61 protein-coding genes and 1 other annotated feature (2 of these 62 cut by a window edge) are annotated in these 57,212 nt (G+C 35.5%); of the genes, 27 read left to right on the forward strand and 34 right to left on the reverse strand.

Annotated features, from left to right (window positions below; translation table 11 throughout):
• Positions 1-364, reverse strand: the 5' portion of a protein-coding gene (gene sufD / locus CDIMF43_RS11830) for a Fe-S cluster assembly protein SufD (RefSeq protein WP_074401746.1). It extends 923 nt beyond the left edge of the window; only the first 364 of its 1,287 coding nucleotides appear in the window; it begins with the start codon at positions 362-364; the stop codon falls past the left edge of the window.
• Positions 365-376: 12 nt separating this feature from the next.
• Positions 377-1,150, reverse strand: a complete 774-nt coding sequence (gene sufC, locus CDIMF43_RS11835; protein WP_034568506.1) for a Fe-S cluster assembly ATPase SufC — start codon at positions 1,148-1,150, stop codon at positions 377-379.
• A 261-nt stretch (positions 1,151-1,411) separates the two neighbouring features.
• Between sufC and CDIMF43_RS11840 the strand changes: the two genes are divergently transcribed.
• From CDIMF43_RS11840 to CDIMF43_RS11870, 7 genes are all read left to right on the forward strand, one after another.
• Positions 1,412-2,134 carry a gamma-glutamyl-gamma-aminobutyrate hydrolase family protein gene (locus CDIMF43_RS11840; RefSeq protein WP_109842113.1) on the forward strand — a complete coding sequence of 241 codons (723 nt, stop codon included), beginning with the start codon at positions 1,412-1,414 and terminating at the stop codon, positions 2,132-2,134.
• Between the two features lie 225 nt (positions 2,135-2,359).
• Complete coding sequence (locus tag CDIMF43_RS11845; RefSeq protein WP_109842114.1) at positions 2,360-3,028, forward strand: Crp/Fnr family transcriptional regulator; 669 nt, start codon at positions 2,360-2,362, stop codon at positions 3,026-3,028.
• 176 nt (positions 3,029-3,204) lie between these two features.
• Positions 3,205-3,585 (forward strand): GntR family transcriptional regulator, encoded by a 381-nt coding sequence (locus CDIMF43_RS11850; RefSeq protein WP_109842115.1) that lies wholly within the window; start codon positions 3,205-3,207, stop codon positions 3,583-3,585.
• Entirely contained in the window at positions 3,582-4,310 is a 729-nt protein-coding gene (locus CDIMF43_RS11855; protein ID WP_109842116.1) for an ATP-binding cassette domain-containing protein, read from the forward strand. Before CDIMF43_RS11850 ends, CDIMF43_RS11855 begins: the two co-directional genes overlap by 4 nt.
• Positions 4,307-5,020, forward strand: coding sequence for a hypothetical protein (locus CDIMF43_RS11860; RefSeq protein WP_109842117.1), 714 nt, complete (start codon positions 4,307-4,309; stop codon positions 5,018-5,020). Before CDIMF43_RS11855 ends, CDIMF43_RS11860 begins: the two co-directional genes overlap by 4 nt.
• Positions 5,021-5,035: 15 nt before the next feature.
• The gene (locus tag CDIMF43_RS11865) at positions 5,036-7,048 is read left to right on the forward strand and encodes an ABC transporter ATP-binding protein/permease (RefSeq protein WP_109842118.1); all 2,013 of its coding nucleotides are present in this window, start codon (positions 5,036-5,038) and stop codon (positions 7,046-7,048) included.
• A gap of 22 nt (positions 7,049-7,070) precedes the next feature.
• A complete protein-coding gene (locus CDIMF43_RS11870) occupies positions 7,071-7,583 on the forward strand; it encodes a hypothetical protein (RefSeq protein ID WP_074401828.1) in 513 nt (170 codons plus the stop codon).
• A gap of 68 nt (positions 7,584-7,651) precedes the next feature.
• On the opposite strand, the gene gloA2 is transcribed toward CDIMF43_RS11870, so the two are convergent.
• The 9 genes from gloA2 to CDIMF43_RS11915 form a co-directional block, all read right to left on the reverse strand.
• Positions 7,652-8,032, reverse strand: coding sequence for an SMU1112c/YaeR family gloxylase I-like metalloprotein (gene gloA2, locus CDIMF43_RS11875; protein WP_034568502.1), 381 nt, complete (start codon positions 8,030-8,032; stop codon positions 7,652-7,654).
• Between the two features lie 104 nt (positions 8,033-8,136).
• Positions 8,137-8,967, reverse strand: coding sequence for a MetQ/NlpA family ABC transporter substrate-binding protein (locus CDIMF43_RS11880; RefSeq protein ID WP_109842119.1), 831 nt, complete (start codon positions 8,965-8,967; stop codon positions 8,137-8,139).
• A gap of 30 nt (positions 8,968-8,997) precedes the next feature.
• Entirely contained in the window at positions 8,998-9,681 is a 684-nt protein-coding gene (locus tag CDIMF43_RS11885; RefSeq protein WP_074401737.1) for a methionine ABC transporter permease, read from the reverse strand.
• The gene (locus CDIMF43_RS11890) at positions 9,668-10,705 is read right to left on the reverse strand and encodes a methionine ABC transporter ATP-binding protein (RefSeq protein WP_034568496.1); all 1,038 of its coding nucleotides are present in this window, start codon (positions 10,703-10,705) and stop codon (positions 9,668-9,670) included. The genes CDIMF43_RS11885 and CDIMF43_RS11890 overlap by 14 nt, the downstream gene beginning before the upstream one ends.
• Before the next feature lie 77 nt (positions 10,706-10,782).
• Positions 10,783-11,048, reverse strand: a binding site (T-box leader).
• 41 nt (positions 11,049-11,089) lie between these two features.
• Complete coding sequence (locus CDIMF43_RS11895; RefSeq protein ID WP_074401735.1) at positions 11,090-11,446, reverse strand: glycine cleavage system H family protein; 357 nt, start codon at positions 11,444-11,446, stop codon at positions 11,090-11,092.
• A gap of 16 nt (positions 11,447-11,462) precedes the next feature.
• On the reverse strand, positions 11,463-11,816 hold the full coding sequence (locus CDIMF43_RS11900) for an arsenate reductase family protein (protein ID WP_074401734.1): 354 nt from the start codon (positions 11,814-11,816) through the stop codon (positions 11,463-11,465).
• Between the two features lie 66 nt (positions 11,817-11,882).
• A complete protein-coding gene (locus CDIMF43_RS11905; protein WP_034568490.1) occupies positions 11,883-13,067 on the reverse strand; it encodes an FtsW/RodA/SpoVE family cell cycle protein in 1,185 nt (394 codons plus the stop codon).
• Between the two features lie 247 nt (positions 13,068-13,314).
• Positions 13,315-14,517 carry an AI-2E family transporter gene (locus CDIMF43_RS11910; protein WP_074401733.1) on the reverse strand — a complete coding sequence of 401 codons (1,203 nt, stop codon included), beginning with the start codon at positions 14,515-14,517 and terminating at the stop codon, positions 13,315-13,317.
• Between the two features lie 30 nt (positions 14,518-14,547).
• Complete coding sequence (locus CDIMF43_RS11915) at positions 14,548-14,910, reverse strand: PTS glucitol/sorbitol transporter subunit IIA (RefSeq protein WP_109842120.1); 363 nt, start codon at positions 14,908-14,910, stop codon at positions 14,548-14,550.
• A gap of 229 nt (positions 14,911-15,139) precedes the next feature.
• Here CDIMF43_RS11915 and CDIMF43_RS11920 point away from each other — a divergent pair, with 229 nt between their 5' ends.
• The 6 genes from CDIMF43_RS11920 (at position 15,140) to CDIMF43_RS11945 (ending at position 21,652) form a co-directional block, all read left to right on the forward strand.
• Complete coding sequence (locus tag CDIMF43_RS11920) at positions 15,140-17,266, forward strand: CDP-glycerol glycerophosphotransferase family protein (RefSeq protein WP_109842121.1); 2,127 nt, start codon at positions 15,140-15,142, stop codon at positions 17,264-17,266.
• A gap of 141 nt (positions 17,267-17,407) precedes the next feature.
• A complete protein-coding gene (locus CDIMF43_RS11925) occupies positions 17,408-18,439 on the forward strand; it encodes a lactonase family protein (RefSeq protein ID WP_109842122.1) in 1,032 nt (343 codons plus the stop codon).
• A gap of 133 nt (positions 18,440-18,572) precedes the next feature.
• Positions 18,573-19,466: a VOC family protein gene (locus tag CDIMF43_RS11930; RefSeq protein WP_109842123.1), complete on the forward strand. Its 894-nt coding sequence runs from the start codon at positions 18,573-18,575 to the stop codon at positions 19,464-19,466.
• Positions 19,463-20,422: a ring-cleaving dioxygenase gene (locus CDIMF43_RS11935; protein WP_109842124.1), complete on the forward strand. Its 960-nt coding sequence runs from the start codon at positions 19,463-19,465 to the stop codon at positions 20,420-20,422. Before CDIMF43_RS11930 ends, CDIMF43_RS11935 begins: the two co-directional genes overlap by 4 nt.
• Before the next feature lies 1 nt (position 20,423).
• Complete coding sequence (locus tag CDIMF43_RS11940; protein WP_109842125.1) at positions 20,424-21,035, forward strand: alpha/beta hydrolase; 612 nt, start codon at positions 20,424-20,426, stop codon at positions 21,033-21,035.
• Positions 21,032-21,652 carry a flavin reductase family protein gene (locus CDIMF43_RS11945; RefSeq protein WP_109842126.1) on the forward strand — a complete coding sequence of 207 codons (621 nt, stop codon included), beginning with the start codon at positions 21,032-21,034 and terminating at the stop codon, positions 21,650-21,652. Before CDIMF43_RS11940 ends, CDIMF43_RS11945 begins: the two co-directional genes overlap by 4 nt.
• 43 nt (positions 21,653-21,695) lie before the next feature.
• Here the strand turns inward: CDIMF43_RS11945 and CDIMF43_RS11950 are convergent, their stop codons facing one another.
• Positions 21,696-22,484, reverse strand: a complete 789-nt coding sequence (locus CDIMF43_RS11950) for an EAL domain-containing protein (protein WP_074401725.1) — start codon at positions 22,482-22,484, stop codon at positions 21,696-21,698.
• A 138-nt stretch (positions 22,485-22,622) separates the two neighbouring features.
• Complete coding sequence (locus CDIMF43_RS11955) at positions 22,623-23,129, reverse strand: PTS sugar transporter subunit IIA (protein ID WP_109842127.1); 507 nt, start codon at positions 23,127-23,129, stop codon at positions 22,623-22,625.
• A 187-nt stretch (positions 23,130-23,316) separates the two neighbouring features.
• On the opposite strand from CDIMF43_RS11955, the gene CDIMF43_RS11960 reads away from it, so the two are divergent.
• From CDIMF43_RS11960 to CDIMF43_RS11975, 4 genes are all read left to right on the forward strand, one after another.
• Positions 23,317-24,087 (forward strand): hypothetical protein, encoded by a 771-nt coding sequence (locus tag CDIMF43_RS11960; protein WP_109842128.1) that lies wholly within the window; start codon positions 23,317-23,319, stop codon positions 24,085-24,087.
• Between the two features lie 131 nt (positions 24,088-24,218).
• Positions 24,219-24,683, forward strand: a complete 465-nt coding sequence (locus CDIMF43_RS11965; protein WP_162532946.1) for a hypothetical protein — start codon at positions 24,219-24,221, stop codon at positions 24,681-24,683.
• Between the two features lie 82 nt (positions 24,684-24,765).
• Entirely contained in the window at positions 24,766-25,287 is a 522-nt protein-coding gene (locus CDIMF43_RS11970; protein ID WP_034568467.1) for an HdeD family acid-resistance protein, read from the forward strand.
• 209 nt (positions 25,288-25,496) lie between these two features.
• Positions 25,497-26,315, forward strand: coding sequence for an undecaprenyl-diphosphate phosphatase (locus tag CDIMF43_RS11975; RefSeq protein ID WP_109842130.1), 819 nt, complete (start codon positions 25,497-25,499; stop codon positions 26,313-26,315).
• 48 nt (positions 26,316-26,363) lie between these two features.
• On the opposite strand, the gene CDIMF43_RS11980 is transcribed toward CDIMF43_RS11975, so the two are convergent.
• From CDIMF43_RS11980 to CDIMF43_RS11995, 4 genes are all read right to left on the reverse strand, one after another.
• Positions 26,364-27,209: a MurR/RpiR family transcriptional regulator gene (locus CDIMF43_RS11980; protein WP_109842131.1), complete on the reverse strand. Its 846-nt coding sequence runs from the start codon at positions 27,207-27,209 to the stop codon at positions 26,364-26,366.
• A 109-nt stretch (positions 27,210-27,318) separates the two neighbouring features.
• Entirely contained in the window at positions 27,319-28,779 is a 1,461-nt protein-coding gene (locus CDIMF43_RS11985) for a PTS transporter subunit EIIC (RefSeq protein WP_109842132.1), read from the reverse strand.
• A 29-nt stretch (positions 28,780-28,808) separates the two neighbouring features.
• Entirely contained in the window at positions 28,809-29,696 is an 888-nt protein-coding gene (gene murQ / locus CDIMF43_RS11990; protein ID WP_074401721.1) for an N-acetylmuramic acid 6-phosphate etherase, read from the reverse strand.
• Between the two features lie 14 nt (positions 29,697-29,710).
• A complete protein-coding gene (locus tag CDIMF43_RS11995; RefSeq protein WP_109842133.1) occupies positions 29,711-30,778 on the reverse strand; it encodes a DUF871 domain-containing protein in 1,068 nt (355 codons plus the stop codon).
• A 373-nt stretch (positions 30,779-31,151) separates the two neighbouring features.
• Here CDIMF43_RS11995 and CDIMF43_RS12000 point away from each other — a divergent pair, with 373 nt between their 5' ends.
• Positions 31,152-33,029 (forward strand): heavy metal translocating P-type ATPase, encoded by a 1,878-nt coding sequence (locus tag CDIMF43_RS12000; RefSeq protein WP_109842134.1) that lies wholly within the window; start codon positions 31,152-31,154, stop codon positions 33,027-33,029.
• A 44-nt stretch (positions 33,030-33,073) separates the two neighbouring features.
• Here CDIMF43_RS12000 and CDIMF43_RS12005 read toward each other — a convergent pair whose 3' ends face one another.
• Positions 33,074-34,423, reverse strand: a complete 1,350-nt coding sequence (locus tag CDIMF43_RS12005; protein ID WP_109842135.1) for an aspartate kinase — start codon at positions 34,421-34,423, stop codon at positions 33,074-33,076.
• 294 nt (positions 34,424-34,717) lie between these two features.
• Here CDIMF43_RS12005 and CDIMF43_RS12010 point away from each other — a divergent pair, with 294 nt between their 5' ends.
• A complete protein-coding gene (locus tag CDIMF43_RS12010; protein WP_034568452.1) occupies positions 34,718-35,110 on the forward strand; it encodes a DUF4828 domain-containing protein in 393 nt (130 codons plus the stop codon).
• A 34-nt stretch (positions 35,111-35,144) separates the two neighbouring features.
• On the opposite strand, the gene CDIMF43_RS12015 is transcribed toward CDIMF43_RS12010, so the two are convergent.
• The 5 genes from CDIMF43_RS12015 to CDIMF43_RS12035 form a co-directional block, all read right to left on the reverse strand.
• Positions 35,145-35,603 (reverse strand): GNAT family N-acetyltransferase, encoded by a 459-nt coding sequence (locus CDIMF43_RS12015; RefSeq protein ID WP_074401716.1) that lies wholly within the window; start codon positions 35,601-35,603, stop codon positions 35,145-35,147.
• A 12-nt stretch (positions 35,604-35,615) separates the two neighbouring features.
• Positions 35,616-36,005, reverse strand: a complete 390-nt coding sequence (locus CDIMF43_RS12020; protein ID WP_109842136.1) for a VOC family protein — start codon at positions 36,003-36,005, stop codon at positions 35,616-35,618.
• 83 nt (positions 36,006-36,088) lie between these two features.
• Positions 36,089-38,899 carry a YhgE/Pip domain-containing protein gene (locus tag CDIMF43_RS12025; RefSeq protein ID WP_109842137.1) on the reverse strand — a complete coding sequence of 937 codons (2,811 nt, stop codon included), beginning with the start codon at positions 38,897-38,899 and terminating at the stop codon, positions 36,089-36,091.
• Positions 38,880-39,407: an Rrf2 family transcriptional regulator gene (locus CDIMF43_RS12030; protein ID WP_074401713.1), complete on the reverse strand. Its 528-nt coding sequence runs from the start codon at positions 39,405-39,407 to the stop codon at positions 38,880-38,882. Before CDIMF43_RS12030 ends, CDIMF43_RS12025 begins: the two co-directional genes overlap by 20 nt.
• Positions 39,408-39,607: 200 nt before the next feature.
• Positions 39,608-40,786 carry a serine hydrolase domain-containing protein gene (locus tag CDIMF43_RS12035; protein ID WP_109842138.1) on the reverse strand — a complete coding sequence of 393 codons (1,179 nt, stop codon included), beginning with the start codon at positions 40,784-40,786 and terminating at the stop codon, positions 39,608-39,610.
• A gap of 143 nt (positions 40,787-40,929) precedes the next feature.
• Here CDIMF43_RS12035 and CDIMF43_RS12040 point away from each other — a divergent pair, with 143 nt between their 5' ends.
• From CDIMF43_RS12040 to CDIMF43_RS12050, 3 genes are read left to right on the forward strand one after another with little or no spacing between them, the layout of a single operon-like run.
• Positions 40,930-41,310 carry a GntR family transcriptional regulator gene (locus CDIMF43_RS12040; RefSeq protein WP_109842139.1) on the forward strand — a complete coding sequence of 127 codons (381 nt, stop codon included), beginning with the start codon at positions 40,930-40,932 and terminating at the stop codon, positions 41,308-41,310.
• 5 nt (positions 41,311-41,315) lie between these two features.
• On the forward strand, positions 41,316-42,215 hold the full coding sequence (locus tag CDIMF43_RS12045) for an ATP-binding cassette domain-containing protein (protein ID WP_074401710.1): 900 nt from the start codon (positions 41,316-41,318) through the stop codon (positions 42,213-42,215).
• A complete protein-coding gene (locus tag CDIMF43_RS12050; RefSeq protein ID WP_109842140.1) occupies positions 42,216-43,301 on the forward strand; it encodes a hypothetical protein in 1,086 nt (361 codons plus the stop codon).
• 21 nt (positions 43,302-43,322) lie between these two features.
• Here the strand turns inward: CDIMF43_RS12050 and CDIMF43_RS12055 are convergent, their stop codons facing one another.
• The 4 genes from CDIMF43_RS12055 to CDIMF43_RS12070 all read right to left on the reverse strand — a co-directional run bounded on the left by CDIMF43_RS12055 (position 43,323) and on the right by CDIMF43_RS12070 (position 46,646).
• Complete coding sequence (locus CDIMF43_RS12055; RefSeq protein WP_162532947.1) at positions 43,323-44,087, reverse strand: EAL domain-containing protein; 765 nt, start codon at positions 44,085-44,087, stop codon at positions 43,323-43,325.
• A gap of 173 nt (positions 44,088-44,260) precedes the next feature.
• Entirely contained in the window at positions 44,261-44,761 is a 501-nt protein-coding gene (locus CDIMF43_RS12060; RefSeq protein ID WP_233218324.1) for a DUF4064 domain-containing protein, read from the reverse strand.
• Positions 44,742-45,077 carry a hypothetical protein gene (locus CDIMF43_RS12065; RefSeq protein ID WP_074401707.1) on the reverse strand — a complete coding sequence of 112 codons (336 nt, stop codon included), beginning with the start codon at positions 45,075-45,077 and terminating at the stop codon, positions 44,742-44,744. The genes CDIMF43_RS12060 and CDIMF43_RS12065 overlap by 20 nt, the downstream gene beginning before the upstream one ends.
• Before the next feature lie 123 nt (positions 45,078-45,200).
• Positions 45,201-46,646: a glycoside hydrolase family 1 protein gene (locus tag CDIMF43_RS12070; RefSeq protein ID WP_074401706.1), complete on the reverse strand. Its 1,446-nt coding sequence runs from the start codon at positions 46,644-46,646 to the stop codon at positions 45,201-45,203.
• A 1,337-nt stretch (positions 46,647-47,983) separates the two neighbouring features.
• Between CDIMF43_RS12070 and CDIMF43_RS12075 the strand changes: the two genes are divergently transcribed.
• Entirely contained in the window at positions 47,984-48,862 is an 879-nt protein-coding gene (locus CDIMF43_RS12075; RefSeq protein WP_034568434.1) for a helix-turn-helix domain-containing protein, read from the forward strand.
• A 37-nt stretch (positions 48,863-48,899) separates the two neighbouring features.
• Here CDIMF43_RS12075 and CDIMF43_RS12080 read toward each other — a convergent pair whose 3' ends face one another.
• A complete protein-coding gene (locus CDIMF43_RS12080) occupies positions 48,900-50,177 on the reverse strand; it encodes a hydroxymethylglutaryl-CoA reductase, degradative (RefSeq protein WP_109842142.1) in 1,278 nt (425 codons plus the stop codon).
• A gap of 24 nt (positions 50,178-50,201) precedes the next feature.
• Positions 50,202-51,371: an acetyl-CoA C-acetyltransferase gene (locus CDIMF43_RS12085; protein ID WP_109842143.1), complete on the reverse strand. Its 1,170-nt coding sequence runs from the start codon at positions 51,369-51,371 to the stop codon at positions 50,202-50,204.
• A gap of 260 nt (positions 51,372-51,631) precedes the next feature.
• Here CDIMF43_RS12085 and CDIMF43_RS12090 point away from each other — a divergent pair, with 260 nt between their 5' ends.
• The 3 genes from CDIMF43_RS12090 to CDIMF43_RS12100 all read left to right on the forward strand — a co-directional run bounded on the left by CDIMF43_RS12090 (position 51,632) and on the right by CDIMF43_RS12100 (position 53,911).
• Positions 51,632-52,798, forward strand: coding sequence for a hydroxymethylglutaryl-CoA synthase (locus CDIMF43_RS12090; RefSeq protein WP_074401703.1), 1,167 nt, complete (start codon positions 51,632-51,634; stop codon positions 52,796-52,798).
• Between the two features lie 119 nt (positions 52,799-52,917).
• Positions 52,918-53,175 carry a YiaA/YiaB family inner membrane protein gene (locus tag CDIMF43_RS12095; protein ID WP_074401702.1) on the forward strand — a complete coding sequence of 86 codons (258 nt, stop codon included), beginning with the start codon at positions 52,918-52,920 and terminating at the stop codon, positions 53,173-53,175.
• A 118-nt stretch (positions 53,176-53,293) separates the two neighbouring features.
• Positions 53,294-53,911 (forward strand): MBL fold metallo-hydrolase, encoded by a 618-nt coding sequence (locus tag CDIMF43_RS12100; RefSeq protein ID WP_413488891.1) that lies wholly within the window; start codon positions 53,294-53,296, stop codon positions 53,909-53,911.
• A gap of 35 nt (positions 53,912-53,946) precedes the next feature.
• On the opposite strand, the gene CDIMF43_RS12105 is transcribed toward CDIMF43_RS12100, so the two are convergent.
• The 5 genes from CDIMF43_RS12105 to CDIMF43_RS12125 all read right to left on the reverse strand — a co-directional run bounded on the left by CDIMF43_RS12105 (position 53,947) and on the right by CDIMF43_RS12125 (position 57,066).
• Positions 53,947-54,792 (reverse strand): Rgg/GadR/MutR family transcriptional regulator, encoded by an 846-nt coding sequence (locus tag CDIMF43_RS12105; protein ID WP_109842145.1) that lies wholly within the window; start codon positions 54,790-54,792, stop codon positions 53,947-53,949.
• A 579-nt stretch (positions 54,793-55,371) separates the two neighbouring features.
• Complete coding sequence (locus CDIMF43_RS12110) at positions 55,372-55,683, reverse strand: DMT family transporter (RefSeq protein ID WP_074401699.1); 312 nt, start codon at positions 55,681-55,683, stop codon at positions 55,372-55,374.
• Between the two features lie 13 nt (positions 55,684-55,696).
• Positions 55,697-56,023 (reverse strand): DMT family transporter, encoded by a 327-nt coding sequence (locus CDIMF43_RS12115; RefSeq protein WP_109842146.1) that lies wholly within the window; start codon positions 56,021-56,023, stop codon positions 55,697-55,699.
• Between the two features lie 95 nt (positions 56,024-56,118).
• On the reverse strand, positions 56,119-56,745 hold the full coding sequence (locus CDIMF43_RS12120) for a nitroreductase family protein (RefSeq protein ID WP_109842379.1): 627 nt from the start codon (positions 56,743-56,745) through the stop codon (positions 56,119-56,121).
• A 27-nt stretch (positions 56,746-56,772) separates the two neighbouring features.
• The gene (locus tag CDIMF43_RS12125; RefSeq protein WP_074401696.1) at positions 56,773-57,066 is read right to left on the reverse strand and encodes a putative quinol monooxygenase; all 294 of its coding nucleotides are present in this window, start codon (positions 57,064-57,066) and stop codon (positions 56,773-56,775) included.
• A 144-nt stretch (positions 57,067-57,210) separates the two neighbouring features.
• Here CDIMF43_RS12125 and CDIMF43_RS12130 point away from each other — a divergent pair, with 144 nt between their 5' ends.
• Positions 57,211-57,212, forward strand: a 2-nt sliver of a protein-coding gene (locus CDIMF43_RS12130; protein ID WP_082985710.1) for an ArsR/SmtB family transcription factor. The gene runs 316 nt beyond the window's last position; just 2 of its 318 coding nucleotides fall inside the window; its start codon straddles the right edge of the window (only 2 of its three bases are visible, at positions 57,211-57,212); its stop codon lies off the right edge, out of view.

Below are 57,212 nucleotides of genomic sequence, written 5' to 3' on the forward strand. Positions count from 1 at the left end.
TCACTAAATCAGGGTGTTCTTCTAGTGCTGTGAAAATATCAGTAAAAATAACCCCTTTTTCAATTAATTCCATTGGCAACTGCTCAAAAGCTGTTTGACGGCCAATTTGAATTAGTTTAGGTCCATCATTTTTGTCATCAATAAATTCATTCGCTAACATCACTGCTTCTGTTTCAGCAGCAATGGTTGGGTCTTCCAGTAACGGCCAACGATTGATTTTTACTCTTTCAAAAAATGGCAATTCTAGCCCATCTATTTTATCTAACATACTTAAACGTAAATCCAACATCCATTCAGGCTCAGCGTGACTTAATGAAAAATCACGGATGGCGTCAAGATGGGTTTTAAAAGTTTTCTCTGTCATCTTGAATCCTCCTTAGTCTTCGTCTAATACGATGTCAATTCCTAGCTCATCGCGAATTCCTTTGTATCCTTCTGCTTCTAAACGTTTCGCAAGCTCTGCGCCACCGGTTTTAACCACAATTCCGTTCATCATAACGTGTACTACGTCTGGTGTGATGTAGTTTAACAGGCGTTGGTAATGGGTAATAATCAATGAACCAAAGTTGTCGCCACGCATTGCATTCACGCCTTTTGATACCACTTTAAGCGCATCGATATCTAAGCCTGAATCAATTTCATCTAAAATTGCAAAGGTTGGTTCGATCATCATTAATTGTAAAATTTCATTGCGCTTTTTCTCTCCGCCTGAAAAGCCTTCGTTTAAATAACGTTCAGCCATTTCTTCTGGCATATCTAAAATCGCCATTTTGCTGTCTAATTTTTTGATAAAGTCCATCACTGAAATTTTATTGTCTTCCTCACGTCGTGCGTTGATTGCAGCACGCATAAATTCAGCATTTGTGATTCCAGCGATTTCACTTGGGTATTGCATCGCTAAGAAAAGACCCGCGCGAGCACGTTCGTCTACTTCCATTTCTAAGACATTTTCGCCGTCTAATAGAATTTCGCCTTCTGTTACTTCATAGCTAGGGTGACCCATAATGGCTGCAGATAAAGTTGATTTACCTGTTCCATTTGGTCCCATGATGGCATGGATTTCCCCAGTTTTCATTGTTAAATTAACACCTTTTAAAATTTCTTTGTCTTCAATTGACACATGTAGATTTTTAATTTCTAAAACTGCCATTTTTGTATCCCCTTTGCTATCTATTTCTACACAAACTATCTGTGTGAGTGTCTTCTTTGACCTTCCTCTATTTTAGCCCAATTGAGAACCTTTCGCAATCAAATACACTAAAAAAGTCTTGAAAAACAAGCGAATATCCTATCAATTTAGAATTTTTATCAAGTAAGTGCTGTTATCATTAGATTCTCATGCTTACTATTAATTAGCAATTCTTTTTGAAATAGTGTAAAATACTATCTTATAGAAAGTGGGGATTATGAAATGAAGCCAATTATTGGAATAGCAGGAAATTTATTAACAAAACATGCGGATGTCTTTCATGATAATCTTGTGACTTATACGCCTCAAGGTTTTGTTGACGGCGTTCAACAGGCAAATGGTTTGCCATTGGTTTTCCCAATTGGAAACCCAGCAGACGCCAAAGCCTATATTAACCAAATCGATGGACTCTTATTAGCTGGTGGGCAAGACGTCGCTCCTTCCTTTTACGGAGCAGAACCTAGCCTTAAACTACAGGAAACTGAACCTCGTCGTGATTTCTTTGAAAAAGCCTTGATTGAAGAATCCTTAAAACAAAAAAAACCTATTTTTGCGGTTTGCCGAGGCATTCAAATTTTAAACAGTGTGCAAGGTGGAACACTTTATCAAGACTTATCAGAATACCCTCAATGGAGCGTCCAGCATTTACAACCCAGTATTCCGACTGTTGGCAGTCATTCCGTTAGTATCGATTCTAAAAGTCATTTAGCTTCATTGCTAGGAACTTCTGTGTTGGTCAATTCTTACCATCACCAAGCAATCAAAGAGTTGGCTACTGATTTTGTCGCAACTGCATGGAGCACGGATGGTTTGGTGGAAGCTTATGAAGCAAAAGATCCTACGCAAAGTATTGTGGCTGTCCAATGGCACCCTGAATTGATGCAGGCAACCGATGAGAAAATGCAAGGGTTGTTTAATGATTTTATTGAACGAGCACGTCGTTAAAAAGCAACCTCACTAGTATAGTTTTTCTATGCTAGTTTTTTTTATTTAAACAGTCAACTTATCCACGTTACGATTTTTAATGGCTCCTAAAGCGATTCAATCGTTCTGCTCTCTTTATTAGGTCCTTAATTTTTTTATTGTGCCCCTTTTTCTTTTCATTTTCAAAAATACTTATTTTTTCTGCTATAATAAACTAAATTCTAACTCTAAGGAGCTGACACAATAATGAAAAGACTCCCCTCTAAAAAAGGACCCATTGACGCGATTATTACGTTTCTCAAACAGGTTCCGTCTTATGAAAAATCTGTTCAAAAGCATTCGATTAAAAAAGATACTTGTCTGTTAAAACAAGACAGTCAAAAGCAAACTGTTTTCGTTGTACTGGATGGTTATTTAGCAGTTGAAGTACATAAGCAAGACGAAAACACTCAAATTACGACCTTCGTAACACCTTTTGATTTTGTAGGAATTCGCTCCTTTGCACAATCTGTACACTATGATGAGCAAAAAAAAATAAAAATAAGCGCTTTGACAAACGCTGAAATTCTAGTGATTGATAAAGAATTTCTACTAACAGCGTTATCCATGCACCCCACATTAACTGATTTATTATTAGGAATTGTTGCTGAAATCTTCCAAAGACACTACGCGATTATGGATATTGTTGCAAAAAAACCAACAGAGCGGTTAAAAAATGCATTGCTTTTTTTAGGAAGAGAGATGGGGACCTATCAGGATGAGGAAATTATTTTGCCGGATTTCCTTTCTCAAGCGTTATTAGCGAAATTTTGTAGAACATCCCAAGCCAATGTTTCTAAAGAGTTTAAAATTTTATTGGAAGAACAGTTTATTAAAAATAGTAAAAAACCAATTATTTTAAAAAATACCCCTTAATTTGTGACAAATGTGAACCCTTAGAGTTTCAAGGGGAAGTATCCAATTTTTTATTATATCTGTACTAAAAGTAAAAGCCATTTATGTTTTTAACATAAATGGCTTTTTTTTTTCACTTTATAGTATGGATAAGCGTATGACTACACTCATACAGTCAAACGGAAAGGAGTAAAAAAATGAAATTTGACCATCAACGAGCAATTTACCTACAAATTGTAGATTGGGTAAAAATAAAAATTGTTACAAAGCAATGGGCAACAAGTAAACAGGTTCCTTCAGTAAGAGTCCTATCCCTTGAGTTAGGTGTGACTCCTAATACTGTGCAACGAGCTTACAGTGTCTTAGAAGAGGAGGAATTGTTAATGAGTAAACGTGGCAAAGGAAATTTTGTTACAAGTGATTTTAGTTTGCTTGAGGGTGTAAAAAAACAATTAGCAACTCACCATGTCTCACATTTCTTTCAAGAGATGAAATCCTTAGATTATTCCAATAACCAAATTCATGAGGAATTAACCCTTTTTCTTCATGAAAAAGAAAGAAAGGAAGGAAACACATGACTAAAGAAAAAGAGTTACTATCTGTCGAACATGTACAAAAAAAAGTAGGAAACCGTACTGTACTAAAAGACGTTAGTTTTAAATTAAACAAAGGTAAATTAGCCCTCTTGATTGGTTCAAATGGTGCAGGTAAAACAACCTTACTAAATGCGTTAAGCGGTCAAAGGGACATATTACAAGGATCTATTCACTTTGAAAATCACTTGCCCACAGACAGGTCTATAAAAACAACTGCATTATTAAGAACCAAAACATCTTATTTAGCTTCAGACTTAACCTTTCCACCTCATTGGCATCTTAGCGAAATTTGTCACTATGGCGGTGCCCTTTTCCCTGATTTTGATGCTACTTCTTTCAAAAGATTCATTTTAACTTTTCGATTAGAAAAAAATGAAACGTATCAAAATTTGTCTTTAGGAGAACAAATGAAAGTAAAATTAAGTTTTATTTTAGCTAGAGAGGTACCTTTATATCTGCTAGATGAACCTTTTGCCAATTTAGACTTAGAAACAAGAGTCGATTTGGTTCGTTTGATTCTTTCAGAAACCTCGCCAGACGCCAGCTTCATTATTGCAACGCATTTAATCGGTGAATTTGAACAAATCTGTGATGAAGCCTTAATTCTCAAAGACGGAGTCATAAAAGAACATCTTGAAATAGAGTCCATTAGAGAACAATCTCAACAATCTTTGATTGAATTTTATCAAAAGGAGTGGAGAAAATGAAAGCAAGTTTTTTGTTCTATTATCAGTTATTAAAGCAAAAATGGCTTACCATTTTACTTGTCCAAATAAGCTTAAATTTGGTGAGTTTCAGCTTATTATTATCAAAAAATGGAAATAGAGGCTTAGAACATGGTTTGGTCCTCCCTATTTTATTTACCTTAGGCAGTCTGCTCTCTTGTGTGGTGCAGGTGATGAAACTCGATACAAATGCTAAAACAAAAACATTGGTTTCATTCACTCCTTTAAGCGAATTTAGAAAAACAATTACCAAATTTCTGATTATCTATATGTGGATTGTCTTATTCGTTTGCATCCAATTTCTATTTTCACTAATTTTTCAAACCTTGCTAACCGCTAACTTCGATTGGCAAAGTCTCTTATATCTCCCACAGTTGCTTCTCTTTTTGTGCTTATTCGCAACTATGTTTAGCTGTTATATTTTGCTTCCTTTTTATTGGTTGAGTCCCTTAATTCATTCTAAACCTTTTGCCTTTTTAAGTAGCCTTATATTCGCATTAACTTTCTTTCTTACCTTTCTCTTTGTTCAATCCCATTATGTCCCTTTTAGTTTTTCCCACACATTAACTATTTTACCAAATGTCCCCTTTTCTATTAGTCTGGAATCTCTTATTTGGAATCTATTCTTCATAGTTTGTATTCTCTTCATTGATACAAAGCTTAAAGCTTACTTTGCAATTAAAAATCGTTAGATAGGAGTGTCTGTTATGTTAGAAATGAAAAATATTAATAAGTCCTACCCTATCCAAAATGGAGGAGTAGAGACGGTTTTAAAAAATATTAATTTTACTTTTGAAGCTGGTGATTTTGCTGTTATTTTAGGACCAAGCGGGAGTGGAAAATCAACGTTGCTGAATATTATTAGTGGTTTAGACAATGACTATGAAGGAGAGGTATTGCTTTCAGGAAAACCACTTTCTAAAAAAATGTTAGATGACTATCATAAAAATACGATTGGCTTTATTTTTCAAAGTTTCAATTTAGTTCCACATATGAGTATTTTAGAAAATGTCAAAATGCCACTTTATTTAGATAAATCCTTATCTAATGAAGCGCGCAATCAACGTGCACAAAGCTTGTTAGACAAAGTCGGCCTAGGACCCTTTAGTAAAAAGAAACCTAATCAGCTATCTGGCGGTCAAAAACAGCGAGTAGCCATTGCCAGAGCGTTAGCAAATAATCCAGCTATCCTTTTTGCAGATGAACCTACCGGCGCACTTGATTCTAAAACAGCCCATGAAATTATGACTCTTTTAAAAGAATTAGCAGCTGATGGAAAAACGGTTATAATCGTCACCCATGAAGAAACGTATCTCAATGAAGCGACAAAAATTCTACGTTTAAAGGACGGCGTACTGGATGCTAGAGCAACCGATGCGCTCATTAAAAACAAGAAAATCCCTGTTTTAAATGAACAGAAAAAAACAAAATCAACACTGTCTATCTGGGCCATTTTAAAACTGGGTTTTAAAAACTTTATGAATCGAAAACTAAGAAATATCCTTGTAGCTTTTGGGACATCAATTGGAATTATTGCAATTTTAATCGCCTTAGGATTAGGAAATGGAGTAAATCGAGTAGTGGCTGATTTGTTCAATAATGCTTACTCTCCAAATCAACTAACTGCTTTTTTTAGAGCAGAAGGCACGAGCGGTCCACCTAGACCAACCACACCTTTAACAGCAAAAGAAATTGAAAAACTCGAAGCAATGTATGTCAAAGAGCACATAACAGAAACCTATCAAACCTCTTCTGTTGCAGGGATTAAATTTGAATACGAGGGTCATTTATTAGAAAAAGTCCCCCCTGCTAGCGCGCAAGAAGCTGTGTTATCGGCTAAACGTTATGAACAATATTCAATAGATGAAGGCTATTTATTAGCAGGTCATATGTTTTCTAAATCGGAAGAAGGAATACTACTCCCATCAGAAGCTGCCAAAGCTATTTTGAATTTAGACAATTCAGATGAATTAACTAAAGGAAATACTAAGGGACTGGTTGGGGAAAAAATTACTATCGTTGCTTCATCAAGAAATTCACAGGCAGGTACAGTTAAAATCGACACTCAAATAAGTGGCGTCCTTAACCCTGAATCGGAAGGTATGTCTCAAGGATTTTTAATGAGTCAACCTAGTTATGATAAATTACTAACAACAGGTTCACTGACAAAAGACATCTATACAGTTGATGGTTTTGCGACTTCCCCCGATGAAGTAGAGCCCTTAATTGAAAAATACCGTGAGGATCCTGCATTTAAAAATTATCAAATTACTAACGGCGTTGCCTTTCTTGATATGATTACTCAATTTACAACCATTATTGTGTATCTAATTGCTTTCATTGCAGGGCTATCACTAATTGTTGCAGGGGTAATGATTGCCGTTGTGCTGTATATCGGAGTTGTAGAACGTACCAAAGAAATTGGTGTCTTACGAGCGATCGGTTATAAAAAGAAACATATACGCTATTTGTTTATCAGTGAAGCCCTTTACATTATGATTGCGTCTAACATTCTTTCTGCCGGAATTGCTATAGGATTAAGTTTGCTAGCCAATCCCATCATTCAAAATCAAATTGGTTTTAGCCAGATGATTCACATTAGTTTGGTAAATATAGCAGTGACACTAGGCATTACACTCACATTAGGTATTTTATTTGCACTTTATCCAGCAAGCAAAGGTGCAAAATTAGATCCAACAGAAGCTTTACGTTATGAATAAAACACAGAAAAGAGGAAAAATTATGAAAAAATCAGTAAAAATAAGTTTAATCACAGTTGGTGTATGCGTTCTATTATTTGGTGCAAGTGCCGTAGCTTATCGGATTATCAGAACACAAGGGTTCGCCAATAGTTACACGATTAATCAAAAGGAAAAGGCCCAGTCGAAGGTGTTGATTCTCACTCAACAAAGTCATTTTAAAGATTCGGTAATGGCTAAAGTAAAAGATACGTTTGAAGGACAACCACTTTTTATTCAAGTGCAAGATATTTCCACGATTGACAACGTCAAACAAAAAGATTGGGATCGCATCCTCCTTATAACCACGGTTCAAAGTAGTGATTTGCCAGAAAAAGCAGTGCACTTCATAAAAAAAGAAGCAAATTTTTCTAAAGTGCATTTATTTGTAACTGCTGATTCAGGCAGATGGCCAAAGAAACCAAAAGAGGTTGATGTCGTTACAACAACTTCTAAAAAATCGAATATAGACACTTTTAGTAACGCGATTAATCAAGTAATTCAAAAAAACGACTAGCTCATTTTCACATAAAAAATCACCCCAGTTAGTTGCTTGTTGGGGTGATTTTTTTTTTAAGGATTGGTCTACTCATGCAACTCCAACGGCAAGCCGTCTGGATCAAAGAAAAAGGTCATTTTTTCACCTGTATAGTCATCAATTCGAATCGGTTCACAAGGAATTCCTAAAGCCGTTAATTCTGCAATCGTTTCCTCGATTTCCTCAACCTTAAAGGCTAAATGTCGTAAGCCGCATGCTTCTGGCTGTGATACCCGTTTTGGACTGTTTGGCATTGCAAAGATTTCTAGCTCGCTCGCGCCTAATTTTAAATCTAATTTCACATCGTTGCGTTCTTTTCGATGGTTTTCGCGGATAATTTTAAAGCCTAGTTTTTCTACATAAAATTCTTTTGATCGTTGGTAATCCGACACAATAATTGCGACATGATGGATGGTTTGTAAGTTCATAAGTACGCTCCTTTTTCCTAAATCATTCAGTTAAGTTTAACATAATTGGAACGCAATAAAAAAGAAAGTACGCTTTAAAAGCCTACTTTCTCATTTTTTATTCATTAGTCAACCGGTACAACGGCACCTTTCCACTTGTCTAAAATCCATTTTTTCACATCTTCTGATTTCAATACTTCTACTAGTTTTTTGATACGTGGATCGTCTTTATCTTCAGAGCGAACTGCAATAATATTTGCATAAGGTGAACTTGTTTTTTCAAGAGCAACTGCGTCTTTTAATGGATCTAATCCGGCATCAACAGCAAAGTTAGAGTTGATTGCAATCAAGTCTCCTTCGTCATTGTCTAGGAATGTTGTCATTAATGCAGGGTCACTTTCATATGTGAATTTTAGCTTTTTAGGGTTTTCAGCGATATCGTCAAAGGTTGCTGTTGTAATATCCACACCTTTTTTAACTTTTACGAGACCGGCATCTTGTAAAATGCTGATCACTCGACCCCAATCGGTTTGTGAATTGCTTACAATTACGGTTGAGCCTTCTTTAACATCTTTTAACTCTTTCACGCGTTTTGAATACAAGCCAAGAGGTTCAATATGAATCTCTCCAGCATTTTCAAATTTGTAATTGTTTTCTTTGACTTGATTTTTAAAATAAGGAATATGTTGGAAATAGTTCGCATCAATTTCCCCGTCTGCTAAGGCTTTATTTGGAATCACATAATCCGTATAGGTCTTAATATCCAATTTAACCCCTTCTTTTTCAAGAATTGGTTTCACATGTTCTAAAATTTCAGCATGAGGGACGTTACTTGCCCCAATTTTCAAGGTATCTTCGTCGCTTTTTTTACTGTCTTTGCCGCCATTTCCACAAGCTGCTAGTGTTCCTACTAAACCTAATGTTAAAATGATTCCAAAAATTTTCGATTTTTTCATAATAAATTCCCCCACATTCTCATTTTTTTATTATCGTTTGTCAATACGTTTTACTGCAATATCGCCAATCGCTTGAATACAAAAGACGATAATTAAAATCACTAGTGTGGCTACAATTGTCACTGCGGTTTGATTGCGTTGGAAGCCTTCTAGGTAAGCTAGATTTCCTAAACCACCTGCTCCAATCACACCCGCCATTGCAGTATAGCCCACTAAAGAAATGGCGGTTACGGTTAAGCCTGAAACGATGGCTGGTAAACTTTCTGGCAATAGTACTTTGTAAATAATTTGAAATTTATTGGCTCCCATTGCTTCTGCTGCTTCAATGACACCTTTATCAATTTCTCTAAAACCAATTTCCACCATCCGTGCATAGAATGGAGCTGCTGAAATAATTAGGGCAGGTAACGCAGCGGTTGGTCCGATAATGCTTCCTACAAGTGCTTTGGTGAAAGGCAATAATAAAACAATTAAAATAATAAAAGGAATTGAACGGAACACATTGACTAAGATCGCAACGACCCAATACAATAGTCGCGCCAACGGGTTGCTTTTTCCACTTGTTTGATAGAGTAGCAAGCCTAGTAAAATACCTAATACAAAGACCAATATCAAAGAACCTGCTGTCATTCCTAAGGTTTGAAGTGTCGCACCTTTGATTTTTTCTGGATCTACTTGTGAAAAATCAACGGTTCCTATTTTAAGATTCTGCATTTGTAATCACCTCAACTTCAACACGTAATGTTCGTAAATTTTTAATTGCATCGTCAATTTTAAGCGACTCTCCTGTTAATTGAACGTAAAGAGAACCGATGGCACCTTCTTGTGTCTGTTGGATACTGCCTTGAATAATGCTCAAATCAATGCCATCTTCTTTGACAACCTTTGAAATGATTGGCAATTTTGCTTGCTCTCCGTGGAAGGTTAGACGAACAACCTTTCCTTCTGGATATTGCTGTACTAACTCCTCGACCACTAAATTGGTATCTCCAAGATCTGGATTGCTGTCTTGTTGAATGAAGCGCTTGGTCACAGCTTCTTTTGGTTTTGTAAAAATATCTAACACGTTTCCTTGTTCAACAATTTTCCCGTCTTCCATCACAGCCACTTGATCACAGATTTTGCGAATCACATGCATTTCGTGAGTAATCAGTACAATTGTTAGGTTTAGTCGTTTGTTGATATCTAATAATAAATCTAACACTTCATCCGTTGTTTGTGGATCTAAAGCACTTGTAGCCTCGTCACAAAGGAGCAAACTAGGATCATTCGCAAGTGCCCGCGCAATTCCCACACGTTGCTTTTGGCCACCAGATAATTGAGCAGGATAAGCATTTTCACGGCCTTCTAAACCGACAAGCTGAATCAGCTCTTTGGCTTTTTTTAAGCGTAATGCTTTTGGGAATTGTGCGATTTCAAGAGGAAACATGATGTTTTCAATCACGGTTCTTGACCATAATAAATTGAAATGCTGGAAAACCATGCCGATATTTTGACGTGCTTTACGTAGCGCTCCGCCTTTTAGGCTTGAAATCACTTGCCCATCCACTGAAACGGTTCCTGTTGTTGGCGTTTCTAATCCGTTAAACATGCGGATAAGCGTGCTTTTCCCAGCCCCAGAATACCCAACGACTCCATAAATTTCGCCGCTTTTAATTGCTAAATCAACGCCATTTACTGCATTGATTGTTCCATTTTTTGTTTGAAACGATTTTTTAATTGCTTTTAATTCAATCATGTCCTTAACCGACCTTTCCTCTTTTTTACTTATGGAAAAATAAAAAAACTCCCATCCCTAAATCAAGTTTCACTTGATTCAAGGACGAAAGTTTTGACGTTTCGTGTTACCACCTTGGTTTATTGATTCATCACTAAATCAACCTCAATCAGTACTTGAGCTTTCATGCAACTCGTTATACTGTGGCACTGTAACGGGTGCACCCGTAATAGATTTACGATTATTCGCTCATCTACTCTGCTCAAAGACCATCTTCAGTTCTACGTACATTTCCTCTTTTCAGCTACCGAGGCTCTCTTATTAAATGCGTGTCAAAACTTACTCTTCTTATCATTGCTTTGTTATTTGAATTGTTCTTAGTGTAGCAGAATGGAAAGTTATCTGTCAACCTATTTGTGGTTCTTTTTCAGATAGGGCATTAAATTCCGTTTCATCTACGTCACTTAATACAGCAATCCAGTTCTCACTAAAGTCGGTACTATTTAAAGCTTCTGGATTTTCAGACAAGCCTTCATTTTTTTTAACTAATTTACCCGCAAAAGGCGCGGTTAATTCTGTTACTGCTTTTGCTGCTTCCACACCGATTAAGGTTTCGTTTTTTTCGATTTTAGCTGCTGTATCTGTTAAATCAACGAACATCACTTCACCTAAATCGTCTTGTCCTTTAATAGACAACCCTAAAGTATATTCATTTCCTGCTTTTTGAACCCAAAGTCCATTGTCGCTATATCTGATTGTCATGAATTATCGCTCCACTCTATTTCCAATTTGCTTCGTAATCTGCTTCTTTGAAACCTAAGGTCAATTTTTTTCCATCGGTTGTTAACGGACGTTTGATCAACATTCCATCTGAAGCCAGTAATTCGCAAGCTTCTTCTAAATCCATCTCATCCAATTTATCTTTTAAACCTAACTCACGGTATTTCCCACCACTTGTATTAAAAAAGCGACGTATTGGCAAGCCTGACTGCTCAATCCAAGTCTTTAACTCCGCTTTTGTTGGGGGTGTTTCTAATAAATTGATTGGCTGATAAGCGATTTCGTTTTGATTTAACCATGCTCTGGCTTTTTTACAAGTTGAGCATCTTGGGTGTTCGTAAAATTGAATCATTATTTGGTTCCTCCCGTTTGTCATTTTATTTAGTATAACATGAGGGTGCATTTCATTGTACTTATTTTAAAATTCTCGTTCTTCATCTGAGAACATGTAACTCTTATAATGATACCGCATCGACATAATCAAACCGATGCCCATCATATTGCCAAGTAACGCCGTTCCACCTTGAGAAATAAAAGGTAGCGGAATTCCTGTTAATGGCAACAGCCCGATACTCATTCCAATATTTTCCAATACGTGGAACAAAATCATCATAATCACACCCGTCGCAATGTAGGCATAAAATTCATTTTTTGTGTCAAAACAAATGCGAATCATTTGATAAATTAATAGGAAATAAATAAAAATCAATAAACAGCTGCCAATGAAACCAAAATTTTCAGCAACTGTTGAGAAAATCATGTCTGACTCTCGGACAGGTACATAGACTTCAAAAATGCCGTAGCCTTTACCAAATACCTTCCCAGAACCAATTGCCTTCATACTTTGAACAAGCTGGTATGCTGCGTCTGCTGCATCGTGATACGGATCTAACCATGAATCAATTCGGTCAAATTGATATTCATGAAACCCCATTTTTAGTAAGAAGGGTCTATCGTTCATTACGAGCCACAATGCTCCGCCAAATATCCCAAAAGCAGCAATAAACAGAGGCGCAATAATACGCCAAGTAACCCCTGACATTAAGACCATTCCACCAATAATCGCTAAAAATACAAGCGTCGTTCCTAAATCATTTTGCAATTGAACTAACACTAATGGGACTAATGACGTCAACAACATTTTCCCTAATAATAGAAAATCCGTTGAAACCTGATGCCTGGCATACTCGCTATTGTGCTTTGTTACCACTCGCGCCATCATTAAGATAAACGCAACTTTCATGACTTCTGATGGTTGAAAGGTTAAAGGACCAATCTTGAACCAACTCTTTGCACCGGTTACTTTTTCGGTATCTCGATCGTATAAGAAGAGAACAAGAACCAGTAAAATAATACCGCCCCAATACGCAATGGGGGCGAGCTTCCATAACTGCTCCGAATCAAACTGCATAATAACAGCAATTGCTGCTGCACCAACAACATACCACGCAATATGCATGATGGTTGGTTTTAGACCGTTGTCTTGAGCGATTACGGTCGTTGAATAAATTGTTGCGATACTGATGACACACAACAACATAACCGATAAAATAATGCCGTAATCTATTTTAGACTCTCTTTTTCTTTCAATGTTATCAGTCATCTTTTCAAAAATCTCCTTGTTTTAAGCATTTATCTAATCATACCTTATTTTTATTGCTATTTCTATTAGAAACCAGAACTTCTAGAATGCATTTATTCCAAAAATTGGCTAGAATTCGATTCCTATATTATATAAGACTCTCTCTTTAAAAAAAAGAATCCCTTGCAATTCTTAGCAAATTCTTACAACATCAAAAAGAGTTTGTTCACATTTTATGAACAAACTCTTTTGATTGATTGAACGCATTTTACGTAGACTTTTCAGGTTCTTTTGCGGCTGGGTCGGGTGCTGGGTTGTGATCGTGCTTGTACAATCCAGAGACTTCCTTGTACCAGTCGAATAAATAGGTGATTAAGACTTTTAAAACAGCGTATCCAGGAATTCCTAAAATAACCCCTACGACACCAAATAATTTCCCTGACGTCAATAACACGATAATAATCGTTACCGGATGGATGTCTAAATTGCTCCCCAAAACCTGTGGAGAAATCACGCGACTTTCAATCGTTTGCTCAATTGCAAAAACAATTAAGACTTTAATTAACATTCCTGGTGAATCAACCAAGCCAATAATAACGGCTGGAACCATCGCTAAAAATGAACCCAAATAGGGAATCAAATTTAAAAAGCCTGCTAAAATTCCTAACGTCACTGCGTACTCCAAACCACTAATAGCATACCCAACGACAAACATCAGCGCTACAAAAAAGGCTACTGTTAACTGACCGCGAATATATTGACTGATTTGGGTATTCATTTCTTTTAAAACGTTATAGGTCGTGTCTCGCATTTTACTTGGAACTAATGGCATTAAAAAATGTGGCAAGCGCTTGCCATCTTTTAACAAGTAAAACAAGATAAATGGCATTGTTACTAACGCCACAATAATGTTGGTCACTGTTCCAACAATACTCCCAATACTTGAAAAAGTTGAGTTCACCACGCCATTTACTTTTCCTGTTGTTGATGAAAGAAAATCTTGATTGACTGAACTGATTTGAGCTTGAATTTGTGAAAATAAATCACTGTTTAATAGACCATCTATCTCAGTGTTGATTTTTTTCCAATAATCAGGCCAGTTCTCAATAAAGCTCATTGTTTGTTTTTGCATCAACGGAATTAAAATAGCGATCCCCCAAACAATCAATCCAATAATTAAAATAAAGACAATCGTGATGCCTAAATTTCTGGATACATGATGTTTTTCCAGCCAATCAATCAATGGGTTAATTAAATAGTATAAAATACCGGCTAAAATAATTGGCAACCCAACAACACTAAAAAAGCTGCCAATGGGTTCAAAAAGATAACTCATCTTAGAAAGCGTAAAGACATTAAGTAAAATCAATAAATTGACTAATAAAACCGTTACGAATTTATTATTTAAAAACCATTTCCAAAACCACGAAAAGGGTTTACGGTTCACTCCTGTTTCTTCTGGATTTTCCATTAATTCCAGCCCCCCTTTTTGATTGTAATGTTAATCTTGATAGTAATGAATCGTCGTTCCTTCTTTTATCTCTGGCAAGGCGAATGGGGTTAAGTAGATTCCATTTCCAAGCATGTCCTCTGTTGGTACTTCTGTAAAGCTCAAAGTAATATGTCCAATGCTGTTTAAATTATCAGAAGCTAAACTGCCTACCGCAGTAATCGTGTACACAGTGTCGTCAAAGGCTACCTTTTGGCCTACTTCTAAAGTAATCGCTTCTTTATCTGATGGAAAAGCTTGGATGACTGAAACTTCTCGAATATCTTCTGTTGCTTCTTCTCCAAATAAAATAATAATAGGATCTTTTTGACTGATGGCTTGCGGGCCAATACTCGTTACGGTTCCGGTTAACATGATGTGTTTCCTTCTTTCTATAAATCGTTTTAGTTCCTTTTATTTTAGCATAGAATGAATAGATTTGTTAGGCAGGGGCACTCAACTACGAGCTTCTATTAAGAAAATCGGTTTTCTAGTCACATTACAGTTCCTTTACATTCCCTAGATTTATTTGCCACAGGTTCTGGATACTGGTATTATTAACATTGGATAATTAGGTAGCAAATCGATATCGGAGGAAACTATTATGTCATTGAGAACATCAATTAGAGATTCTCACTTATTATTAAAAAAGAAAGCTAATGAACCAAGTCTTACCCACCCCACGTTTTCTATCAGTAAACAGGAAGAAGACATTGTCACGAGTGTTTCACTGTCGAAAGAACATCCGGTTTATTTTAAAGAATTCTTTATTTTACATAGAGAAACTGGAAAGCGCTATACCTTTGAAACCATCGTCAGCCAAACGGATACCTTTTCTTTCCGTTTTAATTTAATAGCGTTTATCCATCAAGTATTATCAACTGGGGAACGTGCCCATTTTGAATTTTATTTTGAGATAAGCTATTTTATCGATGGTGAGTGGATTGAAAAACAAGAACCTCTTTCACTTGATTTATTTGATTACTTTGATTCCTATGGAATTACTCAATTTAAAGATCGTGAAGACTATATCTATCCTTATATTAGTCGTAAAACAAATGGGTTTTGCTTTACTGTAAATATTCCGGTTCGAAGCATTCGTTATATTCAAGATAGCCATATTACTCAGATTAAAACGAAGAAACATAAAATAGCAATTTCTGGAGAAATTGTATCAAAAGCCATTGCCATCAACCGGATTGATACAGTTATGGTGGGTCGTAAATCAGGCTTAACCCATGTGATTCATTCAAATCATATGCTTGAAGAATTAGAAGCTGGGACACATTTGTACCGTTATGGATATGATCTTTTAATTGATGTAAAAGATTTTGCAATGGAGTTGCTTTTAAATGACTTAGCAGACGAAGAATTTGATCTCTATTTTGAGGTGTACTTGAATGGACTTTTTGACCCGACGATTGTTCGCGTTGCAAATCCTGAAAAAATGCATTCACAAAAAATTTATAAGCACACTTATTTTTCATACGGCCATACCACGTTTGCCTTTTCACCTAAGTTTAGTACGCAATACCAAGGGCTAAGCATTTGTTCGACTCGTTTTGAAAAAGAAGTGTTTGATTACTTTAAAGAGTTGTTATGGACTTTTTGGTTTATTCGTCCTTTTTATTTACGTCGAAAAATTTGGATTGTGGGCGAAAAACCTACGCAAGCGTCTTCTAACGGTTTTGATTTTTATCGTTACTTACGCCAGCAGCATCCTGAAAAGGAAGTTTATTATGTCATTGATCCAGCTTCTGATGCGTATCAAAAGCTTCAGCCATTTGGTGAAGACCATTTGTTAAAATACAAATCTAAAGAATACATTTGGCACTTATTGATGAGCGAGACTTTGTTGACAGCCTTCGCCCCTTACGACATTTATCCAACCAGAACCAAGCCTTTATTAAACTTTGTTCGCGCTAAAAAAGTGTACTTGCAAAACGGCATCGTTGGCTTGCAAGATGAGACCAAGACGCTAGGTCGCATCTCCCTTCAATTTGAAACAGATTTATTTTTGGTGAGTTCTAAAAATGAAAAACGACTCGTACAAGATGTTTTAGGCTATACTGATAAAGAAGTAGCTATTACAGGCTTGTCACGCTATGATCGTCTTTTTGATAATAAGGAAACGCCTGAAATGAAGCAGCAATTGCTCTTTTACCCTATCGATCATGAAACAGGTTTGCATTTCCAAACTGAGTTTATCGATGTCCTTGCTAAAAATTATTTGACTTTGATTGCTAGCACTGACATGCAAGAGTTTTTAGCTCGTCATAAGCTTGAATTTGTCATCGCTTTACCTCATGCTTTTGAAACATATGTAACAGAATTTGAGGCCTTAAATTGCACTGTTCGTTTGCAACGTATGGAGGATCCTATGACTTTAATCAAAGAAAGCAAACTGATGATTACTGATTATGCTTCAGAAGCCTTTGATTTTAGCTTCTTAACTAAACCGGTTGTCTTTTATCAATTTGAAAATAATTTTTACCAACAAAAAGATTCCCTTCAATTGCAGCAGGCGTACCAAAATGAATTGCCGGGTGAAGTAACCGTAAATGCAGATGATTTGATTTGTATTCTTGAGCGTATTGCCTCTGATAACTTTAAAATGAGCAAAGCCAATCAACAAAAAGCAAATTTACTGATTGAGCATAAAGATACGGCGTCAAATGAACGGATTTTTGAAGCAGTTACGCATTTAAAAAAAGGAATGCCTTTCTTATAATCATTTACACACGTTGAAATCGTCTGTTTCAACGTGTGTTTTTTTCATACGCCTTCTCCAATAAATTGTTAACCCTTTCAAAATTTTATGCTATACTAAAAGAGTTCAGATGAATACGCAAACATTGGGAGGAATTCAAACATGAAAGAGACTATTTATTTAGGAACTTACACCAAACGCGCTAGTGAAGGTGTTTATCAAATTACATTAGATACTGAGAAAAAACAATTAGAAAATTTAACCGTTGTCGCTAAGGCGGATAGTCCAACTTATCTTGGCTTATCCCCTGACTACAAGACGCTTTATCCTGTTGTAAAAATCGACGGAAAAGGCGGCATGGCATCTTACCGTAAAAATGAAAACGGCGAATTTGTTTTCGTCAATGGGGTTACTGCTGAAGGCGCTCCGCCTTGTTACGTTGGAGTAGATGCAACTAGAAACTTCTTATATACGGCTAACTACCACAAAGGCGAAATTGCTGTCTTGCAAACAGCTGCTGATGGCACTTTAACGTTGCTGGATACAGTGACTCATCAAGGTTCAAGTGTTCATGAAAATCAACAAACGCCTCATGCTCATTATGCCGACTTAACTCCAGATCAACACTATGTTGTCGCTTGCGATTTAGGAACTGATGAAGTTTATACTTACAGCGTTTCAACCGAAGGAAAGCTAACTGAAGTGGCGCGCTTTAAAGCTGCTCCTGGAACTGGTCCTCGTCATCTTGTTTTCCATCCAAATGGAAAAGTAGCTTATCTTTTTGGTGAATTAGCAAGCGTTGTCGTTGTCTTAAGTTATGATGCTGCGACTGGTCGTTTTAAAGAATTAGAAACCGTGCCGACAATTCCTGAAAATTTCACTGATTTTAACGGTGGCGCTGCTATTCGCCTATCAAAAGATGGAAAATTCCTTTATGCATCCAATCGCGGACATGATTCAATCGTTGTTTACGAAGTTCAAAATGACGGTATTTCACTAAAACAAATCCAGTTGATTGGTACAGAAGGTCAAATCCCTCGTGATTTCAATTTAACTGCAAGAGATGAGTTTGTGGTTGTAGGTCATCAAGAATCTGACAACTTAACCTTATTTGAACGTGACCCTCAGACTGGATTATTAAGTCTTGTTCAAAAGGACGTTTACGCTCCTGAATGTGTTTGTGTCTACGTTTAAAAAAATTTCCTTTTTTATAAAACACTGAAACCTCTTGGTTTTCAGTGTTTTTTTACATACAAAAAACAATTCACTTCCTTTTTGTAAGTAAATAAGGTATACTCTATTTATCAGATAAAAAGGAGGTTCTTTTATGATCAACCAACTTCATCACATTTCAGCATTTACAAAAAATGCCACTGAAAATTTTGACTTTTACGCAACTGTTTTAGGTTTACGTCTTGTAAAAAATACAGTAAACCAAGAAAATACAACGATGCGTCATTTATTTTATGGAGATTACGAAGGAACACCTGGAACCTTGCTGACTTTTTTTGAAATTCCTAAGCTAGGCCATCGTGTCGACAAAAAAAGTTATTTTTCGACGGTTTCATTAGCTGTCCCTTCTCACAGTCTAGAGTATTGGCAACGTCGCTTTGCTGACTTTAACATTTCAACAACGCTTAAAAACCATGAGCTTTTAGTAGAAGACAACGATGGTTTTAAAATCGCCTTAGTTGAAATGGAGGAACAAATTGCGCCCCACAAGGCTACAAAGCACACTTCTATTCCTGCTAACAAGCAAATTATTCGGATTGCTAAAGTAAGCATTGTTGCAGATCAATTTAAAGAAACGCAACGCTTTCTTTCTGATTATTTAAATCTAAAACAAGAAAATGACACTTTTTTTACGGAGCAACATTTGGATCAAACAACCGTCCTTGCCAGTCAGTCAAAAGATCGAACTCGCTTTGGTCGTGGAACAATTGACCACATCGCCTATGGAGTTGACAGCAACGATGAACTCGAAGGCTTCTATCAACAAGCATTAACGGATCAATGGACTGTTGAAGAATACGTCGATCGTGGTTACTTTAAAAGTTTGTATATTAAAGAGCCTAGTGGCTTAAGAATTGAATTAGCTACTCTCTCTCCTGGCTTTCAATTAGATGAATCCCTTGAAGAATTAGGAACCCATTTAGCGTTACCCCCATTTTTAGAAAAAAATAGAACAGCCATTGAGGCTCAACTGGAGGAAATAAAATGAACGAATTAAAAGGAATACACCATGTAACAGCAATGACAAGCAGCGCTGAAAAAAATTACCATTTTTTCACTGAGGTATTAGGGATGCGTTTAGTAAAGAAAACGGTAAATCAAGATGATATTCAAACATACCATACTTTTTTTGCAGATGATCGAGGAAGCGCCGGAACTGATATGACTTTTTTTGATTTCCCTGGGATTCCAAAGGGAACAAAAGGAACAAACAGTATTTCAAAAACTTCTTTTCGTGTTCCAAGTGATCAAGCGTTAGACTACTGGTTAGCGCGTTTTGATCAACATAACGTGACTCATACGGGTCTTACCTCTCAATTTGGCAATAAAAGCATTCAATTTGTCGATTTTGATGGTCAGCTGTATCAATTGATTTCTGATGAACACAATCCTGGTGTTCCTGCAGGAATTCCTTGGCAAAAAGGTCCTGTTCCCTATGATTACGCTATTGTTGGCTTAGGACCAATTTTTCTTACAGTTTCTTCTCTTGATGCAATGCGTTTAATGCTTGTTGAAGTGATGAAAATGAAGGAAATTGCTCAAGAAGACAATGCCTATTTATTTGAAGTTGGTGAAGGTGGAAATGGCGGTCAAGTGATTGTGGAGCATCGTGACGATTTACCACAAGCAATGGAAGGGTTTGGCAATGTGCATCATGTCGCTTTTCGAGTTGAAGATCGTGCTGCTCTTGAAGATTGGATTAGTCGGATTCAAGATTATAGTTTGCCTCAATCAGGTTACGTCGATCGTTTTTACTTTGAGTCCCTTTACGTTCGAGTAGGTCCGCATATTTTATTTGAGTTTGCAACCGATGGTCCTGGCTTTATGCAAGATGAGCCTTATGAAACGATGGGGGAAAAATTATCATTGCCGCCATTTTTAGAAGCTGAACGTGCAGAAATTGAAAGAATGGTACGCCCATTTGATACAACAAGGAGAGATTAAGATGGAATATATTTATCAAGAAGGCCTTCAAACTGCTCCACCTCTACTGTTGCTTCATGGAACGGGGGGAGATGAGCACTCTTTAATTGATTTGGCTAGTGCCTTGTCTCCAGACTCAGCCGTTTTATCTTTACGTGGAAGGGTTTCTGAAGCAGGGGCAAATCGTTTCTTCCGTCGGTTTGCTGAAGGACAATTTGATTTAGTTGACTTAGAGATCCAAACTGATTATCTGCTTGCCTTTTTAGTTGAATTCTCTAATACCCACAATATTGCTCTTTCAGATTGGGTAGTTGTAGGTTATTCTAACGGGGCTAATATTGGTGCGCATCTTTTGTTGGAACGAATGGAGAGTCCAAATCGAGGGATTTTCTTTCACGGGATGTCTCTTGGAAAACACGAAGCTGATTTTGACTTAGCTAAAAAAAGTGTTTGGTTTTCGGCTGGAATTAACGACCCTATTGTTCCCCAAGAGGCAACGAGCGCTCTTGTCGATGCTTTTCAAATGCGACACGGACAAACCGACGTTCTCTGGACCAAACAAGGACATCAACTGACCTATGAAGAAGTCACTGCTGCTAAGGAATGGCTTGCAAGTAACGGAGCACTAAAATGATTCATTATCGTAGCCAAGATCTTTCAAAGAAGCAGCAGTACAAATTTTTAAGTGGCAGTGTGATTCCGCGACCCATTGCGTGGCTAACAACCCAATCAAAGGATGCGGGTGTGTTAAATATTGCTCCCTTTAGCTTTTTTAGTGGTGTTTCTAACGAGTTGCCCTTGCTTTCTATCGCTATTTTAAGAAGAGATGGCAAATGCAAGGACTCTGCGCGAAATATTTTAGAGACTAAAGAGTTGGTGGTTCATATTGTGGATGAAACGCTTGTCACTGAAATGAACCAGACGGCTGCTTCGCTTGCTTTTGATGAGAGCGAACTCGCCTTAACCTCTCTTACTACGACCCCTAGTAAAACGGTAGCTGTGCCAAGTATCGCTGAAGCTAACATTCGTTTTGAAGCTACTTTGCATCAGCACATCCCGGTAACCAATGAGGATGGACAAGTGATTACCGATCTTTTTTTGATAAACGTTACTGATTTTTACTTTAAGGAATCTGTATTTGATCAAGAGCGTGACTATATTTTATCCGATAAATTACAACCTGTGGCGCGTTTAGCAGGGAATCAATACGCTACTCTCAAAAAAGAATACACGATTACTCGACCTGAGTAATCCAAAAAGACTCCCTTCACATGTGTGAAGGGAGTCTTTCTTATTAGTTAATTAAGCTATTGCCTTTCTTATCTTCCAACCATTTTTCTTTTAATTGACTGAAGGGAATCGCTGCATCAAAATAAAATCCTTGGTAAATATCGCAACCTAAATCATCCAGAAACTGCAATTGTTCGATTGTTTCAACACCTTCTGCAACGACTTTAATGTTGAGGTTGTGGCTTAATTGGATGATTGCACGAATGATTTCTTGCGTCTTCCAACTGACCAATGCCTCTTGAATAAAAGATTGATCAATCTTTAACGTATCGATGGGAAAAGCTTTTAAATAGGCTAATGAGCTGTAGCCTTTTCCAAAATCATCTAAACTCAATTTGATCTCAAGTTCTTTTAATTTAGTCACATTTTTTTGTGCCTTCATCAAGTTTACAATTTCTTTTTTTTCAGTAATTTCTAATTCAAGTTGGGTTGGATTAAGCAGTTCTTTCTTTAACTTCTTGCTAATCTCTTCAATATAAGGTTCATTTACCAAGTCTTCTGCATTCATATTCACTGAAATAGAGAATTCTTTATGGATAAGCGTTTCAGAATTGAGTTTTTCAACAACTTCTTTGAACAGATACGCTTGCATCTCAGCCATTTTTCCTAAATGAATTACCTCATTTATAAATTCAAATGGAAAAACAATATCGGATTCAACTTTTAAGCGCATTAAGGCTTCTGCTCCAATGATTTTTCTAGTTTGTTTTTCAATTTTAGGTTGGTAATAGACACTATATTGTTTTTGTATGATGGCCTTTTGAATCGCTTTGGTTTTATGAAGTTGTTCCATTAGCCTGCTCCTTTCTGACGCTTTTCTTATGTAATGAGGCTATGTATTATCATAGCATATTTGCTTTTAATAAAACATTCAAAAGTGAAGAAATCAAAAAAAACTTGCTATCTTAGGATAACAAGTTTTCCTTTTAAACTAGGCAACTGTATACGAAGCAACTTCTGTGCTCGCTTTTGCTTCACCAGTAACGGTAAGATGATAGTCGGCTACTTTTTCCATATTCGTAATAACAACGACCATGGCATTGTCTTTACCTGATGCTTTTAATTGCTCCAAGTCAACAATTGAAATCAATGTTTCTGGCGTAATTAGTTGTCCTTCTGTCACGACTGTATCAAATGGCGCTCCATTTAATTCAACTGTATCTAACCCCATGTGCAACAAAATTTCTACGCCATTATCCATCAAAATTCCCACAGCGTGTTTCGTTGGAAAAACGCTTAACACTTTGCCATTTACTGGAGAGTAAATTTTTCCGTCAGTTGGAATTACTGCATAACCGTCTCCCATCATTTTTTGTGAAAAGACAGGATCACTAACCTTATCAATTGCAATCACTTCGCCATTTGCTGGTGAAAACAATTTCCCTTTTAATTCTGAGACTTCTTTTTGCGCTTCTTTTTTCTTAAATAATCCAAACATCTAAATCCCTCACTTCATTTGTTTAAATTTTAACTAATTCGTCTAGGCTTACGCTTTATCATACCATAAAGTGACCAGTGTTGAGAATCAAAAAGCGAGCAATTTAACAATTCCTTAATTGCTTTTTAAATCAATTTGATTTAGCATTAGAAGTGATTAAATTTAGGACTTAGGAAGGATTTTCTCAATGAAAAACAAGTTGCTTTTTTTTACTTACGCTGTGGTGAATACAACTTTATTTTTACCTTATTTTTTATACTTACTAATTGGCAATCATTATCCTACTTTTTTAAACGGTTGGTTTCCATTAATTATCTTTTATGTGTGTAATTTAACTGGCACTTTTTTGGTTCGTTCTTTTGGAAAAAAGGTCTCCACTAGAGAATTACTGCTCTTCTTCTTACTTCTGGCTTCTGTTGGCTCTTTCTTAGGGGTATTGGTTTTTGTAAATGCTTTATGGTTAGATTTATCGGCTATTTTACTTGGCTTATCATGCAGCCTTTTACTACCTCTTTATTTAACGATTCAATACCATGAACGCCGGTTATTTCATCGGTCTTTTTCTGGCAAAGATTACGGACTCGCTTTTTTAACCATGCTCTTATTCATGCCCCTATTTATTTTTTTAGTAAAAGTAAATCTTCCTGAATTAGCCTTTGGTTTATATGGCATCGCCTTTTTAGTCAGTTTCTTTTTATTAAGAGATTTGCCTCATTACGATCATGGAAACATGCCTAGTACCTCCTTTGATAGCCGGTTCTTTCTTTTATTTTTAGTTTTAACGGGAATAACCTTTGCTGTAAAATCATTAAGAGTCTTAACGGACAATCATTTTAGCTTGATTTTAATCACCTTGATTGTCATTCTTTTAATCGGAGTTTTTTATTTAATTCAACACTCTGCTTTTGAATTTAGCTTACCTCGTTACGTTTACTGGTTTGGTTTTTACAGGGAATGATCACCAACTTCTTTATTTTATTTGGAACCTTTTATCTTTTCTCTTTACAAAAAGGAGTCTATCTCTATTCATTTATCTACTTAGCTTATGGGTTAGGGATTATCAGTTCGTTATTTGTAGGTGGGAAAGTTTTGAGGTTATTTCCAAAAGTTGAAAAAGTAACGCTTTGTGGCATTGCTTTGTTAATCGGAGCTGGACTGATTTTTATTCCTTATTGCATTCCCATTAGTGGATTTTTAATTGGGTTTTTTAGTAATCTTAATAGCTCTTTGCTTAATAAAGTAGCCTATACTGAAACGACAGGGCTTAAAGATAATAGCTTATTAGTGAAAAACCGATGGGGAAAATTAGGCAGTATTTTTCAACAAAGTCTTTTGTTTTTATTGTTTATTAGTTTTTGTTATTTCTTTAAAATTCCTATCCTTTCTTTACTAGAAACGATTACAGGTAAATCGATTGCGCCTCATTTAACAGACATTGTGTTTGTTTTAAGAATGACTGGTGGAGTTATTTTATTTGGAATTGCGGTTTGTTACTTAATCACGCTTTTCTTTTACGAAAAGGGACTAAAGGCAACACAAAAACCTGTTGAGTAGCTATTTAAGGGTTATGAGAAGAATTTTTTTGCTTCTTATAGTATGCTTATTAAGTACTTAATTAACTAGGAGGCGAAAACACATGAAGAATTTTTTTAAAACCTTATTATTACTAAGTGGCATCTTAATGATCGTCTTAGGTTTTTGGTTTATTTTCAACCCAAGCGGTTCTCTGAAAACAGCTATTATCTTAATTGGGTTATTGTTAGCTGCAAATGGTGTGATTGAAATCTTTTCTTATATTCAAGAACGCAGAGTCTGGAATATTTCGAATTGGGTTTTATTTGATGGGATTGCTTCTCTTGTAGCCGGTGGCTTTATTTTATTCGATACGGCAATCGCTCAAAAAACTTTGGTCTTATTATTTGCTATTTGGGTGTTATTCTCAGGTATCATGCGTTTAATGACTGCTGTTGCAATGAAGAATTTCCCAGGCTGGACTTGGATTTTAACTTTAGGTGTTATTGCTGTGATTGTAGCCATTATTTCTTTCTTTAGTCCCATTTTGATTGGAATTGGGATTGGTTTAATTTTAGGCGCATTCTTTATTATTCAAGGATTTAGCTGCATTATGGTTTATCTTGCAATTAAAAATTATCGTTAAACAAAGAATCGTTTGTCTTTAGAGGCAAACGATTTTTTTATGAATTATTTCCGGGGAAATAATTTACGGTTTTTTTAAGGTTTAGGATTTCTTAAAAATCTATAAATATTCATTATTTCATTAGGAATATTTACAAAAAAAGCTTATACTAATAGTTACTGAGCCTATTTTAAAATAGGAAATAATTTTGAAAGGAAGATATATCACGTATGATTGAAATTCTAAAAGCCGTACTTTTAGGAATCGTTGAGGGAATTACTGAATGGTTACCGATTAGTAGTACAGGTCATATGATTTTAGTGGATGAATTTATTAAGTTAGATACTTCTGCAGCCTTTAAAGAAATGTTTTTTGTTGTGATTCAATTAGGAGCTATTTTAGCAGTTGTTGTCCTCTATTTTCACAAGTTAAATCCTTTTTCCCCTAAAAAAACAAAGGAGGAAAAATCAGATACCTTCTCCCTTTGGTTTAAAGTAATCGTAGCTGTATTACCTGCTGCTGTTATTGGGTTAAAGTTTGACGATATGTTAGAAGCTAAGTTCTATAACTTTCAAACCGTTGCATTCACGTTGATTATTTATGGTATTTTATTTATTGTTATTGAAAATTGGAATAAGAACAGAAAGTCAGCAATTACTACCTTCAATCAATTGACTTATAAAACAGCTTTATTGATTGGTGTTTTCCAAGTATTGGCTTTAATTCCTGGAACTTCTCGTTCTGGTGCGACCATTATCGGTGCAATTATTTTAGGAACATCCCGTTACATTGCTGCTGAATTTTCATTCTTCTTATCAATTCCAGTTATGTTTGGTGCAAGTTTACTAAAACTTGTGAAATTCGGGTTCCACTTTACTGGTATGGAATATGCTATTCTGTTTACCGGCATGATTGTGGCCTTTATCGTCTCTATTATCGCAATTAAATTCTTAATGAGCTATATCAAACAAAATGACTTTAAAGCCTTTGGGTACTATCGTATTATTTTAGGTGCGATTTTGATTGGGTATATGGTCTTATTTAAATAAGTAAGTAAAAACGAACCAGCAGTCAGAAATGACTGTCAGTTCGTTTTTTTAATTCAATAATTTAATTCCCGCTTTCGATTTTTCTAATCGCTCTAAAATGGTTTCATAATTTTTAGTAGCAAAATCATAGAAAAGCAAATCGATTGCGTATAGTTGTGTTAGTAGGGAACTGGTAGCGGCACTTCTTAAAGGTGCTTCACCACTAATGCCTGTTTGTAAGGAAATCGTCGACAATTTCTTTAAGGAATTCTCGCCTAGCTCTGTTAATGAAATGGTTTGAAGGCCAAATTTTTGAGCTGCCTTCATCAATTGAATGACTTCTTTTGTTTCTCCGCTATTGGAAATACCAAAGAAAATCGCCTCTTTTGGAGCTGTTGACATTGAAGCCACCAAGGAATGTGTATCTAGCGTGCTCATGACATGTTTGCCAATTCGACTGTACTTTTGTTGGATATCTAGCGCCACTAAATGAGAGGCTCCTAGCCCATAGGTATAGATAATGGGGCTTTGATTGAAGGCTTTGGTTACTTCTTCCACTTGAGCGGTCTCTAGTAATTTACTGGTTTCTCTTAAAACATGTTCAGTTGTTAATAATAATTTTTTCTTCATTTGTTCAAATTCTTCGTCTGGTAATATCTCGGTGTATAGCTTTTCTTCAATCATTTTTGATTCAGCCGACAATTGGAGCTTTAATTCGGTAAAGCCTTTTAGACCGATTGAATGGCAAAAACGAATGATTGCAGCTGGACTTGAATTGGCTGATTTCCCTAATTGAGTCGCATTCATTTGGATAATTTTTTGGGGATCCTTTAAAATTGCTTCGCCAATTTTTTGTTCTGATTTAGGTAATGAAGCAAGTTTTTCTTGGATAACAAATAGAATATTAGGTTGCATAAAATCCCTCTCTTTTTAACTTTAAAAGACATCTGAACCTTACATTCACATGTCTTTTAAGTTTATTCATTTATCCTATCATTAATTTATTAGAGAAACAATCCTAATTTTATAGTTCAGTTGGTTCCATTGCTTCTTTTGGGACACCAAAGAAATACGTAGCAATAAATCCACCTGCGTAAGCTGCTAACAAGCCTAGAATATAGCCAATCCATTGTCCATTTGCAATAAGAGGAATTAAAGCTACTCCACTTGGACCAATGGCAATTGCGCCAATTCCACCTAAAGCGCCAATTACAGCTCCACCGATACCGCCACCAATACAAGCGGTTACAAAAGGTCTCCCTAGTGGTAACGTCACGCCGTAAATCAATGGCTCACCAATTCCTAAAATACCTACTGGCAATGCGCCTTTAATCATGTTGGTCAATTGCTTGTTCTTTTTACATTTCAACCACAGTGCGCAGGCTGCTCCAACTTGACCGCCACCAGCCATAGCTAAAATAGGCAATAGTAACGTCATTCCAGTTGAACTAATCATTTCAATATGAATTGGGGTTAAGACTTGATGCAAACCAAACATCACCATCGGTAAGAATAAAGCACCTAAAACAAAACCTGCAAATGCGCCACCAATGGTTAAGACCCAGTTAATTGCACCTACTAGCGCTGTTGAGATTGCTCCTGCAACAGGCATAATTAAGAAAATCGTCAATAAGCCAATCGTCAATAACGCAATCGTTGGGGTTACGATAATATCAATTGCTTCTGGAATTACTTTATGCAAACGTTTTTCAAGTAAAGCAATCAACCAAACTGCTAGAATGACACCAATAATCCCACCTTGCCCAGGTGAAAGTGTCCCACCGGTTAAGATATTAGGCAATGGTGCTTCAGGTGTCATACCGCTTAGATAAACGATTCCACCAACAATTCCACCTAACGCTTCAGTTGCACCAAATTCTCTAGCTGCATTGATCCCAACATAAATTTGCAAGTACGTAAACAAACCGTTTTTAATAATGTTTAACACAAGGATACTATTTGCCCAATTGTCACCACTAATCGTTCCTGCAACCATCATATTGGATAAAACAGCTGCTATTCCGCCAATAATACCTGCACCAACAAATGCTGGAATCATCGGAACAAAAATATTTGAGATTGATTTTAAAGCTCTTTTAAAAGGTGTGTTGTTTTTCTTTTTCTGTTTAGCTTTCGTTTCACGAGCTAGTTCTTCAGCTGCTTCTAAGCCTGTTTTATTTTCTTTGACAGCTTGATTCTTTTCTTGAATCATGATTGGATCACCTAATCGAACGCCTGCCATGTCTACCATTTTATTGGCTACTTTATTCACCGTTCCAGGGCCAACAATGACTTGTAATGTATCATCTTCAACAACGCCCATTACGCCATCAATTGCTTTTAATCCAACTAAGTCAACCTTCTCTTCATCATTTAATGACATTCGTACACGAGTCATACAATGAATAATTTTATTGACGTTCCCCATTCCACCAACTTTTTCATAAATCTCTCTTGCCAAACGCTCTTCTTTTAATTCAGCCATTTTCTATTCCCCTTTTCTTTCTAAAGTGGTTAAATCGTTTTGCGAATAAAGCCATTTGCTTTTGTTAATTTTTCAGTTGCCTCTTCTTTCGTGCTATCTGTCAAAATCATTACAATTGCTAATTTCACCTGCTGGTCTGCTTCAATAAATGTAAGACTAGCTTTTTCATAGCTACATTCAGTGGCTTGCATGATGATTCGTTTTGATCGTTCTTCTAATTTTTCATTCGTTGGTTTTACATCTACCATTAAATTTTGATACACTTTGCCAATCCCAATCATCGAGATGGTTGATAGCATATTCAGAACTAATTTTTGCGCGGTTCCTGATTTTAAGCGTGTTGAACCGGTTAAAATTTCAGGACCTGCATCCACTTCAATTGGATAAGTCGCATATTGGCTAATTTCAGCTTCTTTATTACATGAAAGTGTTGCCGTTGTAGCACCTACTTTAGTTGCGTACTCTAACCCACCAATCACATATGGCGTCCGTCCACTGGCAGCAATTCCGATTACCATATCCTCAGCGGTTAGGGAAATTGCTTTTAAATCAGATTCTCCAAACTCTTTTGAATCCTCTGCGCCTTCAACAGCTACCGTCATGGCTTCCATTCCACCCGCTATTAACCCTTGAACCATTGATGGATCTGCACTAAAGGTTGGTACACATTCGGCTGCATCTAGTACGCCTAAACGACCACTTGTTCCAGCTCCCATGTAAATTAAGCGTCCGCCTGCTTTAAATGATTTAATAATGTTATCAATGACTGTCGTGATACTTGGCAATTCTTTTTCAACAGCTACGGCTACTTTTTGGTCTTCTTGGTTCATAATACGAGCAACTTCTGCAGTAGAAAGTTCATCCAATCGCATGGTTTCTTCGTTTCTTGTCTCTGTGGTTAATTTCTCTAAATTCATTTTATTTCCTACTTTCAATTCATTGGTTTTAGTTTAAATTGCTGACCTGCAAGACACCAATCGATTAAATCTAAATCAGTCTCTACAACTTTTGCAATCGTATTCACTTTTTCGTCTGCTTTTAAATCTAGTTTGGTAATTTGAATCTCTCCCATATAGCGCCCATATAATTCGTTATCAATTGTGATACTTCCTTTTGAGCGGAGTTGAAGATTTTCTTCTGGTTTGATCTCTACTCTTGGCTTAAATCGTGCTTCTGCACTTCGTAGAACGTCTCTAGCTGGATCCATTCGGTTCCAATGATTTCCAGTAATTAAATCTAAATAAATGGGATTGCGGCTCACTTGCGTATACTTTAAAATAAGCACCTGTTCTTGATAGTAGGCTTTAAACTGTTCTCTTGTTTCATCTATTATGGAAGGATCTCCAATATAAATATCATCTACCGATCCTGTTTTAGTCAATTCAATGCTACATGCTAGCGGATGCTTAAAACGATGATCTTCTAAAGTTGGCAACTGTTGAAAGAGTGGCCCTCTTAATTTTCCATCACCGGGTACAAAAGCCATTATCCTAAAACCCAAATTTTTTAGCCAGTTATTCTTTTCAAGAAATGTCGGCATGTCTAAGCCTGTTTCTGGTCGTGGATAATAGTTGTGCCAAGCTTCCATATTTTCAAAATTTGCTCCAAATTCCCTTAATTCACGAACGTCTTGTTCACTAATGGTACTCGCGTTAAGAGCTACTTTTAAATGATTGCTAACAGCTGCGATGGTTTTATTGGAGATTGCATAATCCATTCGTAACCCTGTAATACCAGTTGCTAAAATTTCAGTTGGTCGATCAAAGGATAAGCCGATCTTCGTTAAGGCTTCACCAGAAATATCCACCATTAACTCCATGTTCAGTTTTTTAGCGAACGAACTTAGTTTTGCTAAGCGCTTACGATAATGGCTGACATTGTCTTCTGGAATATGAAGAGATGAGAAGATTCCAGAGAATCCGCTTTCATTCATTTTATAAAGATACTGCTCTGTTTCCTCTGTCAACTCTTCACCTAAAAAGATGGAAATACCTAACATATTCTCCCTCCTTAAAAAATCTTTTTCTTACTTGAACTTATCATAACTCTTTTGAAATAAAATTTCAAGCTATTCATGAAACTTTATTTCATTAAAAATAAATAAAATCTATTAAAATAAGAATTTTTGTTAGTTCCAGTATTTTAAAATAAGTTAGAAACCACAACTAAATGAAATTTAATTTCATTACATTTATCTAAAATAGACTCTTCCTCTCACTTAATTGATATCCGTTCTCATTAAGAGATAATCTTTTGTCTTAAATATAGACATTGATAGTAATTATCACTATCAACTAATTAGAATGATTATCATTTAGTTTTTGATTTTGGTATGCTTGGTTTATCAAAAAATAGTTTAGGAGGAATTTTTAATGACTTTTATTAAGAACAACAAAGCCATGACTGCGACTATCCTTAGCGGGATTCTTATTTTAGTAGGATGGCTATTCAAACTAAATCATTTCGAAACTACTGCCATCATTATTTTTCTAACTTCATTTGTCATTGGAGGATTTAAACAAGCTGTAGAAGGCATTCAAGATACTTGGGTCAACAAACACTTAAATGTTGATATTTTAATGGTCTTGGCTGCCATCGGTGCGTCGATTATTGGTTATTGGATGGAAGGGGCTTTATTGATCTTTATTTTTTCATTAAGCGGTTCGCTAGAAGAATACGCAACTGAAAAAAGTTCAAAGGCCATTGCCAGTTTAATGCACATGCAGCCAGAAACCGCCCTTAAAGTCCAACCCGATGGTTCATTTCTGGAGGTTTCTATTAATGAGTTAACAATTGGCGATACCTTATTTGTACCAAAAGGAGGCAGTATTCCAATTGATGGTCTATTAAAGACGGACAATGCTTTAATTGATGAAGCAGCCATTACTGGTGAGCCTATTCCGGTCTCTAAAGACACTGGCGCTGAATTGTTTGGCGGAACGATTAATTTAAATGATGCGCTGACAATGAATGTCACTAAAATTGCAGACGACACTCTTTTTGCTAAAATTATTCGATTAGTAAACGAAGCTCAGAACACCCCTTCAAAAACAGCTACAATGATTGAACGCATTGAAAATATCTATGTAAAAATTGTTTTGATTTTTGTGCCGATTATGATTGCGGTCTTCTATTTTATTTTCCAATGGGGTTGGAACGAATCTTTTTATCGCGGCATGGTGCTATTAGTTGTTGCGTCACCTTGTGCTTTAGTTGCATCCGCAACACCCGCTACCCTAGCAGCCATTTCAAATGGTGCAAAACGCGGGATTTTATTTAAAGGAGGCGCGTATTTAGAAAATTTTAGCCAACTAAAAGCGATTGCCTTTGATAAAACCGGAACCTTAACAAAAGGCATTCCTGTTGTAACAGATTCCTTTTTTGATGAACAAATAGACACTCAAAAGCTCTTAAATGTTTGTGTGGCTCTTGAAAAAACGTCTACTCATCCATTAGCAAAAGCCATTGTAACAAAATTCAACGATCAAACGACTGAGACTTTAGAGGGTATCGTTGTTAAAGATATTACTGGACACGGTCTAGAGTGTGTTGCTTATAATCAATTGTGGCGAATTGGGAAAAAAGAGTTTATTTTTAATGAGCAAAATCTCAATCGACCTTTTTTATCAACAGCCGAAGCTTTGCAGTTAGAAGGAAAAACCGTTACGTATATTAGTTGCGACCATCAAATCGTAGGCTATATTGGACTTCTTGATGTAGCAAAAGCAGATGCAAAAGAGATGATTGCCTTCTTTAAAAAGCAAGGTATTCACACCGTTATGTTGACTGGTGATAATGAGCAGACTGGAAAAACGATTGGAACAGAATTGGGAATTGATGAAATTAAGGCGAATTGCTTACCAGAAGATAAAACTGCCATCATCAAAGAACTTAAGGAACACTATGGAACGATTGGTATGGTAGGCGATGGCATCAATGACGCCCCTGCTTTGGCAAATGCTTCAATTGGAATTGCCATGGGAAATGGTACAGATATTGCAATGGATGTGGCTGACGTTGTACTCATGAAAAATCAACTGGATAAATTGACTTATAGTTATCAGCTTTCTGAAAAACTAAAAAAAGTTACGTTGCAAAATATGATTTTTTCAATTTCTGTTATCTCCTTATTAATTTTATCCAATTTATTCCAAATGATTAATTTGCCACTTGGAGTTGTAGGACATGAAGGAAGTACCATTTTGGTTATTTTAAATGGACTCCGCCTGTTAAAAACGTTAAAAGCATAAAACGACCGACAGATAAAAGAATTTTTTATCTGTCGGTCGTTTTTCTAGTTGAAAAATGCTTGGTAAAGTGCTTTTAGTGCCTTGTCTTCATCTACTTCTTGAACGCCAAACATCATGCTGACTTCTGAAGACCCTTGATTGATCATTTCAATATTGATTCCATGTTCCGCTAATGCCTCTGATGCTTTTGCCATCGTTCCTACATTACAGCGCATCTCTTCTCCCACAACCATCATTAAGGCTAAGTTATGTTGAATCACAACTTTATCAGCATGTAAATCTTCTTTTAATCGATTTAACAACTCATTTTCCTGACTTTCTGAAAGCTGATTGCTACGAAGAATTACTGTCAAATCATCAATGCCAGAAGGAGTGTGTTCATAGCTTAAACCGGCATCTTCAAGAATTTCGAGCATTTTTCGTCCAAAACCAATTTCTCTATTCATCAAATATTTTTCAATATAAATACTGCTAAATCCTGGTGAGCTGGCAATTCCAACGACAGCTCCTGAGCTTTTTTCTCGTGTGGTGGCAATTCTAGTTCCAACTGCATGTGGGTTATTCGTGTTTTTAATTTGAACCGGTACGCCCGCCTTAAAAGCTGGGTAAAGAGCTTCGTCGTGAAACACGGAAAATCCAGCGTAAGAAAGTTCACGCATTTCTTTATACGTTAGTGTCTCAATTTCTTGAGGTTTGTCTACGACATTAGGATTTGCTGCATAAATTGCGTCTACATCGGTAAAATTTTCGTAGAGCTCTGCTTGCAGTCCATTGGCTAAAATAGCCCCCGTGATATCTGAACCGCCACGGGAAAATGTAATTAATTTGCCTTCTTTTGTATAGCCAAAAAAACCCGGAACAATTAAAACACCTGCTTGCTTTCTTAATTCATACAAACGCTCATAGGATTCTGGAAGCACTTGTGCATTTCCTGGCTCATCTGTGACAAATAAACCGGCTTCCATCGGATTTACATAGGTAGCTTCAAGCCCTTCATGGTTGAAGTAGGCTGCAATTAATTTTGCGTTATTGTTCTCTCCGCTTGCCTTAAAAGCATCTAAAAAATAGTCTGGCTGAGATTTATCCCCTAATGCAAGTGTTTCTAAATCCCTTTTAATTTCATCAATAATTGCTAAATCTAAGTTCAAATCAACCGCCATTTCTTCATAACGCGAGATTATTTTGACTAAAACAGGTTGATAGGCTTCATTCAAAAGTGCTTTTGTGCCGCAATCAATTAATAAATCCGTTACTTTGTCATCAGCTTTTGAGCGTTTACCTGGAGCAGATACGACAACCACCTTACGTTGCGAATCCTCTTTTACAATCTGAAATACTTTTTTTAATTGGGTTGCCGAAGCTAAAGAACTCCCGCCGAATTTAATCACTTTCATTGCGTCACATCCTTTTTCTCATTTTTTTTTAACATACTTATCATTTTCCCTCTTTTTTACGAAAGAATCAATCTTTTTTTGCATTAAAATCCACTTTTTTAGTATTTTATCGAAAATTGATCACGATATTCAAAAAATAGTAGTTTTCCATTCAATTTTTAACAAAAAAATAAAAAGAAAACGATAGTCCCTCTTCGTTTTATTATAATAATATTCATTAGATAACTTCTATTTTCTCATCAATTAGATTATAATAGAAAGAGGTACTTATCTTTGTAACGGGAAGGTGACATCATGGCAAAAAAGAAACATTTACAAGTTATTCTTGGTTTATCTATGCTTGCAGGAATTACCGGCTCATTCTTTTTAAAAAATCAAAAAGTTCAAGCTCCTACGCTTTCAACTAAATCTAAATTTATCGGATCTTGGAAAGGTCATTTTATCAATCAGTCAACCGAAACAATTTTAGAGATTTCACCCAAAATGGAATTCTTTTTAAATAACCTCCCCATTGAAGGGCATTTATTAAAACAAAGTAGTTCTAAACTTATTTTTGAAGATCACTATGGCTATCAACTTATTTTTACTTTAACAAGCAACGATACGCTAGATCTTTATGACGATGCCGAAGAAAAAATTTACGCGCTTCAACGTGTTGTCGCTAACCAAATAGAAAATGAAAGTTAAAAAGCGCCTCTCTGTTCTAGAGTAGCGCTTCTTTTTATTCTACAAGTTTCGTTTGGTAAATACGGCTACTTTCGCCCCAAGGATGGTAACCTACTCCTACATAGTCAAATTGATACTTTTCATAGTAAGAGGTATGGTCTGTACATAAATACAATGTTTCAAACCCTAATTTTTTAGTTTCAGTCTTAACATACTCAATCAACCATTCTCCATAGTTATTTCCACGAAATTCTTCTTCAATATATAGCCCGCAGAGCCATGGATATAAGTCCATCCGACTAATAAAATCATTTGGAATCAATCCTGCACACCCTACAATCGTCTCGTCTTTTAGCAATAAATACCATTGTGGCAACTTTGATGGTGATGTGAGACAAGAGGTAATGCAGTCTTCGTACAACAAATTCGTCTCTTCACTTCCCCACTTTTCTTGAAAGTAGCAAATGGCTTTCTCCGCATACGCCGGATTCTCTCTAATCGATACATACTTCATTTTATTCTCCCTTCAACTTTCAATAGCGACCAATTCCATCTTCATTCCTTCTGGATCTTGGAAATACAAGGCATAGTGATGAGGCCCGCCTGCAAATGGATACTCATCATCGTACAAAAGCGTTCCACCAAAGGACGGTATCTGTTTTCTTAAAGTATCTACTTGTTTTTTTGTTTCAGTTGCAAATGCGACATGGTTCAAACCGATCCCACCTTTTACGTAAGGCGTTTCAATCATTTTACGCTCTCCAATTGAAATCACAAAATAAAAGTTTTCTTTTTTCCAGCTGATCCCCGTAGCCCAATTTTGGTATTCTTGATACCCTAAGGCTTTTAAAAATTGGCTCCAAAAGGCTGTTTGCTTCGGCAAATCTTTGACGTATAAATCAAGATGATGTAACATTTGATTCCTCCTTTTAGCCCCATTTCTTTTTAGTATAACAAAAAAACAAGATAAAACCATTTAGGTTTTATCTTGTTTCAAGTTTAGTCTTCTAAAGCTTGTAATTTTTGATTGTCATCAAGTTGTGAGACATCCTCTAAATGTCTTTTTTGTAACCAGTTCATTGAAAGGAATAATAATCCACTGAAGACAACGAAGATTGCCAACAAGATCAATGCGCTACTTACAAAGACACCTTGTCCTAATCCACCACTGATTGCTTCTCTAAATCCATAAATTGAATGAGACATTGGCAAGTATGGGTGAATCGCTTTGAAGAAGTTATTTGTTAATGGAATTGGGAATGTACCACCAGCTCCACCAAGTTGAACAATTAATAAGACCATTCCGATGAAACGTCCTGGGTTATCAAATGTCATGGCTAACGTCATAATCAAGAACATGTAAGCAATTGAGGTTACGATTGCCATTGTCATAAATTGTGCTACAGACTCAACATGTAAGCCTAATGCTAGGATTAAGCCTGCTTCAACCACTGCCATTGCAACTGCTGCAACTAAACCGATTGAGAATTTGCTTAACCACCATGAGAAGCTTGATTGACCTGTCATTGAAATTTTACGGATTGGGAAGATAAAGTTGAAGACTAACGCTCCAACATATAAAGCTAATGATAAAACGTATGGAGCAAGAGCTGCACCGTAGTTTTCAACATGGCTGTATTCTTTATGAGTCAATTTATCTGGACTCGCAAGCATATCGAAGGTTTTATCTGTTGCTGTAATTCCGTTTACTTCTTTAGCACCATCTTTTAATTTAGATGATAATTCTTTTGTACCGTCTTTTAGGGTTCCTAAACCAGTACCTAATGTACCTGAACCGTCAGCTAATTGGCTTGAGCCTGATTGGATTTGTGTTGACCCATCAGCTAATTGACCAATCCCGCTATTTAATTGTGGAGAGTTTTCAGTTAATTTAGCTGTTCCTTGTGCTAATTGACTTGAGCCGTCATTTAGTTGAGTCACGCCACTGATTAAGTCTGGTAATTTACCAGAAATTTGACCGATTCCGCCGTTTAGAGCGTTGGCTCCACTGTTAAGAGCGCTAGAGTTTGCTGTTAATTGTTGGCTTCCTGATTTAAGGGATGCTACACCATTTGTGTAAGCATTGATTCCTGAAACCAAACCAGTATCACCTTTTAATCCATTTTGGATTTGACCTAAACCTGGTGCTAGTTGTTGATCTAAAGCCGTTTTAATATCAATTAAACCTTGCGTTGCAGATGTAGCACCTGGTAAAGCTACATTTGAAACTGCTGCTAATTTATCGACCCCTGCTTTTAATTGACTTAATTGGGCAGTTAGGCCTGCTGCTAATGTTTGAATATCTGCTCCAGTTGCTTGAGTAGCTTCCCCTGCTGCTGCTGCTTTTCCACCAATTGCTGTTGCTTTTTCACCAATTGCTGTTGCTTTTCCACCAATTGCTGTTGCTTTTTCACCAATCGCTGTTGCTGTTGCTCCTTGCGTTTGTGCTTGCGTACCTAATTCAGTTTTAACTGCATTATCTAATTCTTGTTTTTCAGCATCTGATAAACTTTGATAAGCTGCTGTTTTTTGAATGGCTGTTACTGTTTTTGTTGGATTTTCTTGGATTTGATTACCTAAGTTTGTTAAATCGTCTCTAATTCCATCTTTGTTTGTTAAATCTTCTTTAATTTCACCTAAGTTTGTTTCAATAGTTGTTAAATCTTCTTTAATTCCGCCTAAGTTTGTTCCAATAGTTGTTAAATCTTCTTCAATTTTTGATTGATCAATTGTTCCACTATTTGCTAATTGAGTTTGCAATTCATCAATACCATCATTTAATTTAGGCAATACTTTAATCAATTGAGATAATTCAGCTAGTTTTTTGGGGTCAATTTTGTTAGACATTTCTTGAACACCATTTGCTAGTTGATCAACACCACCGTTTAATTGTGCAACACCTGCTTGTAATTTGCCATTGTTTGCAACTAATTGATTGCTTCCATCGGCTAACTGACCCACACCTGCTGTATAAGCGCCAACGCCATTTGCTAAGGTTTGTGAACCGTCGCTTAATTGACCGACACCTGCTTGAAGGGGTCCAACGTTAGAAGCTAATTGTCCGATTCCATCATTTAATTTGGTTGCTCCTGAATCAAGTTGAGCCACACCGTCTGTATATTGATTTAAACCGACTTCTAGTTTTTCTGCACCTTCGCTGAAGGTTACGGTACTTGATGCTAATTTTTGTAAGTTTTCTGTGATTTGTTTGTTTCCATCAGTTAATTGTTTTGTTCCGTCATCTAGTTTTTTAGAACCATCTGCCGCTTGTGTAAAGCCGTCTCCAACTTTTTCAATTTGACCGAAAATGGATTCTGCATAGGCTTTTGTTACGTTAGCTGAAACTTCGCTTTTTAATTGCTTAGCCGCCGTCTCGCCAATAACTTCACCGATATAGTTTAATGAGCCATTTGTTTCATAAGTGATATTCATTTTCTTTGGTTCTTTGTCTAATAGTGTTGAAGCATTTTTAGAAAAATTCTTTGGTAACGTCACGACCATATAGTACTTACGATCTTTAATACCTTCTTTAGCGGCTTTTTCTGAAACGAAATGCCAATCTAATAAATCATTTTTCTTTAAATTCTCAACTAGTTGATCCCCGACATCTAATGTTTTCCCTTGATAGTCGACTGATTCATCTAAGTTTACAACTGCAACAGGTAATTCACCTGTTTTACCATATGGATCCCACACTGATTTCAAGAAGAATCCTGCGTATAAGATAGGAATAAACATAATCACGACAAATGAGATTAGTAATAATTTATTGCCGGCAAGTTTTTTCCATTCATTTTTCATCATTTCCATTGACGTTTTTCAACACCTTTCTTAGTAACCCTTTTTTTTCAGCTAAATCGTTCCAGTTTAAAACTGGAATTTCACGAAGACCTAACGTTTCTTGGATCAACTCTTCAACTGTCTGCTTCCCTAAATAATCCGAGTAATACTTGTCCGCTTCGTGAAATACATCCATTAATACCAAATCTCCTTGATTGGCAACAGGCTGCATATCTTGAAATACCATGTTGATTAAACCTGTATTTGGATACGTGATCACAGGTCCTTCTAACGCTTCAATAATTTCCAATATCGTTATTTTTTCAGGTGCTTTCGCCAGTGAAAATCCACCATTGATACCTGATACTGATGTTACAAGATTATTGACTACCAACTTGCGCATTAATTTTTTCAAATAGGTTGGTGAGCCTTGTAACCGATAATTGATAATGTGTGAAGAAACGGGTATCTCTTGATCTTGGGTTGCTAATAACGCAATCACACAGACAGCTTGTTCCAAGCCTTTTGTCAGCTTCATGATTTCGCCTCTTTTCAGCTTTAAAATAATGTCTCTAATCAGATACATCTTCTATCCATTAGAGATATTCTATATCCATGAATAAATTTACTCCTTTTTGAACTAAATTGCAAGCATTTAAATCAACTTTTTTTATTTTTTTATGTATTTATAAAAAAAAGAGGTTAAAATCACTTTTTTTTGTGATTTTAACCTCTTTTTTAATCGATGGTTTCTACTTTGTCTGCTTCTTTTAAAATAGCACCCGCTGTTTGAAGAATATCAAAGGGCGTTTTTTCATTTGCCATCACAACAACGCCATCGTTGCCATCCTTTGAAATCAATATTAAACTATGATATCCACCAAGCACACCGTGGCTATATTTTGTTTTTTCTCCAAGGTACATGCCAAAACCGTAGGAAGATTCTGATGATCCTGGCGTTTGCATTTGATCTAAACTTGTTTTACTGATTAATTTCCCATCCACTAACGCTTGGTTGAATTTAACTAAATCGCCTGCTGTCATGTACATATTTCCAGCTCCAAATTCTTCAGACAGGCTTCCTTTGGTGATAGGAAGTGGCTGATAGGCTTGATTTCCTACTTTTTGGTAAGCTACCGTATGAAAGAGGGCCGTATCAAAGCTATCGTAAAAACCGGTATGGGATAAATTGGCTTTTTCGATAATGTTCTTAGTCACGTAGGTGCTATAATCTGTACCTGAAGCACGTTCAATGATTCCTGCTAATAAAATATAATCATCATCGGTATAGTGCCAGTGGCCGTTATTGACAATTTTTAGTTGATCTAACACCTCTTGAACTGCGCCATTGTGGGTCACTTGTTGCCCTGTTTTTTTCATTCCGACAATTCCTGATGTATGGGTTAATAATTGTTTGACTGTGATGACGCCGTTGTCGTTAATGGTAGGGTAATACTTTTTGATGGGATCGGTTAATTTTATTTTCTCTTCGTCTACTAGTTTCATAATCGCTGTTGCCGTAATGCTTTTTTCAATTGAGCCTATATAATAAAGGGATTGAAAAGTATTTAATTGATTCGTTTCTTTATTCGCATATCCGTAGCCTTTGTTTAACAAGACTTTCCCATTTTTTATGACGAGTAACGTTCCGTTAAATTCTTTTGATTGAATCAAGTTTTCAATTTTTTTCGTTAACTCAGGGGTTTTATCTCCACTATTTGGGTTATCAAGATCTGGTGCTAACTTTTCTGGTTCATTCGTGTCCAGCGCTAAGCCATTTTCTTTCAACTTGTAGCGTCCTATCTTTAAATGTGTAGGGCTTGCGGCGAAACTCTCTTTTTTTGTCGCTGTTACCAGAACTGCTCCACCTATAATAACTAAACTTAATAATGCCATTACTAGAAGAATTTTCCGCATTTTCCTCACCTCTAGCCCCTATTATAAACTCAATTCTTCTATATCATTACTTAAATTTTTTTAAAATTTCTTTACATCACTAAGTGTACTAGTTATAATAGTACACATAATACAAATAACGAATGCACAAAAGGAGTCTGACTATGATTAAAATCGATCCCCGCAGCCCTCATCCTTACTATGAACAAATCATATCAGCAATTAAACAACAATGTTTGGCAAAAGTATTATTGCCTGGTGATAAGCTTCCTTCTGTACGTGAAATGGCTGGAACTATTTTAGTAAATCCAAATACAATCAGTAAAGCTTATCAGGAATTAGAACGTCAAGGCGTGATTGAAACGTTACGAGGCAAAGGAACGTATATAGCGGAACGACAAGCAACTCCCTTAAATAAGGAATTAGAATTAAAACTTCAAAAACAATTGGAAGAATTTTGTTTAGAAGCACTCTACTTGGAAATTCCCAAAGAAACATTAACCAAGTGGATTGAAGACAACTATCAAAAACTAAAAAAGGAGTAGACCCTATGGACATCCAACATTTATCAAAAAAGATTAGTCCCTCATTTTCATTAAGCGCTATTACATTCACTTTAAAAACAGGGGAAATCACGGGGCTGATTGGCCGCAACGGAAATGGAAAATCAAGTTTATTTAAAACAATGGTTGGACTTTACCAAAAAGATACTGGAGCAGTTTTAATTGATGGTCAGGAAATTGAACACTTTACTGAACAAAAAGAACATGTTTTTTTACTACAAGATTCGATTGCCTATTTTGATTCATTAAAATTAAAAGAAATCAGCGCTTACTACCAACTTGCTTATCCTCGTTTTAATCACGATTTATTTCAACGAGAATTAAAAAAAATTAAACTGACATTAGATGAACGTTATGGAAAATTATCGAAAGGGACAAAAACAATGGTTCGTTTGATTAGTGCTTTTGCTACTGGAGCCACTTACCTTTTTTTAGATGAACCTTTAGATGGACTAGATACAATTCAGCGCAAGCGGGCATTAGGTTTTATTTTAAAGCAGGCTACATCCACTCAGGTTAGTATTTTAATTGCTTCTCATCAACTTCAAGAATTAGAATCAATTGCCGATCGTATTTTAGTCTTAAAACAAGGTTCTTTAGTGAAAGATTTTTATTTAGAAAGATTACGTTCAACTGCTATTAAAGTTCAATTTGTTTTTGTAACAAAAGAGATTCCTTCTATTATCAGAGAAAACGCTACACTTTTATCTGTTGAAGGACGTGTTTTAACTTACTTATTTGAAGAACTGCCTCAAGAATTAGAAGAAAACATTAAAGAAACGAAACCTGTCTTATTTGAACGACTTCCTGTTTCGATTGAAGATATTATCCGTAGTCAATCAACCAAAGATCCAGATTACCAAATGATGAATCAGGAGGAATGCTAAATGAACAAAGATTTGCACACCTTACTTTGGAAGCACCATTGGAAATTATTGAGTTTGTTTTTTGCAACAGTAGTTGGAAGCTATTTATATAGCGGACTTAGTCAGGTGACTACATGGAATAAAAACTATCAATCAACACTGGAACAAATCAAATTATCTGAAGGCTCAGAAACGATAAAAGATTATGATTTTTCCTTATTTTATACGATGGGACAGTCTTCAAATAAAATTTTTACAACCTTTATTCATGAACCTACTCTTATTTTATGGAGTGCTGTTGCACTATTAAGTTTCGGATTGTTCTTTTTTGATAAAATGTCAAATTTTGATCACTTCTTATTTGCTAGTCGTTTTTCGAAAAAAGAGCTCTTTTTAACAAAACTATTTTTTGGCTTTTCTACTCTTTTTAGTAGTTTAATCATTGGAAAAATACTTTTTATGAGCTTGCTTTATTTGAAAATCCCTACAGCCTTTTTCAATGCCTCCTTCGTTGATTTATTCCCTAACCAATTATTAAGCGTCCTATTTTATATTTTTATTTTTTCCATTATGATGTTTTTTGCGATCGTCATTGGGGATGCTTTCTTTCTGTTTTTTGTCAGTGTTGGTTTTTCAATTAGTATTGGCTTTTTTATGGATACCTTTCGTACTCTTCTCAATAAATGGGACTATTATCACCATGGTTTTTTTTCGACAATTGCAAATGATTTCTGGCTTTTTACTTTATTTAAACACCCACCAATTCAAATAGAGCAACTGCCAATTTGGTATTACTTAGTTTATAGTATGGGAATTATTGGATTCGTGGCATTGTCACTCTATTCCTATAAGAAACTTTCTTTAGAAAATGGCCGAAAATTTATTTTAATTACAGCGCTAAAAAAACCACTTATTGTAATTGCTAGTGTCTACGTTCCTTATATTCTTGTAAGCAACTGGCTGTATGCTGATTTTTACAATCTGCAGCTTACTCGTTTTTTCTGGCTTAATCATTTACTTTGCTTTGGATTCGGTATCGCTTTGTGTGGAACGCTTTCTTGGTTCCTACTATATAAGAAAGAATCTTTAAAAAAAAGCGGCATTTAATCAAAAAAGCGCAAGGTTCTTTTAAGAGAACCTTGCGCTTTTTCTAGTTTTAGTTGTTAGTTCACGAAGACTTAACGGGCAATCAAATAGATATCCTTGAAATACATCGCAACCTAGCTCGTGAACTTGTTTTAATTGAGTTAGTGTTTCTACGCCTTCTGCCACCACTGATAAATTCAAACTGTGAGCCAATTTGATTGTTGATTCAATAATTTTCATGGCCTTTAATTCTGTAGAGCGAATGAATGCTTGATCTATTTTTAAGCAATCAACCGGTAAGGAGTGTAAATATTGCAACGAGCAGGAACCTTGCCCGAAATCATCTAAACTAATTTTGATTCCTAAAGCTTTTAATTTAACTAAATTTTGATGGGCTCGCTCTAAATTTTGTATCTCTGGTCGTTCGACAATTTCAAGCTCTAAACGTTCTGGCGCATGTAAATGGGCTTGCAAATAATGGCAAAGTCCTTCTATATAAGTATCATCTGTCACATCACTAGATGGAATATTGACAGCAATCGTTCGCTTCTCAAAAAAGGGATTTGTATTTAACAACATCACAATTTCTTGAATCAAATAATTTTGTAACTTTCGGCTATCTTCTGCCGTTAGAAATGAGAAAAAAAGATTTGGGGTTAAAATACGATTTCCTACCTTCAACCTAATTAACGCTTCGACACCCACTGTTTCTAATTGGTTACGACTCACTTTAGGTTGAAAATAAACTTGATATTGTTGATTTCGAATCCCCTTTACAATTTCGGTATCCGTAGTTGTAGAACACACTGTCATTCCTCATTTCAATAATGATATTCTAAAGCTTATTTTACCCTTATTATATTATAGAACCCTGCTAATAATCGCAACTATTTACACTTTTTTAGAACTATTTTTATTTAGCTCTATTCGTTAATAAGCTAAAAAACGATCAGAATCAACATACGATTCTGATCGTCTTTTTAAAAATTAAGCCATTCATTCTTTTTCTTTTCGTATTCATCTTTAGTAATCATACCCTCATCGTATAATTTTTTTAAATGAGACAAATCGTCTGTCAGTAAGTCTGGATTTTCATTGATTTTATTCGTTCTAGTTAACGTCATAATTCCTGCAATCACCCACAAAATCCCGTGAATGGAGGTAATTGAAAGACCTCCTAGAACTAAAATCGCTATTCCCCAGCCTAAACGGCCTTTTTTTAGTTTAAAAGCCGCAATAAAACCAAAGATAGAGGTTGCAACTAACCAAATGACTACTACAATCAAAATTCCGACTATAAAGGCTCCCTCAGATCCATCATAATAGCTTGTATTATAATAATCCGTATCGTACATTTGATTCATTTGAGAGGACATTCCAATTCCTGCTAAACCTGTAATGAGTATCACTACAAAAGCAAATAAAGCATTAAGAATAGCTCCTATCAGCGTTAATAGATATTCAGTTTGACGATTCATCATACTCACGATCTCCTTTTTCTCCAATTTCTTCTTTTGGCACCTCTTCTTTTATGCTTATTTCCTCTACCTTTTCAACTTGTTCTTCTTTAGGTGTATCTGTAAGCTGTTGTGCTGTTTTTAACCCTTTTAATTCTTGTTTTAATAAATAAATTTCCCGATCATGCTCTAGACTATTTTTAACTAATTTTGATTCATTAATGCCTTTAACAATTGCTTTTTTGATGATAAAATACCACATAAAAAACATGCCTACAATTAGTGCGATATAAAATAGTCCAAGAAACATAAAGAAATATGCACCTATCAGTGAACTCATTTTAATTCCCCCTATCTTTTATAGTTCTAGTATACCTTTTTTTAAAGGAACCGTCATTTTTTATTTGTTCCATAAATCATTAAAAAAAAGACCTGTTCCTCAAAGAAACAGGCCTAGCAGTGCTTATTCTAAATTTTTCCCATTTGAAGCTATCACGCGTTGATACCAATAATAACTTTCTTTTGGAATACGGCGTAACGTTTTTTCATCGTGCTCGTCACGATCAATATAAACCATTCCATAACGTTTTTGGTATCCATTTAACCAACTCAATAAATCTGTATAGCTCCATGTGCAGTACCCTAATACTGTAACGCCATCGGTAATTGATTCTTGAATAGCTTTTACATGGCGTTTTAAATAATCGATACGGTATTCATCATTGATTTTATCATCTGATTCAAGCTTATCAAAGGCTCCTAAACCATTTTCAGTAATTAAAATTGGCAATTGATAGCGATTTTCAATACGACGCAACGCTACATGCAGTCCTTCTGGGTCAATGGTCCAATCCCAATCTGTTGTTTCAGTAAACGGATTTGCAGTTGTTTTAAATAAACCTGGAATGCCACTGTCTTTACTGCTTCCTTTTTTTCCAGTAAAATTCGGTTTTGCTTCCCCAATGCCTCCATTTAATGGATTGTACTCTACAGTTGCCGTTTGATAATAGTTTAATCCCATAAAATCAGGCGTTGCTGCTTTTAACAGCTCTAAATCTCCTGGCAAAATAGTTGGAGCAATTCCTTCTTTGACTAAATGATTCATCACCACTCTTGGATATTCTCCCCAAGCATAAACATCCATCCAAAAATGAGACAATAGTTCTTCTGCATTTTCAGCAGCTAAAATATCCTTTGGATTCGGCGATTTTGGATAAACTGGCGTATAAGCAAAACTTGGTCCAATTAATGCATCTTCAATCGCTAACTCTCTAAACGATTGGATTACCTTAGCATTCGCCACATTAGCTATGTGATTGACTTCGTAAAATCGTTTTTCATCACGAACAGCAGGCGGATGAGTTCCCGTTTTATAACCTTGTCCCACAAAAACATTTTGTTCATTTAAGGTTACCCAATGTTTTACTCGATCCCCGTATCGCTTAAATAGAATAACCGCATAATTGTTGAAATCTTCAATGACCTCTCGACTTTCCCAACCACCATAACGCTCCATTAAAGCTTGTGGAATATCCCAATGATACAAAGTCACGACCGGTGTAATTTGGTAAGAAAGTAGTTCATCAATTAAACGATCGTAAAAATCCAATCCTGCTTCATTGATTTCTCCTGTTCCACTTGGTAAAATTCTGCTCCACGCAATCGAAAAACGGTAGGCTTTCAAACCTTGTTCTGCCATTAACTTGACGTCTTCCTTATAACGGTGGTAATGATCCACTGCAACGTCTCCATTAGTATCTTGAAAGGTAGCTCCTGGAACTTTCGCATAAACATCCCAAACAGACTCCCCTTTCCCATCACTATTCCATGCGCCTTCAACTTGATAGGCTGCGCTTGCACTCCCCCATAAAAAATCAGTTGGAAAATCGTTTAAATCCTTGTGCTCCATTCCAATCACTCCTAAAATTAGACTATACTTTTATATTTAAATTATAGATGATTACTCAAAAAAATGCTAGTTCGAATAGTTGTTTCGACGTAAATAAGGTTAAATTCCTTCTGATTCATTGGAATAATCCCACTACTCATACAATCATTTACATACGCTTAGTTTAATTGAAGCTACTTTCTTACTGATTCCATCATTATTAAAAAAAAATGAACAACCGCGCTTCATTCTCATTTAAACTCTATCTAATATTTAGCACAACTAACTCCTTGATACGCCATTTATCCTTTTTTATTAACAACTTGTTAAGATAAAAAAAAACAAGCATAAATCAATATACTTTACTTTTATATTTTGTCATTCACTTTTGTTCTTAAGTTCTGAACATCCTTTCATCTGATTGTTTGTAAACAGCTTAAACTAAGCTTTCCATTAAATTACCTTCTCTGTTTTTCTTCTGAAAGAAACTTTTTCGGAACAAGAATGTGTTCATTCTACAAAAAAATGAATACGCATTTTTTTCTTTAACGAGCGCAACTACATTTGTTATAATTTGATAATCAAACTAGCTATTAAACATCAAAAACGTCATCAAATTCGCTCTCATTTTATTCATATTCGCTATTTTTTAATTATTCTTTTATTTAACGACACATTTTGTTCACAAATTCTACACTAAGCTAAATAGAAAAATAGTGAATACACTCACATGTTTTATTATAGATATATATAAAGATAATCATTATTTTTATGTATACAAAAAATGAATAAAACCCACTTTATTCAACAAAAAAATATAGGATTGTTTTAAAATAAGCATTTCCAATAATTAAACGGGTCTTAATTATTCATTTTTTATATAAATCAGTTTTTCTTTTTTAGGCTTCCCTTACTAAGGTTGATCTATTTTTCACATTTCTGTAGTTTATCATTTTTAGTTATTATATTATTTATGGATATTATTCTATCTAATAGTTGGATTCACAATGATAATAAGATTAAAATTCCAACACAAATAGCTAACGTTTATGCTATAATATTGAACAGTAATTGATTATTATAATAAAAAAACTTCGATGTTAATAATACACACAGAAGTTTTTGGAATAAATTCAAAGTTAATTGAACTATATATAGCTGATATTGCCGTAGGTTGAAATTGAACCTTCTGCTAAACTCACTAATTCTTCAAATAACATATTTATTCCTCCCTCCCAAAAAAAATAATCTTTGCTTTTTGGAAAAATAAAAATAGAAAATAGCAAAACATTCGTTTTACTAACTCTATAATATAACATTTATTAATAAAAATCAACTATAGAAGGGAATTTTTTATAATGATTATCTTAGGAGATAAAGTTAAAAAATTAAGAATCGAAAAAAAATTAACACAAAGTCAATTAGCAGAAGGCATCTGTACTCAAGTTACTATCAGTAAAATTGAGAATCACAATAATATTCCAACGATGAATATTTTAAGCAAAATTTGTGATCGTTTAGGCGCAGAAATCAACGATGTTTGTATCGTTGAAGGAGATTCAAATACAAATTACAACCTATTTAAAAAAGTAGATACTCTTTGCAATCAATTGCAACATAAAGAAGCTTATGATTTATTAGTAAGTAGCATCAACGAAGATGAACTAGATAATATTCACGATAAAAAACTTTATTACTACTATGTTGGAATCACTCGCTTAATTGGTTTTAACGAGTTTGAAGAAGCTTTGCATTACTTTAATTTAGAATTAATCTTAGAACGTTCTTCTAATCTTGATTTTGTGGATGTTTTAGTTACAAATTCAATTGGGATTGCTTATGATTCAAAAAATGACATCAAAAAAGCTAAAGTTTATTTCGATAAATCAATTGATGATATTCAAGAATTAAACAAAGTTGAAGCAGATAACTTTACTAAATTATTGAAAATTTATTACAATGCAGCTAAATTCTATTCAAAAATTGAAATCTACGATAAAGCTATTAGTTTATCTGACATCGGAATTGACTTGTTGCAAAAAGACAAATCATACTACATGCTTGATTTCTTGTACTATGAAAAAGGCTTTAACTTATTGAAAAAAGGCAATAAAAAAGAAGCAGAAGAATTCTACTTCTTAGCAATGGCTTGTGCGATTATGAATGGCAATGACAATATTGTTACTGGCATTAAAGAAGATATCAAACAATATAAATTAACACCTTACAAATTCTAAAGAAAAAACCTTCTCAACTTTGAGAAGGTTTTTTTCTTTAGTTTATTTTTTTTAAAATAGCTTGTGCAGTAGCTAGGTTCATTTGAGGTGCTTTCCGTAATTCTGCTACTACTTGTTCGATTTCATCACCAGTTGCGCCTGCGTGGATTGCCAGTGCCTTTGCTTGTAGTGACATATGCCCTCTTTGGATTCCTTCTGTTACTAACGCTTTTAATGCGGCTAAATTTTGCGCTAATCCAACTGAAACAATAATACTTGCTAGCTCTGTCGCCTGATGAATTTGCAGCAATTCTTGATTTGCTTTCACAAGTGGCAAGACACTAATAGCGCCACCAACGGTTCCTACCGGCATGGGCAGGGTCAATTCTCCTGCTAAATTTCCCGCTTCATTCATAAACCAATTAGACATTCCTTTATAACGCCCTGTTCGACTCGCATAGGCATGGGCTCCTGCTTCAATGGCTCTTGTGTCATTCCCTGACGCCATTACTACTGCGTCAATTCCATTCATGATGCCTTTATTATGAGTAGCTGCTCGGTAAGGATCCAACTGAGCATAATAAGTTGCTTCTGAAATCCGTTTAGCAACTTCTGCTCCGCTGTATTCTCCAGTTGCTAGTCCGGTTACTGGTATCTCACATTTAGCGGTCACCAATGAAGCATCTCCATAGTTGCTTAGGATTTGCATCAAGGTACTTCCTTTAATCCAATTGGAAATCGGTTCAACTGTTGCTTCTAAAATTGTATTGATTGTATTGGCTCCCATCGCTTCTTGAACATCTACAATTAGATGCACCGTTAAGTATTCAGGCTCCAACGCTTCATTTTTAATGATTCTTGTCTCAACACGCTTTACGCCACCACCTCGCTTCACAATAGAAGGATGGGCACAGGACGCGATTTCAATAATTTCTTGTTCTTTATCTCGAATCATTTTTGCAGCAGCTTCGATATCTAGCACGTCTTTAAAAATCAATTGTCCAATCATCGCGCGCTCATGAATTTCAGTGGTAAATCCACCGCCACTTCGAATCATTTTTGCGCCATTGCTGCTGGCTGCAATTACAGAAGGTTCTTCCGTCACCATCGGCACAATCACATCTTTTTGATCAACTAAAAAATTTAACGCCACACCTATTGGCAATGGAAATTGGCTTAGTTGATTTTCAATCATATTGTCTGCAATTGTTGCATCTAGTAGCTGCTCTTCCATAAATAATTGTTCGCCATTTTCAGTTAAAAATCCCTTTTCAGCTAACAGCTTAATGCGCTCTTGGCGACTTTTTTGATAAAATTTTGAAATAGTTGAATCCATTTCAATTCCCCTCTTTCAACTAGTTTAGTGACGTTCAACAACCATGGCAACGCCTAATCCGCCACCAATACATAATGATGCCACACCCGTTTGTTGCTTCGTTTGTTTCAATTCGTATAATAAGGTCGTCAATACTCGCGCACCTGACGCGCCAATGGGGTGCCCTAAGGCGATTGCTCCACCGTATATATTGGTTTTTGCTGGATCAATTTTTAAATCTTTTACAACAGCTACTGATTGTGAGGCGAATGCTTCATTCAATTGGAATAAATCAATTTCTGATAAGCTATAGTCGCTTTTTTTAACAGCTTCTTTGACTGCATAATAGGGAGCGTATCCCATAATCGCAGGATCAATTCCAATTTCAGCGGTTGCTTTGATGGTTGCTAAATAAGGAATTCCTTTCGCTTCTGCTCGTTCTTTGGACATTAACACTAATGCCGAAGCACCGTCATTGATTCCAGAAGCATTTCCAGCTGTGACGGTGCCGTCTTTTTTAAAGGCGGGCTTCAAACGTTCTAATTTTTCCATTGATGTATCATAACGAATCGTTTCATCTTTTTCCATTAAAGTGCCATTTTTTAGTAAAACGGGAACTATTTCTTCTTGAAAGAAACCTTGTTCTTCTGCTTGTTTAGCTTTCATTTGTGAGTGATAAGCAAAAGCATCTTGTTCCTTACGGCTAACTTGAAATTGTTCAGCTACATTTTCTGCAGTAATTCCCATGTGGTACTGACCAAAGGCGTCAGATAATCCATCATTAATCATACTGTCAACCACTTGATCGTTGCCAAATTTGTGACCAAAGCGATGATTCTCCATTAAAAAGGGTGCCTGTGACATGTTTTCAGTTCCGCCAACCACAACGACTTCTGCTTCGCCAAGTTGAATTGCTTGTCTGCCTAACATCACAGCTTTTAAACCGGAACCGCACACTTCATTAATCGTCATTGCAGGAACTTCAAAAGGAATCCCTGCATGAATTGCAATTTGTCTAGCGGGATTTTGTCCTAGCCCTGCTTGTAATACATTTCCAAAAATAACTTGTTGAATATCTGATGTTTCTATATTGGCTCTCTTTAATGCATTTTCCACCACAATTTTACCTAGTTCAACAGCTGAGCTATCTTTTAAGCTACCACCGAATCTTCCAATTGGTGTTCGAACCGCACTTACAATTACAACTTCTTTCATAGCCCTCTCCTTTGAAAACATTTTGCCTTTATTATACCATTATTGATAGTCAAAACAACTTGTTGAATGCGGCCCTTTAAAAATTTATTAAAACCTTTAGGTTAACTAATGAAAACGCATTCTAAAATGAAAAAAAGAGCTTTTTTTTAAAGATTTTACTAATTTATGATGAAATTTTCTTCTTTCGGTTGTCTTTTAAAGTTATTTTTAATAAACTGGTAGTGTGAATCAAAAATATATAATAGAAAAAGGTAATGATAATGAAGATAGGAATCGATAAAATTAGTTTTTATACACCTGCTTTTTATGTTGACATGGTTGAGCTTGCTCATGCAAGAGGAATTGATCCAGATAAATTTACCATCGGCATTGGACAAGATAAAATGGCATTTCCGCCCGTTACGCAAGACGCTGTAACAATGGCAGCTAATGCGGCCCTATCGCTATTAGATGACGTCGATAAAGAAAAAATTGATTTGATTATTCTAGGAACAGAATCAGGAATCGATCAATCAAAAGCTGGCGCAGTTTATATCCATCGCTTACTTGGCTTAAATCCATTTGCGCGCTCAATTGAAATTAAAGAAGCTTGTTATGGCGCAACTGCAGGCATTCAGATGGCAAAGGAATACGTTGCAAACCATCCTGAAAGCAAGGTTTTGGTTATGGGTTCTGATATCGCTCGTTACGGATTAGATACACCTGGTGAATCCACTCAAGGAGCTGGTGCCGTCGCTGTCTTGATTACAAAAGACCCTCGCGTGATTGCCTTAGAAGATGACAATGTCTTTTTAACAGGGGATATTATGGATTTCTGGCGTCCTGTTTACTCAGAAACAGCCGTTGTAAATGGTAAATATTCAACTGAACAATACATTCAATTTTTTGAAACAATCTGGGCTGAACATCAACGTAAATTTAATGATTCATTAGCTGACTTTACTGCAATTTGCTTCCACCTACCTTATACAAAAATGGGACGTAAAGCATTAAATACAGTGATTGATTCCGTTTCTAGTGAGGATCAAGAACGCTTATTGGAAAATTATCGTTTAAGTACGCTGTACAGTCGCCAAATCGGCAATATCTACACAGGCTCTCTGTATTTAAGTGTGATTTCTTTACTCGATCACCAAACATCATTGAAAGCCGGAGATCGTTTAGGATTCTTTAGTTATGGCTCTGGTGCTGTGGCCGAGTTCTTTAGTGGGACACTCCAAGAAAACTTCCAAGATTATATTAACGCTAAAGGCCATCAAGATTTGTTAGATAAACGTAAAAAATTATCCATTTCAGAATATGAAAAACGATTCAATCAACAGTTGCCAACCGATGGTTCAACAATGAAAATTGAAAGTACCGATGATCCAGCGGCGATTGTTTTAACCGGAATTACAGAACACATGCGTCAATATTTAAAAAAATAAACACACCCGTCCAATTAAGATTTTTCTTAATTGGACTTTTTTTGGGAATTTTAAAAATAGTTCTATAGATACCATTCGTTATTAAAATGAAGTATACTTAATTCATAAGGAGGTGCGCAATGAAAAAGAAAACATACCGCAATACACCAGCTTTTACTTTACTCGCATGGGGATCATTTATTTTCTTTATTATCTTGATTACAATTGGTCTTTATACGCTAAAAGAACCGTTGATGGTAAAAGGCTATTACTTAATGGGAACCGTTGGAATTATTTCTTCTTCTTTCACTGTAGCAAAAGTTGTTCGTGATAATCAAGAAGACGAAGAACGTTATAAACAAATGTTTAAAGCTGTAGATGACGACGTGCATTTATAGTCTAAACATAGTCGCTAAAAAGATACTTTTTTAGTGGCTTTTTTAGTTCAGTTCTTTCTTCTTATTCTTTTTTCCGTTATAATCGAAGCAAGACTTTTTTTAGGAGGGATACGTCATGATTCATATCGAAAAAATACCTAATGGTGCATTACAAGAAAATTGTTATATTATAGCCGATGGCACAGATGCTTTGATTATCGATCCTGGTTCTGAAGCGGAAAGAATCATTGCAACCATTCAAACATTAAAGGTGATTCCTCAAGCTATTTTATTGACTCATACTCACCATGATCATATTGGCGCTGTCGATCAAGTACGGGATGCCTTTTCAATTCCTGTCTATGTTCATGAATCAGAACAAGCTTGGTTGAGTGATCCTGAAATGAATCTATCAGCACAATTTATGTCCGTTCCAGTTACTGCTCGACCTGCAGAATTTGAATTTACGTTATATAAAGAGTATGATTTTGGCAAACTGCATTTTAAAGTTGTACCGACACCAGGACATTCATTTGGTAGTGTTAGTTTTCTCTTTGGGGATTTCGTCATTGCTGGAGATGCTTTATTTAAAGGCAGTGTTGGGCGACCTGACTTGCCAACAGGGAATCTAGATCAGCTACTTAAAGGCATTAGAACTGAACTATTCTCATTACCACCAGAAACAATCGTATACGCTGGGCACGGTGATGACACCACTATCGGATACGAACAAAAAACCAATCCCTATTTTAATTAATCCGTTGCTTCCTTAATTTTAAGGAAGCTTTTTTGCTAAATTTTTTCCAAATAATTTTTATAGTAGCTCGCGTACTCTTTCATTCCTAAGCGCTTAAAGACTTCAAGTGAAAAGATACACATTTCTTCTCCTGCGATTTTATGACCTGTTTTAATGAGAAAGATTCCATTTAAAAATTCAATCGTTACTTTTTCAAAAAAAGCGGTCTCTTTTACTCCAATTGATTCAATTGTCTTTAAATACTTTTGTGCTTTTCTAATATTGTTATGATTAAAACAACACAGTACCATATTGATTAACATTCGCGCTAAGTCATCTTGATTTGCATTTAAATCACGGTATAGATAAACTTCCTTTAAGGCTTTTTCAATTAAGAATTCCAATGTTTCTAAATCGTAAATAAACATCATATTAGTGAAAAGTCGCAATTCATAATAGCCCCAATATTGAGTATTAAAAAGATAATACTTAATCGGCAACACTTTTTCTTCATTAATTTTTTCGTTCTTTACCCGACAAATCAAAGAATATACGAGCAAATGATTGTGTAAAAAGAAAATATCTTCCGTTGTTTCTAGTGCCGTAACCAACTCATCGTTTAATTTTTCTAATTCAACTAAATCAATTTGTTGAAAAGCTGCAATGATGCGTTCTTCCAATCTTCTTTTAGAAGACAAGCGGTACCCGTTTTTTATATAGTCAATCTCATCGTATTCGACATTTAAGTTATCTAATAGTTTAAAAAATTTCGTTACTGAAATATTTACTTTTTCCCGTTCATATTTAGATAAAAAAGATTTTGTCATTGTATTTCTACAGGCATTTTCTAAAGAATAATTTTTATTTTTTCGGAGTTTTGAAACAATTTTTCCATACGACATTTTATCACCTCTGTTATATTTTCAAGAAAAGAAATCGTTGTTATCTATAAGAATAGTGATCTTTTTTATTTCTGATAGAAGTGGTTTATTATTTAATTATTTTAGTTTAAATGTATTTGGTATAGATTCATTTTGTTCAACTTCAAACATACGCAGTTTCAATCCATGTTTAAACAACCAACTTAAAATAGGAGGACTAAATTTCTTGATGTGCAGTGGTGTATCTGCATTTTAAAATAGACTTACCTCTCTTTATTTAAACATTTCTTTGTACGAGCTTCTTTCATAGTGTATTATATGACACTTCAAAATACTTATGTTATATATATGCATACTATTAAAAATTAGAATTACGAACCTTTTAGTTTGAATAATTGAATTTAATTTTTTATTTTTTCTTATTTTACAAATTTTATTTAATTTTCTAATTCAATAAAAGTCCAATAAAAAAAAAAGCTAGAAATACTGATTAAAAACAGTATTTCTAGCTTTTTTTATTAGGCTAAACTTTGATGGATGAAGTTACACTCAACTCCACCGATTTTGTTCTCTATTTACTGATCCTAATTCGTTAGTCAATCAACTGATTAATTTTAATCCAATCGTCGAAACTAAAATAATGCCAATAAAAAATAAACGCAACGCACTTTTTGAATCACGATAAAATAAAATCCCTACAATCGTCGTTCCTACCGTGCCAATTCCTGTCCAAATTCCATAACCTGTTCCCATCGGAATCGTTTGAAGAGCATATGACAGCAACACTAAACTAATGCCCATTAAAATAACAGCAAAGAAAATCGCATTTTTTTTACCAATAGCCAATCTTTTTAAATTTATGACTCCAATAATTTCAATTAAGCCTGCAACAAATAATGCCAACCAATCCAAATGTCCCCACTCCTTATGCCTCTTTTTTTGTTTCAACCATTTTCAGTCCAACAATTCCTATCAATAATGAAATCATTAAAAAGGCTTTTAAAGGATAGATCGCTTCATCAAATAGCCAAATTCCTGTTAAAATCGTTCCTACTGTTCCAAGCCCTGTATAAACAGCGTATAACGTACCCATTGGCAACTCTTTTGCAGCCATCGTAAACAAACCATAACTTAAAATAACGCTCATAATCGTAATAGCCCATTCACCTATGTTAGTGGCATGTGCCAGACCTGTTACCCAGCCAATTTCTAAAATTGCACCTAAAATTACTAATAGCCAACTTTTATTCATAATTTCCTCCAATAATCTCATTGTTTCGCTTTCTATCTTACCATATTTTTACCTATGAAAAAAACTCCTTAACGGAGTTTTTTTGTAAGTCTTTTTTATTTCCATTCAGTGATTTTTTCAATTGGCAAACGAACAGAAGCATAACCTTCTTCATTTGCTTTTCCTATTGACAATACCATCACTGGTACATAACGATTTGCATCTAATCCAAAAGCTTCAGCTAACTGATCTTCTTCAAAACCACCGATTGGATTTGTATCATATCCGTATTTACGGGCAACAAGCATCAATTGCATTGCAACAATTCCGCCATCAATTAATAAAATTTCTTTTAATTTATCATCTGAAATGGTATTGTAGTGATTCGTTAACGCTGCGATTTGACGGTCTTTTACTTCTTGCGGCATTAAACCACGTTCAACTGCCGTTCCGTAAATTTCTTCACCAAAATCAAAACAGTTTCGATCGCCAAAGATTAAAATCATCGCGGATGACGTATCATTTTGTAAGGTATTAAAACGAATGATTGGTTTTAACGTTGCTTTTCCTTCGTCACTTTCGACAACTACAAAGCGCCATGGTTGCATATTCACTGATGAGGGTGCTAACGTTGCTTCTGTTAAGATTGCATTCATTTCTTCTTTTGATATTTTAACAGCAGGATCGTAATTTCGGATTGAACGGCGACCCGCTAAAATAGTATTAAAATCGTTTGTTAACATTTTTTCTGACACAATTTATTCCTTCTTTCAGTTTGGTTTTAATTCAGTTAGTAATGTGATGCTTAAAGGAGCAGCTAACCAGCTTGCTGCTTGTTGTTGAAACGTTTTAAAATGTTCACTTTGGTTGTGTGCCTCAATTGTAGCTTGATCTTCCCAAGTTTCTAACATCTTAAATTCATTTTCTTCACCTACAACTGCAACTAGCTCATATTGATGGTTTCCTGCTTCTTTTTTTGAAGCATTCACCAACAACTTAATCTCTTTTAAGAATTCAGCTTTTGCTTCTGGTTTTAGAGTCATCTTTGCTTGGATATGAATCATTCTCACATTACTCCCTTATTTATATTGTTCGATTTTTTTCGAACTAAAAGCATCATATCATAGTTTACTATTCATTTGCAAGTGACTAATTTAAAAGAATGAAATTTACTATCACTTTTTCCTAAAATATGATAAAGTGACTATAT

Origin of the sequence: Carnobacterium divergens, assembly GCF_900258435.1 — a bacterium.
GTDB classification, from domain to species: Bacteria; Bacillota; Bacilli; order Lactobacillales; family Carnobacteriaceae; genus Carnobacterium; species Carnobacterium divergens_A.

Bases quoted from the DNA above. Each gene is read 5' to 3' on its own strand.
- sufC (WP_034568506.1), bottom strand. From the start codon at position 1,150: ATGGCAGTTTTAGAAATTAAAAATCTACATGTGTCAATTGAAGACAAA.
- CDIMF43_RS11840 (WP_109842113.1), top strand. From the start codon at position 1,412: ATGAAGCCAATTATTGGAATAGCAGGAAATTTATTAACAAAACATGCG.
- CDIMF43_RS11845 (WP_109842114.1), top strand. From the start codon at position 2,360: ATGAAAAGACTCCCCTCTAAAAAAGGACCCATTGACGCGATTATTACG.
- CDIMF43_RS11850 (WP_109842115.1), top strand. From the start codon at position 3,205: ATGAAATTTGACCATCAACGAGCAATTTACCTACAAATTGTAGATTGG.
- CDIMF43_RS11855 (WP_109842116.1), top strand. From the start codon at position 3,582: ATGACTAAAGAAAAAGAGTTACTATCTGTCGAACATGTACAAAAAAAA.
- CDIMF43_RS11860 (WP_109842117.1), top strand. From the start codon at position 4,307: ATGAAAGCAAGTTTTTTGTTCTATTATCAGTTATTAAAGCAAAAATGG.
- CDIMF43_RS11865 (WP_109842118.1), top strand. From the start codon at position 5,036: ATGTTAGAAATGAAAAATATTAATAAGTCCTACCCTATCCAAAATGGA.
- CDIMF43_RS11870 (WP_074401828.1), top strand. From the start codon at position 7,071: ATGAAAAAATCAGTAAAAATAAGTTTAATCACAGTTGGTGTATGCGTT.
- gloA2 (WP_034568502.1), bottom strand. From the start codon at position 8,032: ATGAACTTACAAACCATCCATCATGTCGCAATTATTGTGTCGGATTAC.
- CDIMF43_RS11880 (WP_109842119.1), bottom strand. From the start codon at position 8,967: ATGAAAAAATCGAAAATTTTTGGAATCATTTTAACATTAGGTTTAGTA.
- CDIMF43_RS11885 (WP_074401737.1), bottom strand. From the start codon at position 9,681: ATGCAGAATCTTAAAATAGGAACCGTTGATTTTTCACAAGTAGATCCA.
- CDIMF43_RS11890 (WP_034568496.1), bottom strand. From the start codon at position 10,705: ATGATTGAATTAAAAGCAATTAAAAAATCGTTTCAAACAAAAAATGGA.
- CDIMF43_RS11895 (WP_074401735.1), bottom strand. From the start codon at position 11,446: ATGACAATCAGATATAGCGACAATGGACTTTGGGTTCAAAAAGCAGGA.
- CDIMF43_RS11900 (WP_074401734.1), bottom strand. From the start codon at position 11,816: ATGATTCAATTTTACGAACACCCAAGATGCTCAACTTGTAAAAAAGCC.
- CDIMF43_RS11905 (WP_034568490.1), bottom strand. From the start codon at position 13,067: ATGACTGATAACATTGAAAGAAAAAGAGAGTCTAAAATAGATTACGGC.
- CDIMF43_RS11910 (WP_074401733.1), bottom strand. From the start codon at position 14,517: ATGGAAAATCCAGAAGAAACAGGAGTGAACCGTAAACCCTTTTCGTGG.
- CDIMF43_RS11915 (WP_109842120.1), bottom strand. From the start codon at position 14,910: ATGTTAACCGGAACCGTAACGAGTATTGGCCCGCAAGCCATCAGTCAA.
- CDIMF43_RS11920 (WP_109842121.1), top strand. From the start codon at position 15,140: ATGTCATTGAGAACATCAATTAGAGATTCTCACTTATTATTAAAAAAG.
- CDIMF43_RS11925 (WP_109842122.1), top strand. From the start codon at position 17,408: ATGAAAGAGACTATTTATTTAGGAACTTACACCAAACGCGCTAGTGAA.
- CDIMF43_RS11930 (WP_109842123.1), top strand. From the start codon at position 18,573: ATGATCAACCAACTTCATCACATTTCAGCATTTACAAAAAATGCCACT.
- CDIMF43_RS11935 (WP_109842124.1), top strand. From the start codon at position 19,463: ATGAACGAATTAAAAGGAATACACCATGTAACAGCAATGACAAGCAGC.
- CDIMF43_RS11940 (WP_109842125.1), top strand. From the start codon at position 20,424: ATGGAATATATTTATCAAGAAGGCCTTCAAACTGCTCCACCTCTACTG.
- CDIMF43_RS11945 (WP_109842126.1), top strand. From the start codon at position 21,032: ATGATTCATTATCGTAGCCAAGATCTTTCAAAGAAGCAGCAGTACAAA.
- CDIMF43_RS11950 (WP_074401725.1), bottom strand. From the start codon at position 22,484: ATGGAACAACTTCATAAAACCAAAGCGATTCAAAAGGCCATCATACAA.
- CDIMF43_RS11955 (WP_109842127.1), bottom strand. From the start codon at position 23,129: ATGTTTGGATTATTTAAGAAAAAAGAAGCGCAAAAAGAAGTCTCAGAA.
- CDIMF43_RS11960 (WP_109842128.1), top strand. From the start codon at position 23,317: ATGAAAAACAAGTTGCTTTTTTTTACTTACGCTGTGGTGAATACAACT.
- CDIMF43_RS11970 (WP_034568467.1), top strand. From the start codon at position 24,766: ATGAAGAATTTTTTTAAAACCTTATTATTACTAAGTGGCATCTTAATG.
- CDIMF43_RS11975 (WP_109842130.1), top strand. From the start codon at position 25,497: ATGATTGAAATTCTAAAAGCCGTACTTTTAGGAATCGTTGAGGGAATT.
- CDIMF43_RS11980 (WP_109842131.1), bottom strand. From the start codon at position 27,209: ATGCAACCTAATATTCTATTTGTTATCCAAGAAAAACTTGCTTCATTA.
- CDIMF43_RS11985 (WP_109842132.1), bottom strand. From the start codon at position 28,779: ATGGCTGAATTAAAAGAAGAGCGTTTGGCAAGAGAGATTTATGAAAAA.
- murQ (WP_074401721.1), bottom strand. From the start codon at position 29,696: ATGAATTTAGAGAAATTAACCACAGAGACAAGAAACGAAGAAACCATG.
- CDIMF43_RS11995 (WP_109842133.1), bottom strand. From the start codon at position 30,778: ATGTTAGGTATTTCCATCTTTTTAGGTGAAGAGTTGACAGAGGAAACA.
- CDIMF43_RS12000 (WP_109842134.1), top strand. From the start codon at position 31,152: ATGACTTTTATTAAGAACAACAAAGCCATGACTGCGACTATCCTTAGC.
- CDIMF43_RS12005 (WP_109842135.1), bottom strand. From the start codon at position 34,423: ATGAAAGTGATTAAATTCGGCGGGAGTTCTTTAGCTTCGGCAACCCAA.
- CDIMF43_RS12010 (WP_034568452.1), top strand. From the start codon at position 34,718: ATGGCAAAAAAGAAACATTTACAAGTTATTCTTGGTTTATCTATGCTT.
- CDIMF43_RS12015 (WP_074401716.1), bottom strand. From the start codon at position 35,603: ATGAAGTATGTATCGATTAGAGAGAATCCGGCGTATGCGGAGAAAGCC.
- CDIMF43_RS12020 (WP_109842136.1), bottom strand. From the start codon at position 36,005: ATGTTACATCATCTTGATTTATACGTCAAAGATTTGCCGAAGCAAACA.
- CDIMF43_RS12025 (WP_109842137.1), bottom strand. From the start codon at position 38,899: ATGGAAATGATGAAAAATGAATGGAAAAAACTTGCCGGCAATAAATTA.
- CDIMF43_RS12030 (WP_074401713.1), bottom strand. From the start codon at position 39,407: ATGAAGCTGACAAAAGGCTTGGAACAAGCTGTCTGTGTGATTGCGTTA.
- CDIMF43_RS12035 (WP_109842138.1), bottom strand. From the start codon at position 40,786: ATGCGGAAAATTCTTCTAGTAATGGCATTATTAAGTTTAGTTATTATA.
- CDIMF43_RS12040 (WP_109842139.1), top strand. From the start codon at position 40,930: ATGATTAAAATCGATCCCCGCAGCCCTCATCCTTACTATGAACAAATC.
- CDIMF43_RS12045 (WP_074401710.1), top strand. From the start codon at position 41,316: ATGGACATCCAACATTTATCAAAAAAGATTAGTCCCTCATTTTCATTA.
- CDIMF43_RS12050 (WP_109842140.1), top strand. From the start codon at position 42,216: ATGAACAAAGATTTGCACACCTTACTTTGGAAGCACCATTGGAAATTA.
- CDIMF43_RS12060 (WP_233218324.1), bottom strand. From the start codon at position 44,761: ATGATGAATCGTCAAACTGAATATCTATTAACGCTGATAGGAGCTATT.
- CDIMF43_RS12065 (WP_074401707.1), bottom strand. From the start codon at position 45,077: ATGAGTTCACTGATAGGTGCATATTTCTTTATGTTTCTTGGACTATTT.
- CDIMF43_RS12070 (WP_074401706.1), bottom strand. From the start codon at position 46,646: ATGGAGCACAAGGATTTAAACGATTTTCCAACTGATTTTTTATGGGGG.
- CDIMF43_RS12075 (WP_034568434.1), top strand. From the start codon at position 47,984: ATGATTATCTTAGGAGATAAAGTTAAAAAATTAAGAATCGAAAAAAAA.
- CDIMF43_RS12080 (WP_109842142.1), bottom strand. From the start codon at position 50,177: ATGGATTCAACTATTTCAAAATTTTATCAAAAAAGTCGCCAAGAGCGC.
- CDIMF43_RS12085 (WP_109842143.1), bottom strand. From the start codon at position 51,371: ATGAAAGAAGTTGTAATTGTAAGTGCGGTTCGAACACCAATTGGAAGA.
- CDIMF43_RS12090 (WP_074401703.1), top strand. From the start codon at position 51,632: ATGAAGATAGGAATCGATAAAATTAGTTTTTATACACCTGCTTTTTAT.
- CDIMF43_RS12095 (WP_074401702.1), top strand. From the start codon at position 52,918: ATGAAAAAGAAAACATACCGCAATACACCAGCTTTTACTTTACTCGCA.
- CDIMF43_RS12105 (WP_109842145.1), bottom strand. From the start codon at position 54,792: ATGTCGTATGGAAAAATTGTTTCAAAACTCCGAAAAAATAAAAATTAT.
- CDIMF43_RS12115 (WP_109842146.1), bottom strand. From the start codon at position 56,023: ATGAATAAAAGTTGGCTATTAGTAATTTTAGGTGCAATTTTAGAAATT.
- CDIMF43_RS12120 (WP_109842379.1), bottom strand. From the start codon at position 56,745: ATGTTAACAAACGATTTTAATACTATTTTAGCGGGTCGCCGTTCAATC.
- CDIMF43_RS12125 (WP_074401696.1), bottom strand. From the start codon at position 57,066: ATGATTCATATCCAAGCAAAGATGACTCTAAAACCAGAAGCAAAAGCT.